Source organism: Amycolatopsis sp. NPDC005961 (assembly GCF_040629235.1).
Classification (GTDB): domain Bacteria; phylum Actinomycetota; class Actinomycetes; order Mycobacteriales; family Pseudonocardiaceae; genus Amycolatopsis; species Amycolatopsis camponoti.
The window spans coordinates 1-55763 of record NZ_JBEXVF010000043.1; the positions used below are offsets into that span (position 1 = coordinate 1).

Here is a 55763-nt window from a genome sequence, read left to right on the forward strand (position 1 = left end):
GGCGGCGGTGCGGGAGCTGATGGCGACCGTGCGGGCGGGCAGCGGGATCCGGAGCGCGACCACCGAGGCCGAAGGCGGCTTCGTCGTCGGAGCGAGCCGAAGCCCTGCGCGACCGTGTCGGACTGGACGTCACCGTCGTAGTTCTTGCACGCCCAGACGTAGCCGCCCTCCCACTTCATCGCCGCCGCGACCATGTCGTCGATCAGGCGGTGCTCGTAGGAGATGCCCTTGGCGTCGAACTCGGCCTTGAACTCGGCCTGGAAGATCTCCTCGAACACGTCCTTGAACTGGCCGTCGTAGGCCTTGAGGATGGTGTTCTTGGTGGAGAGGTAGACCGGCAGGCCGCGGTCGAGGCCGTACTGGAGCGAAGCGCGCGCGAAGTCCTCGATGGACTTCTTGAAGTTGTACATCCCCATGGCGACGCCGCCGCCCTCGGGGAACTTCGCGACCTCGAACTCCATCGGCTCGGAGCCGTCGTCCGGGGTGTAGCTGATGGTCAGCGTGCCCGGGCCGGGGACCTTGAAGTTGGTCGCCTTGTACTGGTCGCCGTGGGCGTGACGGCCGATGATGATCGGCTTCGTCCACGTCGGCACCAGCCGCGGGATGTTCTGGATGACGATCGGCTCGCGGAAGATCACGCCGCCGAGGATGTTGCGGATCGTCCCGTTCGGGGACAGCCACATCTTCTTGAGGCCGAACTCTTCGACGCGCGCCTCGTCCGGGGTGATCGTGGCGCACTTGACGCCGACGCCGTGCTTCTTGATCGCGTTCGCGGCGTCGATCGTGACCTGGTCGTCGGTGCGGTCCCGCTCCTCGATGCCCAGGTCGTAGTAGTCCAGGTTCACGTCCAGGTACGGGTGGATCAGCTTGTCCTTGATGAACTGCCAGATGATGCGGGTCATCTCATCGCCGTCGAGTTCGACGACGGTGCCCTGGACCTTGATCTTGGCCATGAGCAGCGGTGCTCCTTCCGCGGATCTTCGCGTTACTTCGATAAGTCTTCGCCGGTAGCGGTACAAGCGTACTGCTTGACCGTCCTGGATGGTTCCAGTAGTGGCCGGTATCAAGTCTCCCCCGCCTGTTTGTGGTGGTAGTCACCGGGCGGGTGCCGCCGTTCGCCCGATTCGACCGTTCGCCGAGCGATCGTCGCGTGGAGGGGTGAACCAAGGCACGATGCGATCCGTGAACTCATCATGCGGGAGGTGACGGCCATGTCGACCCATCGGTACGCCGAGTACGAAGACGAGTACGAGGACTACGAAGACCCCGAAAACACCGCTGACGTGCTCGACGAGCGGCCGCGCCGCGGCGTCGCCCACTTCGTCAGCGCGCTGGGCGGGCTCCTGCTCACGCCGGTCGCGCTGGGCCTGCTGAGCTGGGGCGGGCTGCGCCAGCAGCAGCTGATCCAGGCGACGCTGAGCACCAACCGCGACCCGCAGGGCATCGCGCTGCTGGCCGGCGGGGCGATCCTGCTGCTGGTCGTCGCGTCGCTCGGCGCGCTGTCGGCGGTCGGCCCGATCCTCGGCGGGCTGCTCTACGGCGTGCTGCCCGGCGTCGCGGCGATGGCCGTGCCCGACTGGGGCTTCCGGCTGGTGAACCTGATGCCGAAGAGCGACATCGCGTACGGCGTCATGGACTTCCTCTTCATCGGCGGCCTGCTCGGCGTGGGGTTCCTGCTCGTCGGCAGCGGGCTGGCCAACGCGCTGGTGCGGCGGCGCCGGGAGGCCTGAACCGCGCCGGTGGGATCATCGGCCGATGGGTTTGTTCACCGTCGCCGAAGCCTGCGACGAACTGGCGAAGCTGCGGCCGGTCCTCGACGAACTGGTGCGCGTGCGGGCCGACGCGGCCGAGCTCGCGGCGTCGCTGCGGCCCGGCGGGCGCGCCACCGAGCTGGGCGGGCTGCCCGAGTGGAAGGCCGCGCAGGCCCGGCTCGACGACCTCATGACGACGGTCCAGCGCACCGGCGCCGAGCTCAAGGGGTTCGCGCCGCTGCTGGTCGACTTCCCGGCCGAGCTCGACGGCGTCGACGTGCTGCTGTGCTGGCTCGAGGGTGATCGCGAGCTGGGCTGGTACCACCGCACCGACCTGGGCTTCGCCGGTCGCCGTCCGCTGAAAATCGCTGGTCCGCCGGACTAGGTTGGGTCCGTGGACCACGCATCGCGGGCAGCGCTGTTCGACGGCACGGCCGAGAACTACGACGAAGACACCTTCCACGCCCAGGTGGCGGACGCGCTGGTCGCGCCGCTGCCGGCCGGGCCGGGGCTCGTGCTGGACGTCGCCACCGGCACGGGGTTCGCGGCGTACGCGGCTTTGCGGCTGAAGCCTTCTCGCGTGCTGGCCGTCGATCTCTCGCCGGCGATGGTGGCTCAAGCCGCGGCGAAGGCCGCTTCGCTCGATCCTGCCGGGGTGATCACCTGGCAGGTCGGGCCGGCGGTGCCGATGCCCGCGGACGACGGTTCGGCCGACGTCGTGCTGTGCTCGTCCTCGCTGCACTTCCTGGGCGCGGTCGCGTTCGCCGACTGGCTGCGGGTGCTCCGGCCGGGCGGACGGCTGGCGTTTTCGGTGGTTTCGGGGGCGCGGTTCAAGCCTTCCGGCCCCTTCGCGGCGTTCGTGCCGGCGGACTTGTCGTTCCCGCTCGACGAAACCGGGGCCGCGGCCCTGGCCTCGTCGGCGGGGTTCCGGGACGTCTCGGCCCGGACGTTCACGGTCGACGGCGGCGACCGGGTGCGGAGCGTCTTCCTGGTGCACGCGACGGCCCCGTGAACCTGGAGCGCCCGGCGTGGTTTGGCGCATGCTGGGCAGTGACGCGGGCACGCCCGCCGATCCCGACGGCTGGTTTCTCCAGCGCCGGGACCGGCCCGCGGACTGGGTCACCGCGGACGGCGGCCGGGTTTCCCTGCGGCTGGAGGCCTACACGGAGTACCGGCGGCTGCCGGGCGAGGTTTCCGTGGTCGAGGTCTTCGAGCTGAGCGCCCGAGCCTTCCGCAAACGCTTGCACCTTCGAAATCGCCGAGGTATCGACGCTCGGCCCCGACGTGGTTTGGCGCATGCTGGGCAGTGACGCGGGCACGCCCACCGATCCCGACTGCTGGTTCCTCCAGCGCCGGGACCGGCCCGCCGACTGGGCCGCCTGGGTGACCGCCGGGACGCTGCCGCCCGTCGAGCGGCTCAGGCCGTGAAATGGACCTCGCCGCGGGTGGCCGGGCCGTCCGGGCTGCCGCAACGCTGGACGAACGTCAGGTCCACGCCGGTCGCGTCGAGGCGGTCGATCGTGAAGTCCGCGTAGTCGTCGCCGCAGCCGAAGCCGCCCGTGACCACTGAGATGCCCGGGGTCGTCGACGCCGGGTCGCTCGGGCTTCGGTAGCGCGCGCCCGTGTAGGTCCCCGGGTGCAGGGACTCGCCCGCCGGGGCGCTCAGCTCGATGCGCAGGTACTCGAATCCCGCGTCGACGTCGATCGTCAGCCTGCCGTCGTGGTTCCACGTCGCGATCTCGGCATCCGGTGCCGCGTAGTGGGCGCTGCCCTGCATCGGCCAAGCGCCATCGTCCGAGGTGTAGTCCACCGTCCGCACCGGGTCCGCCGACGCGATCGGCACGAGCGTCAAGCCCAGCCCGGACGCCGCCGCAAAGATCACGCAGGCACGACGAAACGAATTCACGGAACCTCCCCATCCCGAGGCCGCCTGGTGCGGCATCACGATCATGCTGGCAGCGCGACCGGGCCCGGGGATAGGTCTCAACGGTGCAATGAAGCGCCCTTGAGGATCTTGTCCACCGCGTTCTTCGGGCCGTGCACCGCGAGCCCGGCCAGCGCGAGCTTCTCCCCCGGCACCGCGCGGACCGCCGCCCGGTTGTCGACGTCATTGCCCGTGTGGAACAGCTCGTCGGTGAAGATCGAGAACCGCAGCCCGCGACCCAGCGCGCGGGTGTGCGCCGCGGTCAGGACGTCCGCGCTGCCCGAGAACACCATCACCGGCTGGCCGAACATCGGCAGGTACTCCGTGCCGTCGGCGTCCGCGTAGGGCTCGCCCATCAGCTCCGGCGTCACGTGGGCGATCCCACTCACCAGGAACGCGGTGACGTTCAGCCGCTGCCAGGACGCCAGGTCGTCGCGCAGCAGGACGGCGATCTTCGTGTCGAAGGAAGTCATGCACGAAGACTCGTCCGCCGGCCACGCCCGCGTCTTGTACGTTCTTGACATGGCCCACGTGGAAGCTTGGCGGCCGGCGGTCCCGGGGATCGCCGAGGTCTTCCACGCCCACTTCATCACGCACGCCTACCCGTTGCACACGCACGACACGTGGACGCTGCTGATCGTCGACGACGGCGTCATCCGCTACGACCTCGACCGCCACCACCACGGCGCGCTCGGGACGGCGGTGACGCTGCTGCCGCCGAACGTCGCGCACGACGGGCGCGCCGCGACCAGCCACGGCTTCCGCAAGCGCGTGCTCTACCTGGACACGTCGGTGCTGGGCGAGGACCTCGTCGGCGCGGCGGTCGACCAGCCGAGCGTCGCCGACGGCCTGCTGCGCACCCGGATCCACCAGCTGCACGCGTCGCTGGCCGAGCCGGGCGACGCACTCGAGGCGGAAAGCCGGCTCGCGCTCGTCGCCGAGCGGCTGCGCACCCACCTGGGCCGGACGGAGACGCACCCGCCGAAGCAGGGGCTCGCGGACGACCTGCGGGACCTCCTCGACGCTCGCCTGCCCGAAGCCGTGACGCTCGCCGAAGCGGGCGAGACGCTCGGCGCGCACCCGGCGCACCTCGTCCGCTGCTTCGGCGCGCGGTTCGGCCTGCCACCGCACCGCTACCTGACGGGCCGCCGCGTCGACCACGCGCGCCGGCTCCTGCTCGACGGCGCTCCCGCCGCGGAGGTCGCCGTGACGGCCGGGTTCACCGATCAGGCCCACCTGACCCGGCACTTCAAGCGGTACCTGGGCACGACGCCGTCGCGGTACTCGAAGGCTCGTTGACCCACCGGCCGGTTGTGTCAAGATGACCGCATGCTGCGCGAACTGCACCTGACCGGCGACCCGGCCGCCGACAAGCTGCTCAACGACGACCCGTTCGCCCTGCTCGTCGGCATGCTCCTCGACCAGCAGTTCCCGATGGAGCACGCGTTCGCCGGCCCGCGGAAGATCGCCGACCGGATGGACGGCTTCGCGCTGGCGAAGATCGCCGCGACCGACGTCGAGACGTTCGTCGAGATGTGTGTCGTGCCGCCGGCCATCCACCGCTACGGCGGTTCGATGGCCCGCCGCGTGCACGCGCTCGCGGAGCACATCATCGAGAACTACGACGGCCGGACCGAGGGGCTCTGGCTCGACGGCCGCCCGAAGCCCGACGGCCCCGAAGTCCTGAAGCGGCTGCGGGCGCTGCCGGGGTTCGGCGAGCAGAAGGCGAAGATCTTCCTGGCCCTGCTGGGCAAGCAGCGCGGCATCCAGCCGAAGGGCTGGCGCGAGGCAGCGGGCGCGTACGGCGACCGCGGCTCGCGCCGGTCGATCGCCGACGTCACGAGCGCCGAGACGCTCGCCCAGGTCCGGGCGTTCAAGAAGGCCGCCAAGGCCGCCGCCGCGTCGAGCTAGCGCACCCCGACGCGCAGCGGGCCCGGCGACCGCGGGCCGTACTGATTCGTCCACAGTGGACCCTCACAGCAGGCCGGCGAGTTTGTACAGGACCAGGCTTCCCGCGACGGCGACGTTGAGGCTCGCGCCGGTCCCCACCATCGGGATTTCGACGACGGTGTCCAGCAAATCGAGCGCCTCCGGCGGGATGCCGGTCTGCTCGTGGCCGAGCACGGCGATCGTGCGGCCGCGGGCGGCGGGAAGGTCGGCCAGGCGCACCGCTTCCTCCGCCAGCTCGACGCCGACCACGCGCGTGCCCGCGGCCCGTTCGCGGGCCAGCCAGCCCGGCGGGTCGTGCACCCAGTGCACGCATGCCGGGCGCCGCAACGTGTTGCCGCGGCGCAGCGCCTCCGGTACCCAGGGGAACCGCGGCACCGCGAGGCACGCGCCCACCGCGTCGCAGGTGCGCAGGAGCGTGCCGAGGTTCGCGCCGTGCAACGGCCAGAGCGGGGCGGCCACCAGGTGACCCCAACAGGAATGCGCCTTGCTCCGCCGGGACTTCCGCAGCTCGCGGGGCGTGCGGACCCGGACAGCGGGGCTCACCGGCGCCGAGGCGCGGCGCCTCCGATTTCGTTGGTCATGCCCGGAGTCTAACCCGTTCGCCGGGACCGTCGAACGAGTTGCGCTCCTACCCTGGACCCGGAGGTGAAGGCCATGCACGCCGGAATGGGAGACGAAATCCAGGTACACGGCCGTACCGTCGGGTCGGCCGAGCAGCGCGGCGAGATCCTCGAAGTCCGCGGGCCCGACGGCGCCCCGCCCTACCTGGTGCGGTTCGCCGACGGACACGAGGCGCTCGTCTTCCCCGGGCCGGACTGCGAAGTCCAGGCCCACGCCGACTAACCCACGGCGACCTCTTCACGACGTCCGCGGACCCGGCCCCACGCGGTGCCGACGAGCACCAGCGCCACCAGGGTCAGCGCCGCCGCGACCTCCGGGAGCAGCAGCGGCCCGGCGGAGTCGAGGACCGCTCCGCCGACCACGCCGGACAGCCCCACGCCGAGGTAGATCGCCGACGCGTTGAGCGACAGCACCAGACCCGCGTGGCCCGGGGCCAGCTCGATCAGGCGGTGCTGCACCGGCGGGCTGAACGACCACGTCGCCACGCCCCACACGAACAGCGCGACACCCGCCACGATCGGCGTCGTCGTCGCGATCGGCAGCAGCGCCAGCACGACGGTGATCGCGGCCGTCACGACCAGCAGCGGCGTGCGCGAACCCCAGCGGTCGGTCGCCCGGCCGGCGGCGAAGTTGCCGACCGCGCCGCCGACGCCGTAGCAGAAGAGCAGCACCGTGACCGCCGTGCCGTGGACGCCCGCGGTCGCGGCCAGCAGCGGTGACACGAACGTGTAGACCATGAACGCGGCGAGGCAGCCGAGCACCGTCACGGCCAGCATGACGAGCACGCGCGGGTCGCGGCCCGCGGCGAACCGCTCGGCCAGGCTCACCTTCGGCGGCGCGGCGACCGACGGCAGCGCCACCCGCACGGCCAGCGCGCTCGCCAGCGAGAACGCCGCGACCAGCGCGAACGCCGTCCGGTAGCCGAGGTGCTGCGAAATGAGGCTGCCCAGCGGGACGCCGAAGATGAGCGCGACGGTCAGGCCGCCGAACACCAGCGCGACCGCGCGGCCCCGGCGTTCCGGGCTGCTCAGCTCGGCCGCGACCGCACTCGCCGCCGGGGTGAACACCGCGGCGCCGACCGCGGTCACCACCCGGGCCAGCAGGAGCGTGCCGTAGCCGGGTGCGAGTGCCGCGAACAGGTTGCCGGCGGCGGTGACGACGAGCGCGGCGACCAGCAGCGCCCGGCGCTCCCAGGTGCCGGTGACGGCGGCGAAGATCGGCGAGCCGACCGCGTACGCGATGGCGAAAGCCGTGACGAGCTGCGCCGCGGCGGTGGCCGACACGTGCAGCTCGCCGGTCAGCGCCGGCAGCAGCCCGGCGACGATGTAGCCGCTGGTCCCGACGCCGAACGCGCCGAAGGCCAGCACCGAGATCCTCGAGGGCGAGGGTGCGGACATGGGTGGGTCCCCCAAGCGGGCGGGTGATTGGTTCGACGAACGTCGTAGTTCGACCATCACCGTACTACGCCGCTCCGACAATTTCGATCGGCGTCGTACAATGGGCTCATGGCCAAGACCGTCACGCTGCCGCCGATCGTCCACCCGACGACGGACGAGATCACCGTCGAAGGCGTGCTCCGCGCTCTCGCGGACCCGGTGCGCCTGGCGATCGTGCGCCAGCTCGCGGCCGCGGACCACGAGATCGCGTGCGGCGGGCTGACCGTGCCGGTGACCAAGTCCACACTCACCCACCACCTGAGCATCCTGCGCCAGGCCGGCGTCGTGGCCGGCCGCCAGGAGGGGACGACCCGGTTCAACGCGTTGCGCCGCAACGACCTCGACGCCCTGTTCCCGGGCCTGCTGACCGGCGTTCTGGCCGCTCCGCGCTGATCACGCCGTTACGGTGTGGATCGTCACGCGCTATCGGGATGACAACGACCCCCTCCGCTTGTTGGACTGTGCGTAGGACAGCCCACGGCGCTGGGGCCGCATGGCTGTCTTCTTTTTCGTCCACAAACTGAACCGATCCAGTACCTGTGACTGAGACGGCCAAGTAATCGATTTCTCATCTGGGAAGGAGTGCCGTGCCCGTCGCGCTGCTCGCGCTCGCCATCGGAGCCTTCGGCATCGGGACCACCGAGTTCGTCATGATGGGCGTGCTGCCCCAGGCGGCCGCCGAGTTCGGCGTCGACATCCCGACCGCCGGCTACCTCATCTCCGCCTACGCCCTCGGCGTCGTCGTCGGCGCCCCGCTGCTCACCGCGGTCGCCGTCCGGCTGCCGCGCAAGACCATGCTGCTGGCCATGATGGGCCTGTTCACCCTGGGCAACGCCCTCTTCGCGCTCTCCCCGAACCAGGAGTTCGGGGTCGCGTTCCGGTTCCTGGCCGGCCTGCCCCACGGCGCGTTCTTCGGTGCCGGCGCCGTCGTCGCCTCCAGCCTCGTCGGGCCGGGCCAGCGCGCCAAGGCCGTGTCGATGATGTTCCTGGGCCTGACCCTGGCCAACGTCATCGGCGTGCCGCTGGGCACGCTGCTGGGCCAGCGGGTCGGCTGGCGCGCCACGTTCGGCGTCGTCGCCGTGATCGGCCTGGTCGCCGCCGCGGCCATCGCGAAGCTGGTGCCCCACCAGGGCCGGCCCGCGGAGGCCTCGCTGCGCACCGAGCTCGGTGCGTTCAAGCGGCCGCAGGTGCACCTGGCGCTGGCGATCGTCACCTTCGGACTCGGCGGCGTGTTCGCTTGCCTGTCCTACATCACGCCGATGCTGACCGACGTCGCCGGCTACTCGCCGTCGAACGTCACCCTGCTGCTGTCGCTGGCCGGGGTCGGCATGACGATCGGCAACCTGCTCGGCGGCCGCCTGGCCGACCGCGCGCTGATGCCGGGCCTGTACGCCGCGCTGCTGGCGCTGGCGTGCGTGCTGGGCATCTTCACGATCACCGCGCAGGGCAAGGTCGGCGCGGCGATCACGATCTTCTTCGTCGGTGTCGCCGGGTTCATGATCGGCCCGATGATGCAGGCGCGGATCATGGAGAAGGCGGGCGGCACTCCGTCCCTGGTGTCGGCCGCCGTCCAGTCCGCGTTCAACATCGCGAACTCGATCGGGGCGTACCTCGGCGGGCTCGTGATCGCGGGCGGCCTCGGCCTGGTCGCCCCCAACTGGGTCGGCGCGCTCCTGGCCGTCTTCGGGCTGTCGCTGGCGATCGTCTCCGGCACCCTGGACCGCCGCGAAGCGCGCGCCGAACGTCACCGCGAACTCGCGATGGCGTCCTGACCGGCCTGAAAAGCGCCACTTTCCCCGGGAAGTGGCGCTTTTCGGCGTTCAGGAGGAGGCGAGCGGGCCGCCGATGATCGTCAGGGCCACGTAGAGCACGGCGGCCGCGAGCCCGACGTACGTCACGATGTCGACGACCTTGCCGCGGATCGCGAGCAGCCCGGCCCGCTCCGTCGGCAGCACCGCCCGCAGCACCCCGGCGAGCAGGAGCGCGGCGCCGATCAGCGCCGCGCCCTCGCGCCAGTGGTACTGGACGATCCGCAGCGCCGCGACGGCCGCCACCAGCAGCACCGCCGCGAACGGGAGCTGCGTGAACCTGGCCCGTCCGCCCCGGCGGTCGTGCACGTCCCGCCGGTCTTCGGTCATCGTCATCAGCCTTGGACCGAGCGCTCGGCCGCTTCGACCACGTTGCTGACGAGCATCGCCCGGGTCATCGGCCCGACCCCGCCCGGGTTCGGCGAGATCCAGCCGGCCACCTCGGCCACGTCCGGGTGAACATCGCCGGTGAGCTTGCCGTCCACGTGGGACACGCCGACATCGAGCACCGCGGCGCCCGGGGCGACCATGTCCGGCGTGATGATCCCGGGCACACCGGCCGCGGCGACCACGATGTCGGCCCGGCGGACCTCGGCGGCGAGGTCGCGGGTGCCGGTGTGGCAGAGGGTGACGGTGGCGTTCTCGCTGCGGCGGGTCAGCAGCAGGCCCAGCGTCCGGCCGACGGTGATCCCGCGGCCGACGACCGTGACGCGCGCGCCGTTCAGCTCGACGCCGTGGCGCTTGAGCAGCTCGATGATCCCGTACGGCGTGCACGGCAGCGCGCCCCGCTGGCCCAGCACCAGGCGGCCGAGGCTGACCGGCGCGAGGCCGTCGGCGTCCTTCTCCGGGTCGATGCGCTCGAGGACGCGGTTCGCGTCGAGGTGCTTCGGCAGCGGCAGCTGGACGAGGTAGCCGTGGCACGCCGGGTCGGCGTTCAGCTCGTCGATGACGGCTTCGAGCTTGTCCTGCGAGATGTCCGCGGGCAGGTCCCGGCGGATCGAGTTGATCCCGATCTTCGCGCTGTCGGCGTGCTTCATCCGCACGTAGGAATGCGACCCCGGGTCGTCGCCGACCAGGACGGTGCCCAGGCCCGGCGTCACCCCCTTCGTGGCCAGCGCCGCGACGCGCGGCTCGAGCTCCGCGAAAATGGCGTTCTTGGTGGCCTTGCCGTCGAGAATCTTCGCCGTCACGACGCCCATTCTGGCAAAGCGACCCCCGCGCGTCGCTTCCAGGCGCGCGTGGTCGCAGCCCGTAGAGTGATCGTCACCCCCGCACGGTCCACTCGCGACGCTGGCCGCGATCAAGCTGTGATCTACCGCACCTCGCATCACCCGAGGTCAGACCGTGTGCCACCGGGTCGCCGAGCGGCAAAACCCACATGCGGGGTGCACTCGCGCGCGCGAACAGTCAAAATGTCCCCGTGGCACAACCGACGACGCAGCTGAACGCGACCGAGCAGGACACCCTGGTCAAGCAGATCGGCCTTGCCCTGCTCCGTGCCGCCCCGCGCGACTGGCGCAAGGTCTCGGCGGAATACCGAGCCGTCGGGAGGTACCACGAGCTGACCGGCGAGATCGTCACCGAAGACGGCACGGTGCACGAGTGGCTCGCCACCCACGACATCGCGACCCTCTTCGGGCGGTTGCGCGGCGGCATGTACCGCGACGGCCGCGGCACGTGGTTCAACGCGCGCTACCAGCTCGACCACCCGTCCAGCTACAACCTCGAGTACAACCGCGACGAGCCGGTGTGGAACCTCGCGCCGCCGCCGCAGGCCTACTCGGACGAGCTGCGGATGTTCCCGCGCACCGAGGACAACGTGCCCGAGTGGCTGATCCGGCGGATGTCCGGGCTCGGCCCGGAGCAGCCGGGGCCGCACTTCCGGATCGCGCGGATCTTCGACACGATCGGCCCCGCCGGCCGCCCGGTGATCAACCGCCCCGACCTCGAGGTCGAGGAGCAGGACCGGCTGCTGGAGTACCTCGACCACGCGCCGCTGGTCGTCACCGAGCGCGGGTACGACATCGACCGCCTGGCCGCGACGCCCGAGGCCACCGTGCCGGTCGCCTTCCACAGCGACGGGCAGTGGATCTGGCCCGCCGCGGTCAACTTCTACCTGCGCAAGTACGGCGTTTCGCCCGAGTCGGACCTGGTCGAGCACGTGCGCGCGGTCGGCTTCTCGCTGCCGCCGGTCGACGAGCCGACGCTGCAGGCCGCCGGCGCGTACCTGACCCGCGGCAACCAGCCGCCCCCGCAGCAGCAGCGCCCGGGCGGCCCGCCGCCGCAGGGCCCGCCGCCCGGACCGCCGCCGCAGGGGCCGCCGCCCCAGCAGGCACCCGCGGGCCCGCCGCCGACCATGGTCGCGCCGGCGGTGCCGGTCCCGCCGGCCCCGCAGCACCAGGAGCCGCCCGCACCCGTGGAAGCGCCGCCGGCCGCGGCGCACGCCCCCGAGCCGGAGGCCCCGGCCGAGGAGCACGCGTACGCCGAAGACGCGGAGTTCGCCGAAGAGGGCTACGACGACCAGGAGTTCGACGACCGCTTCGCCGAGGAGGACTCCTACGGCGAGGACGAGTACGAGCACCCCGAGCACGCCGCCGGCGCGAACGGCACTTCGCCGGAGCCGGGCCGGGTGCCCGACCTCGAAGAGACCGCGGAGTACGTGCCCGACCAGCCGATCGGGCACGGGGAGGAGCCTCGCGACGGCGCCCACGCCCCGGGCCGGTTCGGCGACGAGCCGGAGCCGGAGCCCGCTTCCCACCACGAGGACGACGAGCACCCCGCGTTCGACGCCGGCACCCATCGCGACGACGAGCCGGCGCACGCCGCGTTCCAGCCGGACGAGGCCGAGTCCGCGGCCGACGCCTTGCCGGGCCGGGCCCGCCAGGACGAGGAGTCGTTCCAGCCGCCGGAGCAGCCCGCGTTCGACCCTGGTCCGCCGACCATGATCACGCAGTCGGAGGTGCCGGGCGTGCTGCCGGTGCCCGAGCCGACGATGCCGCCGCGGCCGGCCGTCCCCGCACCGGCTCCCGAGCAGCCCCGCTCGGGCCGCCGCGCGCTGCGCCGCGAGACCCCGGACCACCCCGTGCTCGCCGGCCTGCAGGCCAAGCTGGACGAGCTCGAGGTGCCCGAGAGCGGCTACAAGCTGGGCGAGCCCGCCGAGCACGGGTGGAGCGTCGAGCAGGTCGACGACGGCTGGCGCGTCGGCTGGTACGACGGCAAGCTCAGCAACCCCGCGGTCTTCGGTGACGCCGAGGACGCGGCCGCGTTCATGCTCGGCAAGCTGCTGCTCCACCCGGAGGGCCACGTGCCCGAGCCGGAACCGGAGCCCGAACCGGAGCCCGAGCCCGAGCCGGAACCGGCGCCTCAGCGGGTCGTCGCGACGCTGTCGCCGGAGGTCGCGACCGGGTCGTACCCGGTCCGCAAGCCGGAGCCGCCGGTGCCCGCCCAGGAGCAGACGGCGTTCACGAGCGCCGAGGAGCTGTTCGGCGACCTGGAGGACGACGAGCCCCCGGCCCCGCCGACGCCGCCGCGTCAGCCCGTGCCGGTCCCGGCCGGGCCGCCGCCGCTCGCCCAGCAGCAGGCCGGGCCGCCGCCCGCGGCCCCCGCGCCGCCCCGGCGCGAACCGCCGTCGACACCGACCGTCCTGGCGTCCCCGGTGCCGCCGGGTGCCCCGCCCGTCGGGGCTCCGCTCGGTGCGCCGCCCGCCCCGCCACGTCGTGAGGAGCCGGCCCGCCCGGCCGTCAACGGCGGTGGCGGCGGTGCTCAGCAGCAGTGGCCGATCGGGCCGATGGCCGGTGAGCCGCCGCTGACGCTGTTCCGCGGCAAGGAGCTGCGCGAGCTACCCGCGGGCAGTGAGCTGGACCGCTTCGGCGGCCCGACCGGCAACCTGACGTACGCCGCGGGCACGCCGTTCGCCGAGCGGTCCCTGGTGCCCGAGTGGGTGAACCGGCCGTACCACGTCTACCGCGTGCAACGGCCGCTCGAGGCGCTGGCCGGCGTCGCGATCCCGTGGTTCAACCAGCCGGGCGGTGGGTCGGCGTACCTGCTCCCGGCGTCGATCGAGGAGCTGGTCGCCGAGGGCGACCTGATCGAGCTCGACCCGGGCGAACCCCCGATCGACTGAGCTTCTTCGAAGGCCCCGGCGCTGCCGGGGCCTTCGTGGTTTCAGCGGATGACGAGCCCGTGGGCGGCGGCGAAGGCGATGGCCGTCTCGACGTCCACTTCGGCGCCCCGCAGGTTCGCCTGGACCAGGGCGTTCGCGTCGAGGCGCGCGCCGCGCAGGTCCGCGCCGTCGAGCTTCGCGGCCTGGAGGCGGGCGCCGGTCAGGTCGCTCCCGCGCAGGTCGGCGCCGGTGAGGTCGGCCTCGGTCAGGTTGGCTTCGCGCAGCCGCAGCCCGGACAGGCCCAGCTTGCGCAGCCGCGCTTTCGCGAGCGATGCCAGCGAGAGGTCGCACTCGGTGAGGGCGATGCCGCCGAACCCGCACTCGGCGAACGACGAGCCGAGCAGCGAGCACGACGTCCAGCGGCTTTCGACCAGCACCGAGCGGTCGAAGGTGCACGACCGGAACGCGGACGCGTCGTGCCGCGAGCGTGAGAGGTCGGCCCGGCCGAACACGCAGTCGTCGAAGGTGCAGCCACGCGTGCGCAGCCCGCTCAGGTCCGCCCCGGTGAAGTCGCACCCGGTGAACCGGCGCTTTTCCCACCACTGCCCGGACAACACCGCTTCGCGGTAGTCCTCCCCCGTCTCCAGCACGGCCCCAGGGTGCCACACCCGCGTCCGGCTAGAGCTTCGCACCCTGGACGTAGTTCATGGCCTCGACGTACTCGGGCAGCTGCGCGCGGCGCGCCATCTCGGCTTCGTCCAGGTCCTCCAGGCGGGTCTGGATCCACCACAGGTTTCCGAAGGGATCCCGCACGCGGCCGACGCGGTCGCCGAAGAACAACACCGTCTGGCGCGTCACTTCGGTCGCGCCCGCCGCGATCGCGCGCCGCTGGGTTTCTTCGCTGTCCGGCACGTAAAGCCGCAGGAAGGCCGGGGTGTCCGCCCAGTCGTCCGGCGAGTCGAACGCCATCACGACGGCATCGCCGATGCGGACCTCCGCGTGGCCGATCTTCCCGTCTTCGCCGGCGACGCGGCCGAGCTCCTCGGCGTCGAAGGCGCGCCTCAGGAATTCGAGCAGGCCGGCGGTGTCGTGGCCGATGATCCACGGGGTGACCGTCGTGTAGCCGGCGGGAACCATGTTTCCTCCTCGGTCGGTGTGGCCCCGACGATAAGGTCGAAATAGAACAGTTCCTGACCGCTGCATACTGGGCTCATGGGAGTTCCGCTGCGGCCGCTGGCGGCGCGGTCGGTGTACCGCGAAGTCGCGCCGCCCGCCGCTTTGGCCGGCGTCCTGGCTTGCGGCTGGCACGGGCAAACGGGCTGGGCGCGGCCGCTGCGCGTGCTCCCGGACGGCTGCGCGGACCTCGTCTGGGACGGCGACGCACTCACGGTGGTCGTCACCGTCGGCGCTCCCCTGCGGCTGTGGGTGCCCGCCGACGCGTCGCGAGTCGGCGTGCGGCTGCGGTGCGGGGCCGCGGCCGCCGTGCTCGGCACGTCGATGCCGGAGCTGCCCGCGGGCGCGACCCGGCTGAGCGACCTCTGGGGTGCCGACGCCCGTCGCGCCGAAGAAGCCCTCGCTGCCGCAGATTCCGAAGCCCAGCGCGGAATCCTCGAAACGCTCGTCGCTCGCCGGAGTGCGACGCCGGACCGGCGGGTGCTGGCCGCCGTCCGGGCGCTCGGCGCGGCCACGCGGACGTCCGACGTCGCCGTGGGGATCAGCGAACGCGCGTTGCGACGGCACCTCGTCCACGCCGTCGGCGCCGGACCCAAGCAGCTGCACCGCGTCCGGCGGTTCCAGCGGTTCCTGCGCCTCCTCGAGCCCCTGGTCGCCGGGCGGACGTCGCTGGCGCGCGCCGCCGCCGAACTCGGGTACGCCGACCAGTCGCACCTCGGCCGCGAATGCCGTCGCCTGTCCGGTTCCTCCCCGGCCGCGCTCGTGCGGGTGGCCGAAAAGTTCCAGACGCCCGCCCCGCCCGTGCGCCACGATCGCCGGCATGTTCCGAGTCACCATCGCGGTACGCGCTGACGACCTCGACGTCAACGGCCACGTCCGCGGCCCGGCCTACCTCGCCTACGCCGACCACGCGCGCTGGGTGTGCGTGCGGGCCGCCGGCATCGACCCCGCCGAGCTGACCGCGCGCCGGATCGGTCCGGTCAACCTGGAGACGACCGTGCGGTTCCACCGCGAGCTCGTCCCGGGCAGCGAGGTCTCCGTCAGCTGCGAATTCCGTTACGGCGAAGGCAAGACCTCGCGGGTCGAGCAGGAGTTCCACGCGCCGGACGGGACGCTCGTCGCCTCGGTGTCGTCGGTGTCGGGGCTGCTGGACCTCGACCGGCGGCGGCTGCTCCCGGACCCCGGCGCGTACTGGCGGGAGCTGGCCGCCCACCCGGAGCTGCTGGGCCTCGCGCCGAAAACCGGGTGATCTTCCCCGGCCCGCTCACTACGGTGGCGCCGTGCCCGACCACGACTACGTCGATCCCTACCTCGCCTCGCTCTACGACACGATGAACCCGCGCGAGAGCAGCGGCGACTTCGCGTTCTACCTGCCGATGATCATGGCCGCGGAGTCGGTGCTCGACGTCGGCTGCGGCACCGGTTCGCTGCTGCACTGGGCGCGCGAGTCCGGCCACGCGGGACGGCTCGTCGGCCTCGACCCCGCCGAGGGCATGCTCATCCAGGCCCGCCGCCGGGACGACGTCGAGTGGGTGCACGGCGATTTGTCGACCGCCACTTGGGAAAGCGAGTTCGATTTCGCGGTGATGACCGGGCACGCGTTCCAGGCGCTCCTGACCGACGACGAACTCCGCACGGCGTTCTCGGCGATCCACCGCGCGCTGAAGCCGGGTGGCCGGTTCGGGTTCGACACGCGCAATCCCGCCGCCCGCGGCTGGGAACGCTGGACGCCCGCGCACGTCTGGGAGGCCGGTGAGGTGCGGTCGTGGAACGACGCCGGGCCCTTCGAGAACGGCTACGTCAGCTTCACGACGACGTACGAAAGCCCTCAGTGGGACGCGCCGCAGTACAGCGAAAGCACGTTGCGCTTCCTCGACATCCCCTCCCTGGCCGGCTTCATCGAGGACGCCGGGCTGGTCGTCGACGAGCAGTACGGCTACTGGGACCGCACCCCCGTGACCGGCGACAGCCCGGAGATCGTCACGATCGTCCGGCGCCCGCTCACCGGAAGTCCCGCGACTTCGCCTTGATCCGCATCGGCAGTGCCTCGACGCGGTCGGCGAGCACGCTGACCACGCCGTCGGCCTTCTCCACCACCCCGCGGATCAGCAGCGCCGGGCTCGCGCGCGCGACGCGGTGGTAGCGCTGCCACAGGCCGAGCGTGCAGATCACGTTGACCATCCCCGTCTCGTCCTCGATGTTGAGGAAGGTGACGCCGCCCGCGGTCGCCGGGCGCTGCCGGTGCGTGACGGCGCCGCCGACCAGCACGCGCACGCCGTCGTCGAGGTCGGCGAGGCCGTTCGCCGGGACGACGCCGAGCGCGTCGAGGCGGTCGCGGATGAACTGGGTCGGGTAGCTGTCCGGCGATACCCCGGTGGCCCAGACGTCCGCCGCCGCGAGGTCGATGCCGTCCATCCCGGGCAGCGTCGGCGCCGACCCGCCGACCAGGCCCGGCAGCTTCTCCGGGCGTTCCCCGGCGACGGCACCCGCGGTCCACAGCGCCTGACGGCGGTCGCCGCCGAACCCGGCGAACGCGCCGGCCGTGGCGAGCGCCTCGATCTGCGGGGTCTTCAGCCGGACGCGGCGGGCGACGTCGGCCATGTCGGTGAAGTCGCCGTTCGCCTGTCGTTCGGTGACGATCCGCTTCGCGACGTCCTCGCCGATCATCCGGACGGTGCTCAGCCCGGTGCGGACGTCGTGGTACTTGCCGCCGCCCGGCTCCAGCGTCGCGTGCGGCAGGCTGCGGTTGATGTCCGGGCCGTGCACGGTGACGCCGTGCCGCCGGGCGTCCGCGACCAGCGACTGCGGTGAGTAGAACCCCATCGGCTGAGCGCGCAGCAGGCCCGCCAGGAACGCGTCCGGGTGGTAGAACTTGAAGTAGGCACTGGAAAACACCAGGTGCGCGAAGCTCAGCGCGTGGCTCTCCGGGAAGCCGAAGTTCGCGAAAGCCTTGAGCTTCAAGAAGATCTTCTGCGCCAGCTCGTCTTCGACACCGTTCGCGGCGGCGCCTTCGAGGAACCGCTGACGCAACCGGTCCATCTTCCGGTCCGAGCGCTTCGAGCCCATCGCGTGCCGCAGTTGGTCGGCCTCCGCCGCCGTGAAGTCGGCGACGTCCAAGGCGATCTGCATCATCTGCTCCTGGAACAGCGGCACGCCGAGGGTCTTCTCCAGGGCCGTCGCCAGCAGCGGGTGGTCGTAGTCCCACTCCTCGATGCCCTGCTTGCGGCGGATGTACGGGTGCACCGAACCGCCCTGGATCGGGCCGGGCCGGATCAGCGCGACCTCGACGGCGAGGTCGTAGAACTTGTCGGGCTTGAGGCGCGGCAAGGTGGCCAGCTGCGCGCGGCTTTCGACCTGGAACACGCCGATCGCGTCGGCGCGGCAGAGCATGCCGTAGATGTTCTGGTCCGTGAGGTCCAGCTCGGCGAGGTCGATCTTCTCGCCCTTGTGCTCCTCGACGAGGTCGAGCATGTAGTGCAGGGCCGAGAGCATGCCGAGGCCGAGCAGGTCGAACTTGACGAGCCCGGCGGCGGCGCAGTCCTCCTTCTCCCACTGGATGACGCTGCGGTTCTCCATCCGCGCCCACTCGACCGGCACGACCTGGCTCACCGGTTCGTGGCACATGACCATCCCGCCGGAGTGGATGCCCAGGTGCCGAGGGAAGTCCTCGAGCGCGAACGCGAGCTGCACGACCTCGTCCGGGATGTCGTGGTCGTGGTCCTTTTCGGTGCTGCGCAACGATCCCCAGCGGTCGATCTGCTTGCTCCAGGCGTCCTGCTGCCCCGGCGAGTAGCCCAGTGCTCGCGCGGCGTCGCGGACGGCGGACCGGGCGCGGTAGGTGATCACGTTCGCGACCTGGGCGGTCCGCAGACGCCCGTGCTTCTCGAAGACGTACTGGATGGCCTCCTCGCGGCGGTCGGACTCGATGTCGAGGTCGATGTCCGGGTAGCCGTCGCGGTCCGGGGCGAGGAAGCGCTCGAAGAGCAGCTTGTTGGCCACCGAGTCGACCTTCGTGATGCCGAGCGCGTAGCAGACGGCCGAATTCGCGGCCGAACCCCGGCCCTGGCAGAGGATGTTGTGGTCGTTGCAGAACTTGACGATGTCCCAGACGATCAGGAAGTACCCGGGGAAGCCGAGCTGCTCGATGATTTCCAGCTCGTGCTGGATCTGCTCGTTGGCCTTTTCTTCGTGTTCCTTGCCGCCGAAACGCTCCTCTGCGCCCTTTTTCGTCAGCTCGCGCAGGTAGGTCGCTTCGGTGTGGCCGTCGGGGACGTCGAAGGGCGGCAGCTTCGGGGCGATCAGCTTGAGCGGGAAGGCGCATTCCATGCCCAGCAACGCACTGCGGCGGACGGCGCCGGGGTAGCGCCGGAACAGGACGTCCATTTCGGCGCCGCTGCGGAGGAACGCCGTCCCGGCGGCGGGCAGCCAGCCTTCCAGCTCGTCGATCCCGCGACGGGCGCGGATGGCGGCGAGCGCGTCGGCGAGCGGGGCACGTTCCGGACGGGCGTAGTGCGCGGCGGTGGTGGCCACGGTCGGGAGGCCCAGTTCGCCGGCGAGCTTCGTCAGGACGTCGTTGTGGGTGCTGTCGAGCGGCTGGCGGTGGTCGGTGAGCTCGACGTAGACGTTGTCCTGGCCGAACCGGTCTCTCAGTTCCTTCAGTTTCTCCGCGGCGGCCGCCGGGCCGTGCGTGACGAGTGCGGAGCGCACCGCGCCTTTGCGGCAGCCCGTCAGCACCACGCACTGCCCGGCGACCTCCTCGGCGACCGCACCGAGGTCGTAGCTGGGCTTGCCCTTCTCGGCGCTCTCGTGGATCTGGCCGGCGGTGATGGCGCGGCAGAGAGCCCGGTAGCCCTGGTCGCCGCGGGCGAGCAGCAGGAGGTGCTCGCCTTCGGGGTCGGCGACGCCGTTCTGCGGGCCCTGGAGGCCGAAGCTCAGTTCGGTGCCGAAGACGGTGTTGACGCCCAGTTCCCGCGCGGCCTCGGCGAAGCGGACGACGCCGTACATGCCGTCGTGGTCGGTGAGCGCGATGGCGTCGAGCTGCAGGCGTGCGGCTTCTTCGACGAGCTCTTCGGGATGGCTGGCGCCGTCGAGGAAGCTGAAGTTGGAGTGGCAGTGCAGCTCCGCGTAGGGGACGCGGACGGTTTCGCCGCCGTCGTCGTTGCGCCGGGTGGGGAGGTTCTGTGGCCGCTGGTAGGCCTCGCGCTTGCGGCCCCAGGCGGGGCTGTCACCGTGGTCGCCGGGAGGCACCCCGCCGGCGAGGGTGCGGGCGAGGTCCTTCCAGCGGACGGGCGGGTTGTTCCAGCCCATTCAGCGGCTCCCGGGCTCTTCGGTTCCCTGCGCCTCCCGGCGGCGACGGTGCCAGTTGCTGGGGTGGTTCCAGCGGCTCCGAGCCTCGGCTTCACTCATGGGGCGCGGCTCCGCCGCCGGGGTGGCCGGATGATCCGCCGCATCGGTGCGTCGTCGCCGGTCGGCGGGACCGCTCAGGCGGCAGCCGTTCTCCTTCGACGAGCGTGGAACCGGCAGCATGATCACCGGGCACACCCACTCTTCCTCGGTATCGGGCAGCTGTCCGCGCACCGACCAGCTTTCGCTCGCCGCGTCACCCACCTCCGCGTGGTGGTCGCCGGTTGCCGGGGCCGGTACCTCTCGCAGCCATTCGCGCTCCTCTTCGGCTCGGCGGGGCGTTGCTCCCGGTTCGGCTCGCAGCCAGGCTCGGAGCTTTCGTGCGTAGTCCTCGTCCATGCTCAGTCGTACACTCCCTCGACCGTCCACAGTGGATTTTCCGTGCCCGCGCAGTGCACCAGCACCGCGTCGGGCGGGTCGTCCGGCTCACCCGCGATCAGCAGCTGCAGCCGCGCGCGCCGGGGGCCCGGTCTTCGGCGGTCACCCGCCACCGGCCACGGCCCCGCCCACCCCACGACCTCGCGTGGCGGGCCGCCGGTGATGCTCAGCCCGCGCGGGACCGCCGTCAGCTGCTCGCGCGCCGTGATGCCCACCGGCCTGCCCTCGCCGTCGAAGACCTGGGCCGGCACCGGGCGGTCGAGGACCGTCGCGGGCGAAGGAGCCGGCAGCCGTCCGGGCCAGGTCGCGTCCGCGGGCGCCGACTGCTCGCGCGGGTCACCCCACGGCACCAGCCGGACGCGGCCCGCCGGGTCGCGGCCGCCGTCGAGCAACGGCGTCACCACTCCCCCCGGCCCGAGCAGTCCCTGGACCCGCACGAACGCCCGCGCCGCGCGTTCGTCGTCCTCGTCGGAACGGCCGTTCCGCCACAGGTCGAGCTGCAGAGATCGCCCTTCGACGACCTCCTCGGGCTCCAGTCGCAGCCGCACCACACCCGAAGTCGGACGCCGGCCCGGCGCCGCGCGCAGCCAGCCTTCGAACTGCCAGCGCACGCGGTCGGCGACCCCGGCGGGCGTCAGCGGTTCCGCGCATCGCCACGCGCGGCCGAGGTGTTCGCCCTCCTCGGTGACCGCGTAGACACCGAGCCGCGTGCAGGCCAGACCGTGCCCGGCGAGCCCGGCGCAGAACCGCGTCGCGAGGCCCTTGGCGAGGAAGGCCGCGACGTCCACCCGCTCGACGACCGGGGCGAACTCCTCGGTGAGCGTCAGTTCGGGCGGCGGCCGGCGCCGCAGCGGCGGACGTTCGGACCGGCCCCGCGCCAGCCGGTGCGCGAGCACGCCGTCGGCACCGAAGCGGTTGACGACGTCCCGCTCGGGGAGTTCCGCGAACGCGCCGAGCGTCCGCAGTCCGAGCCGGCGCAACAGGTCGACGAGCTCCGCGCGCTCGGCGCCGGGCTGGTCGAGCTCGGTGACGGGCAGCGGCGCGAGGAACTCGGCGACGCGCCCGGGTTCGACGAACTCCCCGCACCGAGCGGCGAGCGTCGCGGCGAAGAGCCCTTCGGCGACGCCGACCTGGCACTCCACGCCCGCCGCGGCGGACACTTCGTCGACGAGCCGTTCGACGAGGGCGTGCTCCCCGCCGAAGTACCCGGCGGCACCGTCGACAGGGACGGCGACGAGCCCCGGCCGCACGACCTCGACCCCGACGACGAGCGCCTCGACCGCCCTCGCGACGGCTTCGAAGAGCCGCGCGTCCCGGCCGTCGTCGGCGGCGAAGACGGCCAGGTCCGGACAGTTCGACTGCGCCTCCCGCCGCCGCATCCCCCGCCGGACGCCGTTCCGCCGGGCCCCGGCATTGCTCGCGACAACCCGGTTCGCACTGAAAACAGCGGCGGGCACGGTGACGGCAACGCCCTCAACGGCCGCAGCGGCGACCACGGGCCAGTCCGGGCACCAGAGGACGAGCATCCGGGTGGGGAGGTCGACGGAACGCCGCTGCGCGGGGACGGTCATGCGGCCTCCCCGCGTGAGAGACGCAGGCCAGCCAGGCGGCTCGCGTGCCCAGAGGGTCGACTTGCGTGCCCAGAGGGTCGGCTTGCGTACCTGGAGGGTCGGCTTAGGTGATTGGCGAGCCGACACGAGGACTTGGGGACATGGCGCTTCGGGCGGTGGGGACAGTCCGGCGAGGGAGTCTGATGGGGATGCCGAGTCATGCCGTGGCCTCCTCGTGGACGGAGCCGCGAGGTTCGGCCGGCGACGGAGCACCGGCGGAGCCGGGGAGCGCGAGCGAAGCCGAGAGCGGGCGGGCCGCCGCGCCGCGGCCGTGGACCCGTACCGAAGCCTTTCGCTCGCGCAGGTGGCCGTAGCCGTCCGACAGGCCGGACCACGCCGAAAACCGGCACGACAGCTCGACGTCCGCTGCCGGCCACGCGCCCGACGCCAGCAGCACCGCCCCGCGGTGCCGGGCCCGGGCCGACAGCCGCCGCGCCACGGCCGGCTGCACCCTCTCCGCGTTGACCACCACCAGGTCGACGCCGTCGAGCAGCGCCGCCACCACCGCCGGGAGCTCCACGCCCGGGTGCGGGACCAGCGCCACCCGGGCGAGGTCCACGCCGTACTCGGACGCCGCCGCCAGACCCAGCGACGGGAGGCCGGCCACGGCCGCCCACGACCCGGCGCTGGTGGCCTCGGCCAGCAGCGCGAACACCAGCGATGTGCCCCCGTGGACCGCCACCGTGCTCCCGCGCCGGAGCCCGCCCGCGGGCAGCAGCCCGGCGAGCGCCGGGACGACCGGGAGCACCTTCCCCGTCGCCCGGGCCCGCTCGGCCTGGGCCGCGACCCGGCTCGCCGTGCTGACCCCGGGCAGGGCCGCCAGCCGGGCCACCGGCGGCTCCACCACAGCGGTCACCGCACGCACCTCCCCACCACGGACTAGGCCGGCGGTCGGGCCTCTCCCAAAACGCGACCGACGGCACTGGTTCGCCGCGGGGAAGGCGGCGGTTTCACATCGAACACGTGTTCGATGTGCTCAAGTCAACCGCGAACCGCCCGACCTGTCAAGTCACCCACCAGTGGGTCAAGAAACCGGGCTGCGGACGACAGAAACCGCAGGCCACGGGCAGAATCGCCACCGAAGCAGCACCCCCGCCCCGGCAATGCGGTTGCCCCCGCCGAGCCCCGGTCGCTAAACAGTCCCCTGTGGAGCTCACCGAAGTCCGGCCCGAAGACTGCCCGGAACTGCTCGTCCTGCAACGCTGCTGCTGGGTCCAAGAGGCCGTCCTCAACGACACCCTCGACATCCCCGCCCTGCACGAAACCCTCGAGGACGTCCGCGACTGGGCCAAGACCTGGTCGGTCTGGGTCCTGCGGCAGGACCACCGGCTGGTCGGCGCGGTGCGGGCCCGGCTCGAAGGCGACCGCTGGGAGCTCGGCAGGCTGATGGTCGCGCCCGATCTCGCCGGTCGCGGGCTCGGCCGCCGGCTGCTCGAGCACGCCGAGGCGCACGCACCCGCCGAAGCACGCCGGTTCGCCCTGTTCACCGGCGCCCGCAGCACCCGCAACATCACGCTCTACCAGCGGGCCGGCTACCGGCTCACCGACGCGCCCGCGGCCGGCGGCCACATCAGCGGCGCCGTTTACCTGGAGAAGGAAGTCACACAGCGCTACTGAGCCATTCGTCGCCGAGCCGGCCGCAGTCACGGCCGAATGGTTTCGTGGCAACGGTTCCTTGCCTCGGGGCGGGCGGCCTGCTTCCGGCCGGATCGGCGAAAACCCGGTCCGCCCGCCTGACGCTGCGGCGTCGGCTAGATTGCCCGGTGGACTTCTGGGGGTGCGCGATGACCAAACGGCCGGTTCTGTGGATCGCCGGAGCACTGGTCGCGGCGGGTGCGGTGCTGACCGTCGTGCTCACCGCCGGCGGTGGGGTGCCCGGCGCCAAGGCCGCGGCCCCGGGGCCGACGACGATGGGCGCCGAGTGGCGCTCCTTCCGCGCCGACGTCACCGGGATCCGCCCGGGGCCGGAGCCGACCAGCCTGTTCGTGCAGGTCGCCCTGCCCGGCAAGGACCCCGGCTGCGTCCGGGAACCGCGCATCGAGCAGATCGTGGAGACCAAGACCGACGTCCGCGCCGACGTCGTCTACTCGACCCGGCCCGCCTCGGGCGGCTGCCAGGACAAGGTGCCCGCCGAGCTGCTGCTGGCCACGGCCACGCCGGTCGCCGACCGCACCGTGATCCTCAACGGCGACAACGGCAACGCCTGGCACAAGCTCGGCGCCGGCTGGGGGCACTGCGCGCCCCAGGGCACCTGCGCCCCGCCCGCCGACCACTGCGACCCGGCCTGGATCGGCGCCGCCGTGACTGCGACGGGCGCCCAGAGCACGGGCACGACCCGCGTCTGCGACCCGAACTGGCTGGTCCTGGACCTGCCGGTGCGGCAGACCGAACCGCCGGCCCGTTCGGTCTTCCGCTGGGCCGACACCGGCTGGACGTCGTTCGCGCAGGTCAAGTCAGCCGGCTGCCCCGAGATCCGGGCAGCCGAGCCGAAGTTCCCCGTCGCGCTCTGCAAGACGCTGCCCGCGCCGGCGTGACCGACGTCGCGCTGCGGCCCTTCCACGAGGACGACCTGCCGGTCCTGGACCGGTTCGCGACCGACCCGGCGGTGCTGGGTGTCCACCAGTGGACCGGGTTCACGGACCCACGGGTGCGCCGTCGCCGCTGGGCCGAAGACGGTTACCTCGGCCCGGACGACACGGCGCTGGCCGTGACCGCGGACGACGTCGTCGCCGGCATGGCGAGCTGGGAAGCCGCCGACCGCGGCGGTCCCGCGGGCGGCTGCTTCGAGATCGGCCTGACGCTGCTGCCGGAACACCGCGGCCGGGGCCTCGGCCTGACCGCGCACCGGCTGCTCGTCGCCCACCTCTTCTCGGTCACGCGCGCCCACCGGCTCGAGGCGTTCACCGACGGCGGCAACGCTGCCGAGCAGAAGACGCTGGAACGGGCCGGGTTCCACCGCGAAGGCGTAATGCGCGAAGTCACCTGGCGCGACGGCGGCTGGCGCGACGAGGTCGCCTACGCACTGTTCCGCCCTAGCGGAGCTTCTTGACGATCTCGGTGCCGACCGCCTTCACGGCGTCGTCGGTCTCCTGCTGCGGCATCGGCGAGTTCGAGAAGAAGCCCTTGTCCCAGCCGGACACCTCGACGATGACGACCGTGGTGCCCTTCAGGACGTGCAGCTCCGAACCGCTGAAGGCGCTCTTCGTGACCAGCCGGACCAGCACCGCCTTGTCGCCGACGCCCTTGACGTCGGTCGGCGGCACCTCCGGGCCGACCGGCGCGAACAGCTGGTTCGCCTGGGCCCGCGCGTTTTCCCCGGAGTACCCGGTGATCCGGACGCTCAGGGTGGCGTCCCGGACGTTCTCGTCGGAGCCGGGCTTCCAGCTGCAGTTGACCTGCTTCAGGCCGGGCACGTTCGCGGTGCCCGGGCCGCCCAGCGCGAAGCTCGGGAAGCCCGCTTTCTCCAGCACCGCCGCCGGGACCTGGCACTCGGCGGGCACCGGCGACGACGACGGTGCCGCGCCGGTGCTCGCGAAGTAGTCGCTCGCGAAGATCCCGAGCGGGATGCCCGCGCCGAGCAGCACCACCACCGCGCCGGCGATCCCGAGGATCAGCCCGGTCCGCTTCTTCTTCGGCGGCGGCACGGGCCCGCCGTAACCGGGATATCCCTGCTGCGGGTAGCCGGGTGGCGGGTAGCCGGGCTGCTGGGGATACCCCGGCGGCCCCTGCTGCCCGTAGCCCGGCTGACCCGGTCCGTACGGCGGTGGTGGTTGCTGCATCGAGCCCTCCCTCTCGAAGCGAAGCCGGGGTCAGTGCGCGAAGTGGCGCGTCCCCGTCAGGTACATCGTGACGCCGGCCTTCTCCGCGGCCGCGATCACCTCGGCGTCGCGGACCGAGCCACCGGGCTGCACGATCGCCCGCACGCCCGCCTCGACCAGCACCTCCAGGCCGTCCGGGAACGGGAAGAACGCGTCGGACGCGCCCACCGAGCCCTTCGCCCGGTCACCCGCCCGCGAGACCGCCAGCCGCGACGAGTCGACGCGGTTGACCTGGCCCATGCCGACGCCGACGGTCGCGCCGTCCGCGGCGAGCAGGATCGCGTTCGACTTGACCGCGCGCAGCGAACGCCACGCGAACTCGAGGTCGCGCAGGGTCTGCTCGTCGGCCGGGGTGCCGGTCGCCAGCGTCCACGAAGCCGGGTCGTCGCCCGGCGCGTTGATCGCGTCGACGGTCTGCACGAGCACGCCGCCGGAGATCTGGCGGAACTCGATCGGGGACGGCGGGACCTCGGGGAGCTTCAGCAGCCGGATGTTCTTCTTGCGCTGCAGGATCTCCAGCGCCTCGGCGTCGAAGTCCGGCGCCAGCACGACCTCGGTGAACACCTCGGCGATCTGCTCGGCGGCCTCGCGGCTGACCGGCCGGTTCGTCGCGATGACGCCGCCGTAGGCCGAAACCGGGTCGCACGCGTGCGCCTTGCGGTGCGCCTCCGCGATGTCGGTACCGACCGCGATGCCGCACGGGTTGGCGTGCTTGATGATCGCGACGGCCGGCTCGGCGAAGTCGTACGCGGCCCGGCGGGCGGCGTCGGTGTCGACGTAGTTGTTGTAGGACATGGCCTTGCCGTGCAGCTGCTCGGCGTGGGCCAGGCCGGCCCGGTGTCCCTTGTACAGCGCGGCCTTCTGGTGCGGGTTCTCGCCGTAGCGCAGCACCTCGCCGCGTTCCCAGCTGATGCCGGAGAAGTCCGGGAAGCCGGAGTCGACAGCGTCCTCATCGGGGGCGTAGACGTTGGAGAACCAGGACGCGACGGCGATGTCGTAGGACGCCGTGTGCGCGTACGCCTGCGCGGCGAGGCGCTTGCGGTCGGCGAGGTCGAAGCCGCCGTCGGCGACGCGCTCCAGGACCCAGCCGTAGCGGGCCGGGTCGACGACGACCGCGACGCTGCCGTGGTTCTTCGCGGCGCCGCGGACCATGGCCGGGCCGCCGATGTCGATGTTCTCGACGCAGTCCTCGGGGCTCGCGCCGGACGCGACGGTCTGTGTGAACGGGTACAGGTTCACGACGAGCAGGTCGAACGCCGCGATGTCCAGCTTGCGCAGCTGCTCGACGTGGTCGGGGTTGCCCTGGTCGGCGAGCAGCCCGGCGTGCACGTTCGGGTGCAGCGTCTTGACCCGGCCGTCCAGCGACTCGGGGAAGCCGGTGACGTCTTCGACCGGCGTGACCGGGACACCCGCGTCGGCGATGGCCTTCGCCGTGCCGCCCGTGGAGACGATCTCGACGCCGGCCGCGTGCAGGCCGGTCGCGAGGTCCAGCAGGCCCGCCTTGTCCGAGACGCCGATCAGCGCCCGGCGGACCGGGCGCCGTCCCAGGTCAGTGCTCACGAAATGTCACCTTTCGTCCGTCCACGGTGCAGCCACCGCGGCCGAGTCGCTCGATCGTTTCCACCAGCAGCCTGCGTTCGACGGCCTTGATCCGTTCGTGCAGGACGTCTTCGGTGTCGTCGTGCTCCACGACGACCGCCTCCTGGGCGATGATCGGCCCGGTGTCGACCCCGGCGTCCGCGAAGTGCACGGTCGAGCCGGTGACCTTGACGCCGGCTTCGAGTGCGTCGCGCACCGCGTGCATCCCGGGGAACGACGGGAGCAGCGCCGGGTGCGTGTTGACCACCGTGAACCGGCCGAGGAACTGTTCGCCGAGGATCTTCATGAACCCGGCGGAGACGACCAGGTCGGGCTGGTAGGCGCCGACGGCCTCGGTCAGCGCCTTGTCCCAGGCCGCGCGGTCGGGGTGGTCGGCGACGCGGACCGTGAACGACGGAATGCTCACGCGCTCGGCGCGGGTCAGCGCTTCGATGCCGGTGCGGTCGGCGCCGACGGCGATGACCTTGGCCGGGAAGCCGGACCGCCCGGTGGCGTCCAGCACCGCCTGCAGGAGGGTGCCGGAGCCCGACGCGAGTACGACGAGCTTCACCGGAGTGGGCAGGTCCAACCGTTGAGACAGAGCGGGCTCCTTGCCGCGGGCGGTGCGCAGCCGGGCGCACGGCGCTTCACCAGGTCACGTCAACCCTAACGGTCGGTCTCGGCCGCCTCGACGTCGCCGCAGGTCTCGGTGCCTCCGGTCACAACCTCGCCGGCTTCGGGGACGTCCTCGGCCGGGTCTTCGAGGCCCAGTTCGGCGTCGGCTTCGGCGTCGAACTCCGTGTCCTCGCCGGGTTCTTCGCCAGCTTCTGCTTCGGGCTCTTCGGTTTCTTCGTCCTCTTCGGACGCTTCCAGTTCCTCGACGGCTTCGGCGGCTTCGTCGACGTCGACCTCTTCGGCGTCTTCGAAGGCCTCGTTGTCCTCGAGCGCTTCGGGCGGCGAGGGCGGCTCGTGCTCGCCCGTGAAGAACGCGACGAACGAACCCGGGATGAAGATCCAGCAGAACGCGACGATCGACGCGACCCCGACCGGGACGCTGACCGGGTCGAACGGGCCGTCGCCGAGCCGCCCGCCGGACAGCGAGCCCAGCAGGACGCAGCCGAGCGCGACCACCGCGCCGGCCACCGCGACCGCGCGGATGCGCTGCGCCGGGTCCGCGTCGACCTTGCGCAGCGACCAGCCGACGAGCGCGCCGGTGGCCGCGGGCAGCACCAGCAGCGCCGGCCACCACGCCGCGTGGTGTTCCGGCAGGCCGCCCAGCAGCGGGACGCCGGGGACGGCACCGCCGCGGTAGCCGAACATCCCGACGTTCAGGTCGCCGATCGAGAAGCCGGGCCCGGTGACGAACGACAGCGTGGCCGTCACGGCGTTCGGCAGGTACAGCACGGAGAGCAGGAACATCCCGAAGCTGCTGCCGAGCGCGGGCTCGTACATGTCGGCCACCGTCCGCCAGGACAGCGCGGTCGCGACGGTGAACACGACGGCACCGCAGGCCACCAGCACCGCGAGGCCCAGCGCACCGGCCCGGACCCCGCGCAGCGCGAGGGGGTCGAGGCGCTCGGCGACGACGTCCGGCAGTCCGCAGCACCGGGCGATGCCCACCGCCGAGGCCGCCGCGGCGAGCAGCCCGGGCACGGCGAAGGCGACCATCGGGTTCGCCGTCACCGGCGAGCCCTGCGCGCAGAGCGCGATGACGAGCCCGAACAGCGCGTGCGCGCCGGTGATCGTCACGAACACCGGCAGCGCCCCGCGCGGTGTCCGGCAGCCGAGGCGCACGGTGGCGCCGGACGCCGTCCGCGCGGCCAGCACGAGCGCGCCCAGGGTCGGGAGCAGCGGCAGCACGCCGAGCGGGTGGACGCCGAGGCCGAGGCGCACCTGGTGCGCGGCGAGCCAGCCGGGCCCGGCGGCCAGCAGCACGCCGGTGCCGGAGAAGACGGTGCGGGGGGCGGTGAGCGCCACCAGCGTCAGCACGGTCGCGACGACGGCGTAGCCGGTGACCAGCGGGCCGAGGGCGGCGGCGAGCAACACCCGCACCCGCGCCGCCCGGGAGAGTTCGACGTCGGGTTCGAGGTCGCCCACCGGCTCCTCGCGGGAGTCGGTGAGCAGGTCCATGATCCGCACCCTGACATCCGGGCTGGTCCGTCCGGGTGAGCCACGCCGCCGTCGGCCGGGGTGGGGAAGCTAACCCACCCGGTCGAGTAACCCCTCGAGTGCAAAACACCCGCTGTGACACAGAGCGTCACAGCGGGTGTTTCGAGGGACTTGCGTCAGCTCGACTTGCCGAAGCCACCGGGCGGCGTGCCCGGGTTGTCCGGCGGCGGCTGCTGGAAGAACGAGCCCTGCTGCGGGGCGTACGTCGTGGCCTGCTGCCCCGGCGGCGGCGTGGTCGACGGCGGGTTCGGCGAACCGTACTGGCCCTGCGAGAACGGCTCCCCGGCCTGGCCGGCCGGACCCGGTCCGTGGCCCGGCTGCTGCTGGCCGTACTGCTGCTGCCCGGGCTGGCCGTACTGCTGCTGGCCCGGCTGGCCCGGCTGGCCCGCCTGGCCGTACTGGCCGCCGTAGGACGGCGCGGCCGGCTTCGGCGTCGGCGGCTTGACGATGTCCTGCTCGATGAGCAGCGCGCCGACGGCCGCGGCCATCTGCAGGATGCCCAGGATCAGCACGATGACGAAGATGCCGGGCGTCGTCTGCAGCGCGATGAGCGAGTCGAGGACCTCGAGCGCGCCGAGGACGCTGAGCAGCGCCGCGAACGGCAGCGTCTTCGGTCCCCTCGGCAGCGCGTACATCCCGGCGAGCAGGCCACCGGCGAGCAGGAGCACCGTGCCGAGACCGGTGTCGGCCTTGTCGGAGAACCCGAGGAAGTACTGGACGATGCCGAACACCGCGACGCCCAGGGAGAGCAGCAGCGGCAGGTTCTGCGTCAGGCCCGCGGCGCCCGAGGGCGCCTGGTGCGAGTGCGGCGGCTGCTGCGCCGGGAAGCCACTGGACGGCGGTCCGGGGGGCTGCTGGCCGCCACCCTGCTGGGGGTAGCCGGGCCCACCGCTGGGGAAGGTCATCGGGAAGCACTCCTGTCGGTTCGACCGGCACTCCGGGGCACGCGGGCACCCGGGGGAAGACGAGGCGGCTTGCGTGCGCAGAACGCTAGCGCACTCGCAGGCCACCAGCCCATCAGACGCGTGAATACCTCGGGAGGTTTCGTCCTGAAACCAGGAAAGGCCGGGCACCCTGCGGATGCCCGGCCTCACCAGGAGTTACGCCTCGAACTCAGCCGAGGTTGTTGTACAGCTCACGCGCCAGAACGGCGGTCTCGCTCGGGGTCTTGCCGACCTTGACGCCGGCGGCCTCGAGGGCCTCCTTCTTCGCGGCCGCCGTGCCGGAGGAGCCCGACACGATGGCGCCCGCGTGGCCCATGGTCTTGCCCTCGGGCGCGGTGAAGCCCGCGACGTAACCGACGACCGGCTTCGTCACGTTGTCCTTGATGTAGGCCGCGGCGCGCTCTTCGGCGTCGCCACCGATCTCGCCGATCATCACGATGACCTTGGTCTCGGGGTCCGCCTCGAACGCCTCGAGGGCGTCGATGTGCGTGGTGCCGATGATCGGGTCACCGCCGATGCCGACCGCGGTGGAGAAGCCGATGTCCCGCAGCTCGTACATCATCTGGTAGGTCAGCGTGCCGGACTTCGACACGAGGCCGATCTGGCCCGGGCCGGAGATGTCGGCCGGGATGATGCCGGCGTTCGACTTGCCCGGGCTGATCACGCCGGGGCAGTTCGGCCCGATGATCCGGGTCGTGTTGCCCTTGGCGACGGCGTGGGCCCAGAAGTAGGCCGAGTCGTGCACCGGGATGCCCTCGGTGATGACGACGGCCAGCGGGATCTCGGCGTCGATCGCCTCGACGACCGCGTCCTTCGCGAACTTCGGCGGCACGAAGATGACCGACACGTCGGCGCCGGTCTCCTTGATCGCCTCTTCGACGGTGCCGAAGACCTTGAGGTCCTTGCCCTCGATGGTGACGGTCTGGCCGGCCTTGCGGGCGTTGACGCCACCCACGATGTTCGTGCCGGACTTCAGCATCTTGGTCGCGTGCTTCATGCCCTCGGAGCCGGTGAGCCCCTGCACGATGACCTTGCTGTTCTCGTTCAGGAAGATCGACATCTTCACGCACCTGCCGCGGCGAGCTCGGCAGCCTTGTCGGCCGCGTTGTCCATTGTGTCCACCACGGTGACCAGCGGGTGGTTCGCGTCGGCCAGGATCTGGCGACCCTCGACGACGTTGTTGCCGTCCAGGCGGACGACCAGCGGCTTGGCGGCCTCGTCGCCCAGGATCTTCAGGGCCTCGACGATGCCGTTCGCCACCGCGTCGCAGGCGGTGATGCCGCCGAAGACGTTGACGAAGACGCTCTTGACGTCGGTGTCGTTGAGGATGACGTCCAGCCCGGCCGCCATGACCTCGGCCGACGCGCCGCCGCCGATGTCGAGGAAGTTCGCCGGCTTCACGCCGCCGTGCTTCTCGCCCGCGTACGCCACGACGTCCAAAGTGGACATGACGAGGCCCGCGCCGTTGCCGATGATGCCGACCTGGCCGTCGAGCTTGACGTAGTTGAGGTTCTTGGCCTTGGCCTTCGCCTCGAGCGGGTTCTCCGCGTCCTTGTCCACCAGGGCCTCGTGGCCCGGCTGGCGGAAGTCCGCGTTCTCGTCGAGGGTGACCTTGCCGTCGAGGGCGATGATCTTGTCCTGCGGGTCACGGACCAGCGGGTTGACCTCGACCAGGGTGGCGTCCTCGGAGACGAAGGTCTCCCAGAGCTTCACGACGACGTCGGCGGCCTCGTCGATGATGTCGGCCGGGAAGTTGCCGGCCTTCAGGATCTCGAGCGCCTTCGCCTTGTCGACGCCGGTGATCGAGTCGACCGGGATCTTGGCGAGCGCCTCCGGGCGCTCGACGGCGAGCTGCTCGATCTCCATGCCGCCCTCGGAGGACGCCATCGCCAGGAAGGTCCGGTTGGACCGGTCCAGCAGGAAGGAGAAGTAGTACTCGGACGCGATGTCCGAGGCTTCGGCCACCAGCACGCGACGCGTGATGTGGCCCTTGATGTCGAGGCCGAGGATGGCTTCCGCCTTCTCCTTCGCCTCGTCGGGCGTCTGGGCCAGCTTGACGCCGCCCGCCTTACCGCGGCCGCCGACCTTCACCTGCGCCTTGACGACGACCTGGTTACCGATCTGCTCCGCGGCGGCCTTGGCTTCTTCGGGGGTGCTAGCCACCGAGCCCGGCAGAACCGGTACTCCGTGGGCGGCGAAGAGATCCCTCGCCTGGTACTCGTAGAGGTCCACTACTCCAGTCTCCTGACGACACGCCACTGCAGGTGGTCCGCGACCGGACCGCGCTGTCGGACCAGTCGAGGTTAGCGACCTGCGCAGACGCAGGGGACTCCGCACCTGGTGAAGTCGGTCACCGTACGCGGTCAGACGGTGCTCCCGCGGTGTGAGACCGCCCACCGCGCAACCGTTCCGCCGCTTTTTCCGGGGTCGTCCCGGCGTCGACCGGAACCACGCGGACGGGGTCGAGCGCCTGTTCGAGGTCCGGCGGCGGCCGCTCGCCGAGCACGGCGACGGCGTCCGGGTCCTCCTGCTCGGCGGTCCGGAGGATCTGCTCGACGGTGTCCAGCGGCCCGGCGTGAACGACCTCCATGCCGTCGTCGCGCAGCGCGCGGCCGAGCGCGACGGCGGCCGGATCGGGCTTCCCGAGCTCGACGACGAGCACCCGGAGTCGCTCACGGTTCACGACGGCTCATGCCGGCTGCCGGCGACCGACATGCCCGCCGCGACGAGCAGCGCGGCCACGGCGGCGAGGGCGAGCCAGAAGCCGGTCGACGGGCTCGCGTCGCCGAGGGAACCGCCGACGAGCGGCAGTTCCGCGGCGTGCAACGCGGCGAGCAGCGCGGCCCCGGCGAGCAGGGTCGCGGCGGGCTTGGGCCGCGACCGCAGGGCGAGCGCGGCCGCGCCGACGACGACCACGACGGCGGTCAGCAGCCCCCACGAAGGGGTGTCGAAGTTCGACCAGAGCCCGGGCGCGACGTAGCCGGGCACGCTGAAGACGGGCAGCCCGAACGCGGCGACGGCCAGCACCCCGCCGGCCACGACGGGCGTGAGCACGTTCTTTCCCGGCTCGGTGGCGGTTTCGGCGTCCTCGCGTTCGACGACCCCGGTCCCGGCGGCGGCGAGCGCGACCAGGACGGCGAGCACGAGCGCGGCGAACGTCCAGGCCGCACCGGCGCCGAGGTCGTAGGTGAAGACGGGGGCGGCGCCGGACGTGCCGCCGAGGTCCGCGCCCCCGAAGCCGGCGAGGTTGCCGGCCTGGGTGGCGGTCAGCGCGGTGTTCAGGACGGCGGTGCCGGCCAGGACGATCCCCGCCCAGGCGACCCCGAGCACGGACCGCGCGCCGGCCGCCGTCTTGCGGATCAGGGTGCCGAGCGCGAGGACCCCGACGACGAGCGCGGCGGCGAGCAGGAACCACCGGGCGGGGCTCTCCGCGGCGGCGCTGGTGGGCGCGCCGGCCCCGGGGTTGACCGCGGTGACGGCGACCTGCGGCGCGAAGGTCCCGATCAGGGCGGCGACGGCGGTGGCGAGGCCGAGCACGCCGGTCGTCAGCCGCCACCAGAAGATGCCGGGGACCTTGACGTCGCTCTCGGTGTCTTTCGGCGTTTCGCTGAGCCGGGTGAAGGCGAGGCCGGCGGTGATGGCGGTCGCGGCGAGCACGACGACCGGGCCCCAGGTGACGTGGAGGTCGTCGCGCAGGAGTCCGGCGAGAACGGGCGGCACGGCCACCCCGAAGGCGCCGGCGGTGAGGCCGAGCAGGGTGCCTCTCGCGGTGCTTTCGGACGGAGAGGCGAGCGCGAGCACGGCGGCCAGCGGCAGCGCGGCGGCGAGCAGCAGATAGCCGCCGAGGGCGGGCCAGGGCCCTTCGAAGGCGGCGCGGGCGAGGAGGAAGCCGTTGTCCGAGCCGACGGGGGCAGTGAGCAGTCCGACGGAGGCGGCGACGGCGAGCAGCGGGACGAGCAGGCGCCAGCGTCGCCGTTCGGGTTCGTCGTCTTGCCGGTTCGCCTGCCAGGCGGCCACACCGGCGCCGACGGTGAGCAGGTCACCGGCCAAGAGCAACCAGAACCCGGCGCCGACGGCCGAGCCGCCGACGAAGCGGTCGGGGAGGTAGAGCTCGGGGCGGATGGTGAGGGGCCCGTTGACGGCGAACTCGAGGTCGAGCACCAGCCGCCCCGGCGCGAGGGCGGCGAGGCCCAGGAGGAGGCCTTTGGCGAGGGCGGGTTTCCCGGCGACGGCGGTCCAGATGGCGGCGAGGACCGGGGCGAGGGCGAGGAGGGCCAGCCAGGGCCAGCTGCCGAACCCGGGGCCCGCGGCCGGGGAGACGGTGACGACGGCTGCGGCGGTGAGGGCGATGGCGCCGAGGGTGGCGATGGCCAGGGCGATGATCAGTGGGCGGGAGGGGGTGGTGTCTTCGGCCCAGGTGGTGGGGTCGGTTGTCGCCGCTGTGGGGGGCTTGGGGCGGGTGGCTGTGGTGCGGGTGCTCGCCGGTCCGGCCTTGGCTGTGCGGGTGCTCGCGGGTCCGGCCGTGGCTTTCGCGCTGCCGGTGGTCCCGGCTTTCGCGGCGCCGGCAGGCCCGGCTTTCGCGCTGCCGGTGGGCCCGGCCTTCGCGGCGCCGGTGGCCCCGGCTCTCGCGGCGCCGGTGGGCCCGGCATTCGCGGTGCTCGCGGGTTCGGGGCGGGCGGTTGCCGCGGAGGTGCTGGCGCCCGCGGCTGCGGCGGGCTTGGCCTTCGCCGCGCCGGTGGGCCGTGCTTTTGCTGCACCGGCGGCACCGGTCTTGGCCGCATCGACGGGTTCGGCCCGAGGAGGAGCTGCGTCGGCGGGGGCTTGGCCGGGGGCAGCTTCCACCGATTCGGTGGTTTCCGCAGGCGCCTGCCGGGAAGTCTGTGCGCGAGGAGGCTTCCGCTTGCCGGTGGGATCGGTGGTCGCGGGGTCCTGCGGGGAGGCCGGGGAGCCGGGGGTGCTCCCGGTCGGGGGCTCTGAGCGTGGGGGCATCGCCCGCGACGCTAGCAAGGTCGGCCGGACCGGGAGGTCCCAGCGGGCCGCGAGTCGGCGAGCGGCGCAGGTTGGCTGGCGGTGGAAGCCGGGCGGGGCCTGGGCCGGCTGCCGCTGGGCAGTGCCGGTCGACGGACGGCGCGAAGTGCGAAAGCGCGGGTGGGCGGGCTGGCTACCCCTGGGCGGTGCCGGTCGGCGGGCGGCGCGAGGTCCAGAACGGCGCGGGCCTAGCGGCCGGAGCAGGTGCGGGAGCGGGCCAGCCCGGCGGATGGCGTCGGGTGCAGAACGGCCCGGTTGGCGGGCATGCACCGCAGAGCCGCCCGAGCGTCACCGGAGTTGAGGTCAGGCTCCCGGGCGTTACCCCATCAGACAGTGGCCGAACGCGGGACTCGGTCACGAGAACCCAGCGAATCCTCGAGCGCAAGCCCGAGAAGTCGGACAAAACCGACACCGACGAGACGAATCTAAACACGAGTCGGTGAGCGGTTCGCGGGCGTCGATGAACGGTCGCCTCGGCCGGCTCCGAGAGCCTTCGGCGCACGCCGCCATCCGCGCCCAAAGCGCGCCTCAGGATGCGCTCGGGCGTCGAGAGTGCTTGAACATCCCCTGGCTGACCCTTATTCCGGCCCCCTGGGCCGCAAACCTCGTCGGACGGTCCATAACCGCCCGCAAGGTCTGTAAGGCAAGTCACAACCAATGTAGTAAACCCCGTCTAACTTTGAGTAATCCCCACAGGTGGACGCAAGATCCGCGCCACCCGATCGGCCGCCCGACGGGGCAGATCTTGCTTACGGCGGTGCCCGTTCGTTACTGTCCCCCGGTCCCCATTACAGTCAGGTCACGAAGTAGGACAACGAGCGAACCACCCCCGAGGTTGGCTCACCGGGTTCCCCCGCCCGCAGTCCTCGACCCGGCTCCCCGACGATGGAAGGCTCTGTCTTGGCTTCACACCGCTCCCCCGGCGGCCAAGCTCCTTCCCCGGCACTGAAGGACGCACTCGAAGGTGCAGTCGTTCGTGTCCGGGGTGCGCACCGCATCGCCCCGCCCTCCTCGGCCCTCCGTGGACGTGTTGTGGTCGCCGCTGTCGCGGCCGGTGCGTTCGCTGCCGCTGCTGCGGGCTCGACGCTCAAGACGGTCACCGATTCCGACCAGGCTGTGACGCCCTTGGCCAACAGCCAGGACGCCAGCGCCTCGTTCACCTCGGGAGGTGCGGGCACCGGGGGCGCCCCCGAGCTCCTGCCGGCCGGGCACGCCATCGACGCCTCCGCCGAAGCCGCGAAGCTTTCCGACAGTGCTTCGATCACGCAGGCCCGTGAGCAGCGTGAAGCCGACGCCGCCAAGAAGGCCGCCGAAGAAGCCGCTCGTCCCAAGACCTGCCTGCCGGCCCACGGCACCTTCACCTCGGGCTTCGGTGCCCGGTGGGGCACGAGCCACCTCGGCATCGACATCGCCAACGCGATCGGCACCCCGATCTACGCCGCCTCCGACGGCACCGTGATCGAGGCCGGCCCCGCCAGCGGCTTCGGCCTCTGGGTCCGGGTACAGCTCGACGACGGCACCATCCAGGTCTACGGCCACATGAACAGCTTCTCCGTCAAGGAGGGCCAGAAGGTCAAGTGCGGCCAGCAGATCGCCGAGATCGGCAACCGCGGCCAGAGCACCGGCCCGCACCTGCACTTCGAGGTGTGGCAGAACGGCACCAAGAAGATCGACCCCCGGCCCTGGCTGGCCGCGCGCGGCATCGTCATCTGATCCGTTCGCTCCACACCGGTGGCCCACCGAACCGGGCCATCGCACCGGGAAACCCGGCTGTAGAGCCATGATCCGCCACCGAGGGCCGACGACGCCCCTCGTTCGAGTGCGAACGGTCATCCGCTCCAGCCGGGACACCACGGCCGTCCGAGACGCGTGAACACCCGCGCCGGACGGCACCCGGCTCCGATACACGGCGCACGCACGACGGATTCCCGTCCGAGAGCGGCGACCCGACAGCGGACGCACCCGAGCCAGCGCGGCCGGAAGCCCGCCAGCTCGCTCCACACCGCTCGGCTCGCCCGAGATCACCCTCAGCCGCAAAAGACGCGTCAAACGACGGCTCAGCGCCCGGAAACGGCTAACGATGCCCGCCCGGCAACCGGCGGATGAAGTAGGCCACCGCGACCTGCCACACCGTGCACAGCTCCGCGGACCTCCGGACCGGCACCGGCACCCAGCCCCAGGGCAGAATTCCCCCTGCGCCCCCCGCGGAGCGGACACGCGCGGCCCGACGTGTCGTCCAGCGGCGTCCCCGGCCGCAGGTGACACATCGCCCGTCCGCTCCGAGCTCGTGCTGCCTGAGCAGCGCTCGCCAGGCGGCGGCCAGCCGGCACGCCTCCGCTCCCGCACGCGAAGACATTCCTGAAGCCCCCGAAGGGCCCGGACCCCGATCCGGAACCGCCGACCCCAGGACTCCTCGCAGGTGTTTTTGTACCCCTTCGGCCAACAGGTGAAACAGCACCGCGTCCACACCACACTACCCCCTTCGTCGAACTTGTGTTCGATCGTGGGGTCAGTTCTACCGGTGGGGTACGACGATTCCGGCGGCGATCGCCGGGATCGCCGCCGGGTTCACTCGGACGGGTGTTAGAGCTTCACCATCGGCACGCTGCCGATCAGCATCAGGCGGACCTTGCCGGCCGCACCGAAGTCGATGGTCGCCGTGGCGCGCGGGCCGACGCCGTCGCACGAGATCACCGTGCCCAGGCCGTACTTGTCGTGGCTGACCCGGTCGCCGACGTCCAGCTTCAGCGCCACCGTGTCCTTCCAGCCCTTGCCGAACGACGGCGTGCCCGAAGAAGACGGTGAAGACGTCCGGCGGCCGCCCCAGGTGGTCGCCGCGCGCGGCGTGCCGCCACCCCGCGAACCCGACCCGAACCCGAACCCGCCGCTCGACGGCTCCAGCCGCCGCCAGTCGACGAGGTCGCCCGGCAGCTCGTCGAGGAACCGCGAAGCCGGGTTCATCGACGGCTGCCCCCAAGCCGACCGCGTGATCGCGCGCGAGACGTACAACCGCTTGCGCGCCCGCGTGATCGCGACGTACGCCAGCCGCCGTTCCTCGGCCAGCTCGGTCGGGTCGCCCAGCGCGCGCATGTGCGGGAAGACGCCGTCCTCCCAGCCGGTGCAGAACACCACCGGGTACTCCAGGCCCTTCGCGGTGTGCACGGTCATCAGCGTGACGACGCCCGCGCCGCCGTCGCCTTCTTCGCCGCCGTCGGGCGAAGGCACCGAATCGGCGTCCGCCACCAGCGACACGCGTTCGAGGAACGCGGGCAGCGAGCCCGGCGCCGGCACCCCGGGCTCCACGACCAGCTCGGCGTTCTCGTCCGCGACGACCTCGGCGGTGATCTCGGTGAACTCCCGGGCGACGGTGATGAGCTCGTCCAGGTTCTCCACGCGCGTGTGGTCCTGCGGGTCGTCCGACTCCTCGAGCTCGACGCGGTAGCCGGTCTTCTCCAGCACCGCTTCGAGGACGTCGTGGACCTCCGCGCCGGAAGTGATCAGGTCGCCCAGCTCGTCGAGCATCCCCACGAACCCGCTGATCGCCTTGACCGAGCGCGGGTTCAGCAGCGCCACCTTGCCCTCGGCGGCGTCTCGCAGCGCCGCCGCGAACGACACCCGCTCGCGCTCGGCGTGCGTCGCCACCACGGCTTCCGCGCGGTCGCCGATGCCGCGCTTGGGCACGTTCAGCACGCGCCGCAGGCTGACCGTGTCGTCCGGGTTCGCCAGCACGCGCAGGTACGCGATCATGTCGCGGACTTCGCGCCGCTCGTAGAACCGCACGCCGCCGACGACCTTGTACGGCAGGCCGAGCCGGATGAAGATCTCTTCGAAGACGCGGGACTGGTTGTTGGTGCGGTAGAAGACGGCGACGTCGGAGTAGTCGGCTTCGCCCTTCTCCGCCAGCGCGTCGATCTCGTTCGCGACGAACGCGGCCTCGTCGTGGTCGTTGTCCGCGACGTAGCCGACGATCTTCTCGCCCTCGCCCGAATCCGTCCACAGCCGCTTCGCGCGCCGGTTCGGGTTCCGCTCGATGACGGCGTTGGCCGCGGACAGGATCGTCTGCGTGGAGCGGTAGTTCTGCTCCAGCAGGATGGTGTGCGCGTTCGGGAAGTCCCGTTCGAACTCTTCGATGTTGCGGATCGTCGCGCCGCGGAAGGCGTAGATCGACTGGTCCGCGTCACCGACGACGACCAGCTCGGCCGGGTCGACGCCCGATTCGTTCGGCGTGGTCCCGGCCAGCTCGCGGACCAGCGTGTACTGCGCGTGGTTCGTGTCCTGGTACTCGTCGACCAGCACGTGGCGGAAGCGCCGCCGGTAGTACTCGGCGACGGCCGGGAACGCCTGCAGCAGCGAGACCGTGCGCATGATGAGGTCGTCGAAGTCGAAGGCGTTGGCCTGGTTCAGCCGCCGCTGGTACTCGACGTAGACCTCGGCGACGCGCCGCTCGAGGTCGTTGGCCGCGTTGGCCGACGCCTCTTCGGGGTCGACGAGCTCGTTCTTCAGGTTCGAGATGTGGATGGCCAGAGTGCGGGCGGCGTAACGCTTCGGGTCGATGTCGAGGTCCCGCGCCACGAGCGTGATGAGCCGCTTCGTGTCGTCCGAGTCGTAGATCGAGAAGCTCGACGACATGTCCAGCGTCTTGGCTTCCCGGCGCAGGATCCGCACGCACATCGAGTGGAACGTCGACACCCACATCGCGTTCGCGCGGCGCCCGACGAGCGCGGCGACGCGCTCGCGCATCTCGGCGGCGGCCTTGTTGGTGAACGTGATCGCCATGATCTCGCCCGGGTGCACGCGGCGTTGCCCGAGCAGGTAGGCGATCCGGCGGGTCAGCACCCGGGTCTTGCCCGATCCCGCACCCGCGACCACCAGCAGCGGGCCACCGGCGTGGGTGACGGCTTCGCGCTGGGACGGGTTCAGGTCCTCGAGCAGATCGGCCTGCCCGCCGGAAGCGGGCTTGCGCGCGGGGGTCTCGGCGGGGAGATCGAAGAGGGTGTCCATCGTCTGTCCACGCTACCCCGGGCGGGTGGGCTACCGCGTCAGGCGTAGGGCGAGATGTCGCCTGGCGTCCGACGCGCGGCGGGCCCGCCGCGCGGAGCATCGGCGGACATGGAAGACAAGCGCACCGCCCGCATCCGGGCCGCCGACGCCGATCGCGAACGCGTCGCCACCACCGTCCAGACCGCCGGCTCCGAAGGCCGGCTCACCCTCGAAGAGGTCGAAGAGCGCCTCGCCCACGTCTATTCCGCCCGGTTCACCGACGAGCTGACCGAGCTCACCGCCGACCTGCCGCGGCCCGTGCCGGCCCGGCCGGGCTTCCCGCTGACCCGGGCCGCGCTGCGGCGGTACCCGGCGCTGCGCCTGCACCTCGCCGTCGTGGTCGCGATCGCCGTGGTCGCGATCGTCCGGTGGGCGGTGCTGGGCGCCGGGTTCTTCTGGCCCGCCTTCCCGATGTTCTGGCTCGCGGTGAGCCTCTTCGTTCATGCCGGGGTGCGTTCGGTCCGGGAACGAGCCGGTGCGGCTGTGCCATACTGATAACCGTGCGGCACCACGCAGAGCGATTTTTTTACGGGACCCGGACTCCGGCTCCCGTGATCGCGTAGTGCCCGAACCGCCATCACGCCAGCCCCGGAGTCCACGGACCCGGGGCTGTCGCCGTCCCAGGGGCCGGATCCGGGCACCGAGGGAGAGGTCCCGATGAACGCACAAGCGACGAACGCCGACGGCCAGCCCGCCGAGGACACCCCGGCCGGGGACGACATCGCGTCGCTCCGGCAGGAGATCGACTGGCTGGACAAGGAGATCCTGCGGCTGGTGAAGCGCCGGGTCGAGGTGTCCAAGGAGATCGGGGCCGCGCGGATGGCCGCCGGTGGCACGCGGATCGTCTACAACCGCGAGATGGACGTGCTCGAGCGCTACCGCGAACTCGGCCCGGATGGCCGTCAGCTGGCGATGGCGCTGCTGAACCTCGGCCGCGGCAGGCTCGGCCGGTAACGGTTGTCCGAATTCCGGGTCTTCCCTGAGGCACCGGTGACCCGGCTGCGGGCAGACTGTGGTCATGGACTGGCTCGTGAACCTCATCGCCGTCATCGTCGCGCTCGCGAGCGTGCTGGCCGCGCTGGGCCATGTGGGGTATCTGGCGATGCTGAACAACGCGGCGGGTAAGCGGGCCGGCGGTGCGCCGGTCGCGCAGTACGTCCGCGGTCGCTGGGCCGTTGCGGGCGGTACCACCGCGGCGTCGCTGTTCGCCTGGTTGCTCACGGCCGGGGGGCCGACGCTCGACATCGTGGCGATCCTGCTCGCGGCGGGTAGCGGCGTGGTGGCGACCAAGGCCCTGCAGTCGACGCGTGACCGTTACCGCACCGGCGGCTGAAAACCGCTGAACTGGGCCGATGGCGCTGCGTGAGACTGCGCAGCGTCACTTTCCCCCGTTCGGTCGCGCCCGACCGAGTGAAACCTCTGCAACTTGCAGGTTTGGGGGCGACTTTCTACGCCGGATGCTCCTAGGGTTGACGCCGTGAGGACCCTTGCGTTCGGGTCGGGCGGAGCCCGCAGGACGCGCGGGGGCACCGGCCCCGCGCGCCCAGTCTCGCATGCGCGTGCATCTGCGCAGGATTCGGAACGCGAAGCCGCTCGTGAGGATGGTGCTCCGATCGGGTTCTCCTGCCACCGGACGGCGTCACGGCCGGACCGCCGGGTGGTCGAGTCGGCATGACCCAAGGCACGGAGTTCCACGGACGCGGCGGCGCGCCCGCGCATCCCGGGCGGCACCGGCTCGGCGGCACGGACGGCTGGACGCCCCCGCTCCCCCAGAACCGCGCCGGCCGGCGGCACGCGGCCGGCCCGGCGCCGGTCGACCCGCCCGTGTCCGGGTCCCTTCCGCTCGCGCAGCCGATGTCCGGCGGGCTCCCCCTGCCCCAGCCGACGTCCGGCGCGCTCCCCCAGCCGTCCCTGCCCCAGCCCCGCGATCGGCGCCCCGCGCCCCCGCTGTTCCCCGCCTCGCACGGCAGCCTGCCCCTGGACGACGTCGAGCCCGAGGCGCCGTCGCGCCCCGAGACCCGCGCCGACCAGGCCGCGCGCCGCACCCGCGTCTCGCTGGCCACCCCGCAGCCGCGCGGCGTGGACCAGGTGGACCAGGAGGACGACGACGTCCGCGTCTACGCGGCACCCCCGATCGACGGGCTCGGCGTCGGCGGCTTCACCATCGGGTCGGTGCCCGCCTCCGTGACCCCGCCCAAGACGTGGCGGAAGGCCGCCTGGTTCGCCACCGGCGCGTCCGGCGCCGTGGTCGTCGGGCTGCTCTTCGCCGGGTCCTACCTGGTCGGGAAACCGCCGGTGGACCAGGCCGTGCAGGGCGCGTGGCCCGGCTACCAGGGCGCGCCGACCGTCATCGACCCCACGGGCGAGACCGAGCCGCCGTCCCGGCCGGGCGGTTCCACGCCGGCGCCGGACGACAGCACGCCGACGCCGGACAAGCCGGCCGGGCGGACCAGCGGCGGTGGCGCGGGCCCCGTCGACGGCGTCCCCTCGCCGCCGATCACCGACAGCGGCGCCGGTTCGCAGACGTCCGGCACCACCACGCCGAACGGACGGCCGCAGAAGCCCGCGGTCACGCCCGCCCAGCGCGAGACCCCGGTCAAGCCGCCCTGGTGGTACTCCTTCCCGCCGGACGCCCAGACCATGGGCGACAACTCGGAGAAGTTCTTCAACACCGTCACCACCGACCCCGCCGCGGCGTCGGCGGTGACCACCGGAGAGCTCCACGACCAGGGCCCGCAGGCCCTCGCGGAGCGGTACGCCGGCGTCGCCTACTTCGAGGTCCGGAAGATCAGCATCGACCAGCAGCGCGGCGTCACGGTGAACACCGTCGAGATCACCCACACCGACGGGTCCAAGACGATCGAAGAGCGCACGCTGACGTTCGGGGACGGCGACAAGATCGCGGCTGACGGCCAGTAACCGACCCTGCACGTGCGGTTCGCCCGTTCCGATGCACGTGCGGTGCGCCGAGCGGTTACCCCTGGTCCGGGTGGGTGACATAAGCTGCCGCTCGTCGTATCGCGATGGCATTCCGGCGACAGAGCCTGGTGATGCCCGTCCGCACAGGGTTACCTGACGACAGCGGATCCGGAACCGGCCACGAGTCGGCCATCCGGACCAACGGAAGCCCGGCCGAACGGCCGAGTGACCGCCCCGGAACCCCAGAGCGAGGACATTCGTGCTTGATCGGCAGCGCACACGGCGTGAGGTACCCAACGCCGTCCGCGTCGAGGACGTGATCCCGGCCGAGATTCTCGACGGCGTCGGCGACGCCGACCGCGACTATCTCGAGCAGGTCTTCCGTGACCCGCAGCGGTTCCTGCCGCCGCGGCCGGAACCCGTGCGCGAGCCGGCGCAGGCCGAGGACGCCGACGAGCCGGAGAGCCGGTTCGTCCGCCGCGCCAAGCTGGCCGGGCTCGTCGCCGCCGGGGCGCTCGTCGCCGGCGCGGTGGTCGCCGCGCCGATGCTGACCAGCGCGCACCGCGCCGTGTCCGAAGGCGCCCAGTCCACGCCCGCCGGGTTCACCGGCGCCGCGGAGCTCGGCGGCCTCGCCGTCCCGCAGCACCAAGCCGGCGGCGGCGCGCCCGAGCAGCCCAGCGCCCCGACCGCGGGCACGCACTCCGGAGGCGGCCCGTCGGCCGACGAGTCGACCGGCAGCGGTCCGCGGACCCAGGCCGCGCCGGCCACCACGAACGAGGTGCCGGACAAGGCCGCCGACGCGCGCAGCGCGAGCCGGAAGATCCAGGCCGTCAAGGACTTCTACGCCGCCATCGCGCGGGATTCGGCGGGCGCGCTCGCGCTGCTGAGCCCGTCGCTGGCCGACGGCGCGGCCGGTGAGCTGGTCCGCACGTGGAGCTCGATGGACGCCATCGACGTCCAGGAGGCCGACACGCAGATCAACCCGGACGGCTCGATCCTCGCGGTCGCGACGCTCCACCGGCCGGACGGCGCCCTGGTGCGCGTGACCCAGCTGTTCCGGGTCGCCGACACGGGCGGTTTGATCACCGAAGCCGAGCTCGTCTCGGCCCAATACATGTAGCCCTGGGCGATCACGCCTTCACCCGTGGTTCAAGTGCCTGTACCGGATTCGTGTGCGCAGAGTGAGCGCCTAGCCTTGTCACGGGCCGATCTCGGGAGAGGCGGCCCACAGCCCACGACATGTGCATACGCTCCAGCGAAGCGGCGTGCGCGTGGCCGCGTCACCAGGCACCGATCCTCACGCCCTGGTGAAGTCGGAGCCCAAAGGGAGGTCGCGTGAGCGACGAGGGTCGCCTGGTCGCCGGTCGGTACCGCATCGCCGGCCGGATCGGCACGGGCGCGATGGGGGCCGTCTGGCAGGCGCATGACGAAGTCCTGGGCCGCACCGTGGCCATCAAGCAGCTTCTGCTCCAGCCGCACCTGGACGAGCACGACGCCGAGGACGCCCGGCAGCGGACGATGCGCGAGGGCCGGATCGCCGCCCGCCTGCACCACCCGAACGCGATCTCCGTCTTCGACGTCGTCACGGACGACAACGGGCAGCCGTGCCTGATCATGGAGTACCTCAACTCCACCAGCCTGGCCGCCGTGCTGCAGGAACGCCGCACGCTGCCGCCGACCGAGGTGGCGCGCATCGGCGCCCAGGTCGCCGCGGCGCTGCGCGAGGCGCACGCGGTCGGCATCGTCCACCGCGACATCAAGCCGGGCAACATCCTGCTCGGCGCCAACGGCGTCGTGAAGATCACCGACTTCGGCATCTCCCGCGCCAAGGACGACGTCACGGTCACCAAGACCGGGATGATCGCCGGCACCCCGGCGTACCTGGCCCCCGAGGTCGCGATCGGCGGCGACCCCGGCCCGGAGTCCGACGTCTTCTCCCTCGGGTCCACGCTCTACGCCGCCTGCGAGGGCCAGCCGCCGTTCGGCCTGTCCGAGAACACGCTGAGCCTGCTGCACGCGGTCGCGGCCGGGCAGATCAACCCGCCGCGCCAGTCCGGCCCGCTGGCCAGCGTCCTGGCCGTGCTATTGCACCCGGACATCCAGCACCGGCCGACCGCAGAAGAGTGCGAAGAGCTGCTCGCGGCCGTCGCGCGCGGTGAGCTTCCGCTCGGCGGGCCGTCGGACGAGACCATGATGGCGCCGTCGGCGGGTGTCCTGGGAGCGGGCGCACTGGGCGCGGCCGCCGCCGCGGACCCGAACGCGACCCAGATGTTCGACGAGATCCCCGCGGGCCACTCGGGCAGCCTGCTCGACAACCAGGCCCCGACGCAGGCCGTGCCGTACTACGACGAGGACGACTACCCGGAGGGCACCGGCTACCCGGAGGACGACTACGACGGGTACGGCCGCTACCGCGACGACGAGCAGCAGTACGCGGCCGGAGGCGTGCCTCCCGGCCTCGCCGCGACCCGCGCGGTGCCGGTGCCCCCGCACGACCAGGGCCCGTACGCCGACGATTACGACGACTACGACGACGAGCCCGCCCCGCCGCCCCCGCCGCGGCGCGCGCAGACCAGCCCGGCCGACGATGACGACGAGAAGCCCGGTGCCTGGAAGCGCCCGGCGATCATCGGCGGCATCGTGGTCGTGGGCCTGGTCGCCATGGCCGTCTGGCTGCTGAGCCCGAACAACCCGGAAACGCCTGCCTCGCCGATTTCGAGCAACAAGCCGACCCCGGTCGCGACGTCGTCGTCGCAGGTTTCGACGACGGAGGAGCCGACCGAGACGGCCGACGTTCCGCCGCCCGTGTCGGAGACGACCTCGTCGAAGCGCACGACCTCTCGGCAGACTGAGCCGGAGAAGACGACGACTCCGAAGACGACTTCGGCGAAGCCGACGACTTCGGAGGCTCCGCCGACCTCCGACACCCCCACGACCACGCCTTCCCCGTCCACCACGCCGTAAACCGAGGTTTGTGTTGAGCTCTGAAGGCACCATCGTCGGCGGCCGGTTCCGGCTGGACCAGCCGATCGGCCGCGGCCGCGCGGGCATCGTGTGGCTGGCGTTCGACACGCGGCTCTTCCGCACCGTCGCGATGAAGCGGATGTACCTGCCGGTCGGCGCGGGCGAGCGCGCCGAGCAGGCGCGCGCGGGTGCCATGCAGGAGGGCAAGGACGCGGCCCGGATCGAGCACCCCAGCGCGATCAAGGTGTTCGACGTGCTGCCCGACGGCCAGGACGTCTGGCTGGTGATGGAGTACATCCCGTCGCGCAGCATGGCGACGTTCCTCGCCGAGCACGGCCGCCTCACCCCCGACCAGGCGGCGCAGCTGGGGATCCAGCTCGGCAACGCGCTCTCCGCGATCCACACGGCCGGGTTCGTGCACCGCACGCTCGAGCCGGGCACGGTGCTGCTGGCCGACGACGGCGGCGTGAAGCTCACCGACATCGGCATCAGCGGCGGCGGGCCCCACGCGGCCTACGTGGCGCCTGAGGTCGCGCGGGGGCTGCCCCCGACGCCGGCCGCGGACGTCTTCTCCCTCGGCGCGACGCTGTACACGTCCGTCGAGGGCGTGCCGCCGTTCGGGGAGGACGGGCAGTCGTCCGAGCGGCCGGCGCAGAACGCGGGCGTGCTGACCGCGGCGCTGCGCAAGATGCTGCGCCCGGACCCGACGACCCGGCCGACGATGGCCGACACGGTCCGTTCGCTGAGCGCGATCACCGAAGGCCGCGAGACGGCGTTCATCCCGCCGACCAACCCCGGGATCCCGCCGCCTCCGCCCCCGCCGTTCAACCCGGGGCTGGCGGCCGCGGCACCGCCGATGCCGTCGTCGGGACCCCAGTTCCAGCAGCAGGTCCCGGTCGCCGCGCCCGGCTACTCCTCGGCCGAGGAGACACAGCGGATGCAGCCGGTACCGCCGCCGACGCAGTACGCGCCGTCGCCCGCGCCCGGACCCCAACCGCAGGCCGGGGCGTGGACCCTGCCGGTGTCGAAGAAGACGCTGATCACCATCGCCGCGATCCTCGCGGCCGTGCTGGTCGGGATCCTCGTCTCGGAGCTGTTCTTCGTCTAAGCCACCTTGGCGGTCGCCGCGCGCATGGCTTCGAGCAGCGTGCGGACGGCCGGGTGGCCCCAGGCCCGTGACGCGACCGCGGCGTGGATCGCGCGGACCGGCTCCGGGTTGCGGATCTTGCGGACGACGACGCCGGGGTGCAGCGCGCCGAGCCCCAGCTCCGGGATCAGGCCGACGCCGATGCCGGCGGCCACGAACCCCTGCGCCGTCTGGTAGTCCTCGGACTCGACCACGACGTTCGGCGCGAACCCGGCGGACGCGCAGGCGCTGTCCAGGATGTCGCGGCAGACGCCCGGCAGGCCGTCGACGCCGACCCACGGCTCCTCGGCGAACTCCGTCAGGTCGAGCACGCGCTTGCGGGCCAGCGGGTGCGTCTTCGGCAGCACGGCGCGGTACGGGTCGTCGAGCAGGTGGACGAGCTCGACGCCCTTGCCGGGCTGCCTCTTGCGCGGGAAGACGGTGATCGCGACGTCGGCGTCACCGGCTTCGACCTCCGTCATCGGGTCGTCGGGCTCGACCAGCTTGAGGTCCAGGCGGACGCCGGGGTGCTCGCGGCGGACCGCGGCCGTGGCGGGCGCGACCAGGGACGCGCCGGCCGTCGAGAAGTAGCGGATGGCGACGCGGCCGATGCGGCCTTCCTTCAGCTCGGTCAGCGCCGCTTCGGCCTTCGCGAGCTCGGAGCTCAGCGTCTCGGCGTGCTCGGACAGCAGCGCGCCCGCCGGTGTCGGCCGCACGCCGCGGCCGACGCGTTCGAGCAGTTCGGTGCCGGCTTCGCGTTCCAGCGCCGAGAGCTGCTGGCTGATCGCGGACGGCGTGTAGCCGAGGTTGCGGGCCGCGGCGGTGATCGACCCACTGGTGATAACGGCGCGGAGGACCTGCATGCGGCGGACGTCGAGCATGCCTCTGATCGTACAGCTGAGCTTAACGGTTCATGCAGTTATTTTCGCTTGTCCTTATGTCTTTCCCGGACGAAGCTGGCGCTTGATCGGAGAAGGAGGAACTGGGGTGGGCGAGTCGAAGACCCTGCTGAGGATCGCCGCGCTGGCGTTGATGTGGGGCTCGAGCTTCTTCTGGATCAAGCTGGGGCTGGGCATGTTCTCGCCGGTGCAGCTGGTGCTGGCGCGGCTCGTGCTCGGCGCGGCGATGCTGCTGGTGCTGTGCCGGCTGCAGCGGGCCCGCCTGCCGCGCGACCGGCGGATGTGGGGTCACCTGGCCGTGGCGGCGTTCTTCCACAACGCGCTGCCGTTCCTGCTGTTCGCGATCGGCGAGACGACCGTCGACTCGGGGATCACCGGGGTGCTGAACTCGACGACGCCGCTGTGGGTGCTGCTGGCGGCGCCGATGATGGGGACGTCGTCGCGGATGACCGGGACGCGGCTGGCCGGACTGCTGGTCGGCCTCGGCGGGATCCTGCTGATCTTCGCGCCGTGGCAGGCGTCGGGGCTGCTGAGCTGGGGCGCGCTGGCGTGCCTCGCGGCGGCGGCGAGCTACGGCTTCGCGTTCGTCTACGAGGGCAAGTACCTGTCCTCTTCGACGTCCTCGCCGTACGCGATCTCGGCCGGTCAGATGCTGCTGGCCAGCGGGATGCTGGTGCTGGTGCTGCCGGCGGGCGGGTTCACGCCGGTGCACGTGTCCACCGGGCCGCTGCTCGCCGTCCTGGTGCTGGGCATCGGGTCGACGGGCATCGCGTTCGCGCTCAACTACCAGCTCCTGGCGAGCGAGGGCGCGGTGGCGGCGTCGGTGGTCGGCTACCTGCTGCCGGTGGTCTCGGTGCTGCTGGGCGCGGTGTTCCTGGGCGAACAGCTGAACCTGCGGGTGATCGCGGGCATGGTGGTCGTCCTCGGCGGGGTCGCGCTGACCCGCCTCCAGAAGCCGGAGCGAGTGGCCGCGGAACTGCCCCGTGACCAAGCGGATGGGCTTGGTGACGACACCACCGGGCACGCGCCGCGGCCGCTCGCTCCTCTGGCGGACTGAGGGTCTTCGCGCGCGGGTGACCGGTAGTCCTCTTTGCTTCGGGCGCGAATGACCGTTCGCGACTGAACGAACCCGCTCGCCCCTCTGGCAGGCTGAAGTACGGTCCCGCCGCCGTAACGGCACAGTCAACAGATCCGACATTCCGCCCGACCAAACGAGCACGGAATCGCGGAGGATCCCGTTTCGCTTGTCTTCCGCATCAAAGTGGTGAACCTGAGCCGTCGCGCCGCGGTCGACCTCCGCGTCGAGGCACACCTCGTCACCCCTATGGGCGCCAGAGGCGGAACCGTCAACCGGCGGACGACTCTCAAGTGCGGCAACCCCCCGCTCGTGCTGCCTCGCCGCGACAGATCAAGCAAGGAGCATGACAACGCCTATCGTCTGCGCATCAACTCGAACATCCGCGAGTTGCTGTCCACCCATCCCAGTTCCTTCGTCAGGCTGCAGATCTTCGCCCGTCATGAAGTGAGCGGCATGGGTAAGATGTTCGAGCGGCGCTATCACCACCCGAGCTCCGAAATGGTCGTCGGCAGCTTCGTGCACGGTCAAGACATGACGCTGGTTCCCGAGGAACCTCAGACGAGGCGGCGGTCGGAGGCCCAGCGGGAGAGCTCGTAGCGGTTCGAGAGCTGGGTCTTCCGCAGGACGCTCGACACGTGCGTCTCGACGGTCTTGACCGAGATGAACAGCTCAGACGCGATTTCCTTGTACGCGTACCCGCGGGCCAGCAGCCTCAGGACGTCGCGCTCGCGGGGGGTCAGCAGGTCCAGCTCGGGGTCGTTGATCGGGGCGGAGCCCGGGCGGTCGGCGAACGCGTCCAGCACGAACCCCGCCAGCCGCGGGGAGAACACCGCGTCACCGTCCGAGACGCGGACCACCGCGCGGACCAGCTCCTTCGACGAGATCGTCTTCGTCACGTACCCGCGCGCACCCGCGCGGATGACCGCGATGACGTCCTCGGCCGCGTCGGAGACCGACAGCGCCAGGAACACCACGTCCGGCAGCTCCGGGCGGACGCGGCGCAGCACTTCGGCGCCGCCGCCGTCGGGCATGTGGACGTCGAGGAGGACCACCTGGGGCTTCGTCCGGGCGATGCCGGCGACCGCCTCGGCCACCGAGCCGGCCTCGCCGACCACCCGGACCTCGTCGGTGATCGAGTCGAGCTCGGTGCGGACACCCGCGCGGAACAGCGCGTGGTCGTCGACGAGGAACACCTTCACCGGTTCGCGCTGGGTGTCAGTCACGAGTTCGAGCATAGCCGCCTCACGCTGCTCCCTTACCCGCTTTCACCGGCATGGCGAGCTGCACTTCGGTGCCCTCCCCCGGCGCGGTGCGCACCTTGCACGTGCCGCCGTGGCGGGTCATCCGGCCGCGGATCGAGTCGGCGAGGCCGTGGCGGTCGTCCGGGACGAGGTCGGGGTCGAAGCCCTTGCCACGGTCGCGGACGAACACGGTCACCGACGTCGGCTCGACCTCGGCGAAGACGCTGACCTCCTCGACGCCGGCGTGCTTCGCGGCGTTGACGATCGCTTCGCGCGCGGCCTGGACCAGCGCCACCAGCGAGTCGTCCAGCTCGGCGTCGCCGACGACGACCTGGCCGACGGAGATCGCGAACGTGTCCTCGACCTCGCCGCACGCCGTCGCGAGGGCTTCGGACAGCTGGCCGCTCGCCTCTTCGGCGGTCTCGACGGGCTTGCCGTAGCCGTTCGGGCCGTAGAGCCAGCCGCGCAGCTCGCGTTCCTGGCTGCGGGCCAGGCGGGCGACCTCGCGCGGCTGCTCGCTCTGCTTCTGGATCAGCGCGAGCGTCTGCAGGACGGAGTCGTGCAGGTGCGCGGCGATCTCGGCGCGTTCGTCGGTGCGGATGCGGGCCTTGCGCTCGTCGGAAAGGTCGCGGACCAGCCGCAGCCAGAACGGGATGGTCAGGACGGCGACGCCGATGAGCGTCGCGACGACGGCGATCAGGGCGAACTGGACCTGGTCGAACGTGCCGCTGCGCAGCACGACGACGGTGATGCCGGTGATGACCAGCGCGACGCCGGCGACGATCCGGATCGCGGCCGACCAGCCGCCCCCGCCGAGGAAGGCGCCCGCGAAGCCGTCCTTCGCGCCGACCCGCCAGCGGCGGCGCTGCGACTCGTCGGCCTCGCGCCAGACGACGGCGAGACCGATCATGGCGACGGCGAGCGGCACGGCGACCCAGCCGCTGATGAACCCGGTGAGCGTCCCGCTGGCGACGGCGAGACCGACCCCGAGCGCGATCAGGCCGAACGCCTGCTGCCGCTCCTTCGAGGTGGGCGCCTTCGCGGTTTCTTCGGTCTGCTGCTGGACGAAGACCCACAGGAGCCCGTAGGCGAGCAGGCCCGCGCCGTTCAGGGCGGCGAGCAGCGCGAAAGCCGTCCGCACCCACAGGACGGGCACCCCGAGGTGATCGGCGAGCCCCCCGGCGACACCGGCGATGGCCCGGCCGGACCGGCGCCGGAACATCTTGGGCTTGTCCGGGACGGCCACCTGGTCGGGGGCTACGTGGTCGAGGGCTTCCTGCACGTGGTCCATGGTCACACGGAGCCGTGCGGGGGTGCATCGGGGAAAATCCCCGAACGCCCGATCAGTGCCAGGGTGCCGGACCGGTCCGGCTCGCCCAGGCCGCGAGACCGTGCAGGTCGACCAGGCGGATCCCGTGGTGGGCGGCGTACTGCTGGGCTTGTTTCGTGAACGTCGAGGTGGTGACCACCGCTGCGACGCGGGCGCCGTGCACGGTGTAGCAAGTACCGCCGAACCGCTGCAGGTCCGGCCCGGTGACCTTATTGGTCCCGCTGAAGCGCTTCGCCTGGAGCACGATCTTGCGCCCGTCGGGTGCGTAGGCGACCACGTCCGCGCCCAGGTCACCGGCGCGGCCCGTGACCTGGGCGTGCGAGCAGCCGTCACGGGCGCACAGGAACGCGAGGGCGTGTTCGAACTCGTGCGGTCCCATCGCGTGGTAGCGCGCGATCTCCTGTGAGCGGGCGACGCCGAGCTGCCACGCTTCCCGGGTTTCCCGCGCCCGCCGCTGCTGCCACAGCACAAGCAGGTAGATCGTCACGCCGAGCACGGCGGCGCCGCCGACGAGCGAGGTGACCGGGTGTGCGGCGACGAAGCCCAGGACCGAGATCAGCACGAAGCCGACCGCGGCGATCCCCAGCGCGGGGAGGACGCACCCTTCCGCACCCGCCGTCCTCTTCCCTCGCGCCACCGCACGCTCCTTCGCCACGTCACGCTCGGAACCAAGGTCGTGGCCGGAAGTCGCTTGTTACACCCGCCCCCGGGACCCCCTCCGGGAAACCTCAGGGACCATCCCGGATGTCCGCCGACCACGGATCGCGCATGCTCTTCGGTATGAGTGGTGCGAGTGAGACACGGGCACCGAAGCCGAGTCCGTTGAACGGCTTCGAGGAGACCGTGAAGGACTTCTGGGTGAGCCGGCCGAGGCGGCCGCACGTGGGGCGGAAGGTGGCCGGCGTCGCCGCCGCCATCGGGTACCGGTACGGGATCGATCCCGTCGTCGTGCGGATCGCGCTCGTGGTCGCGACGATCTTCGGTGGCTTCGGCGTCCCCTTCTACCTGCTGGGGTGGCTGTTCCTGCCGGGCGAGAGCGACGAGGTCTCCGGCTTCGAAAGCCTGATCGGCCGCGGCCGGTCGTCGGTTTCGCCGGCCTTCGCCGTCGTGCTCAGCGTGCTGACCGTCGTCAGCGTCGGGGGCAGCTTCAGCGGCTCCTGGTTCGACGGCGGCGCCCTCATCAGCTTCGCCCTCATCTCCATCGCGCTCTACCTGCTGCACCGCAACCGCGGCCAGGAGAACCGGCCCGCGCCGGTCGTTTCGCGGACACAGGCCTTCACCGGGAACGGAGCCTTCACCATGACCGACACCGCGACCGCGCCCGCGGAGGCGAAGCCGGGGTGGGACCCGCTCGCCGCCGACCCGGCCGGCTGGGACCTGCCTGACCCGCCGTCGACGCAGCCGCCGCCCGCGCCGCCGATGCACCACCGCGACCGCCGGCCCGAACGGCGCCGCAACTCCAAGGTGGGCTCGGCCACGTTCGCGCTCGCCGTGCTGACCGCCGGCGGTGGCGTGCTCGCCAACCTCAACGGTGCCACGTGGTTCTCCGCGCAGCACATCGTCGGCCTCGTGCTCGGCGTGGTCGGGATCGGACTGGTCACCGGCGCGTTCGCCCGCGGCGGGCGGGGCCTGATCGGGCTCGCCGTGCCGCTCGCGATCGCCGGGATGGTCCTGACGACCGTGCCGTTCGAGAACTTCGACTTCCGCGGCGGTGCGGGCGACCTGCACGAGACTCCGCACTCGGTGACCGACCTGAAGCCGCTCTACCAGCACGCCGCGGGCGACATCGACCTCGACCTGACCGCGTTGCCGGCCGGCTCGCCGATCACCACCAACGTGATCAACGGCGCGGGCGACACGACGGTCACCGTGCCGGACACCGCGGACGTCACCTACGACTGCCACACCGGCGCCGGCAACACGCAGTGCTTCGGCCACGAGGCCGACGGCATCAGCCAGGACGCGCTGACCGGCGTCGACTACGGCACGGACGGCCCCGGCGGCCAGCAGATCACCCTGCACGTCAAGAACAGCGTGGGCAACGTGGAGGTGCGCCGTGGCTGACCAGAACCCCTACGCCTACGACAACCCGCAAGAGGCCCCGCCCGCGAAACGCGGTGGCGTGGACGTCTTCACCCTGATCGTCGGGGTCGCGACGCTGCTGATCTCCGCCTACGTCCTCTCGGACGGCGCGAGCTGGCTGCCGCAGTTCGACTTCCGCTGGGTGATCGCCGGCGGCGCGGTGTTCGTGGGGCTCATGCTCCTCGGCGCGTCGTTCGGCAGCAAGCGCCGCCGATGACCGAAGACACTCGAGGCCCTGGATCCCACGCCGGGGCCTCGAGTCCTGTCCGGCCCCTTACTCCCACTCGATGGTGCCCGGCGGCTTGGACGTCACGTCCAGCACCACCCGGTTGACCTCCGCCACCTCGTTGGTGATGCGCGTGGAGATCCGCTCGAGGACGTCGTAGGGCAGGCGCGTCCAGTCCGCGGTCATGGCGTCTTCGGACGACACCGGCCGCAGCACCACCGGGTGGCCGTAGGTCCGGCCGTCGCCCTGGACGCCGACGCTGCGGACGTCGGCGAGCAGCACCACCGGGCACTGCCAGATGCTGCGGTCCAGCCCGGCCGCCGTCAGCTCCTCGCGCGCGATCAGGTCGGCCGCACGCAGGGTTTCCAGGCGCTCGGCGTCGACCGCGCCGATGATGCGGATGCCCAGGCCGGGGCCGGGGAACGGCTGGCGCTGGACGATCGTCTCGGGCAGGCCCAGCTCCAGGCCGACGCGGCGGACCTCGTCCTTGAACAGCAGCCGCAGCGGCTCGACGAGCTCGAACTCCAGGTCGTCCGGCAGGCCGCCGACGTTGTGGTGGCTCTTGATGTTGGCCGTGCCCTCGCCACCGCCCGACTCGACGACGTCCGGGTACAACGTGCCCTGGACCAGGAACTTGTAGTCGCCCACGGCCTTGAGGTCGCGCTCGGCCTGCTCGAAGACACGGATGAACTCACGCCCGATGATCTTGCGCTTCTGCTCCGGGTCGGTGACGCCGGCGAGCGCGTCGAGGAAGCGTTCCCGTGCGTCGATCGTGACGAGATTGACCCCGGTGGCGGAGACGAAGTCCTGCTCGACCTGGGTGCGCTCGCCCGCCCGCAGCAGGCCGTGGTCGACGAACACGCAGGTCAGCCGGTCGCCGATGGCGCGCTGCACCAAAGCGGCGGCCACCGCGGAGTCGACCCCGCCGGAGAGTCCGCAGATCGCGCGGCCGTCGCCGATCTGCTCGCTGATCCGCTGGACCTGCTCTTCGACGATCGACGACGTCGTCCACTGCGGCTCGATCCCGGCGATGTCGCGCAGGAACCGGCGCAGCACCTCCTGGCCGTGCGGCGAGTGCGCGACCTCCGGGTGGTACTGGACGCCGGCGAAGCGGCGCTCGACGTCTTCGAAGCCGGCGACCTCGGCGCCGTCGGAGGAGGCCGTG

57 protein-coding genes (1 of these 57 running past the window's edge) are annotated in these 55763 nt (G+C 72.1%); 29 read left to right on the top strand and 28 right to left on the bottom strand.

Going from position 1 to position 55763, the window contains the following annotated elements:
• A partial coding sequence (locus tag ABZ342_RS31225) for an NADP-dependent isocitrate dehydrogenase (protein ID WP_360480495.1) occupies positions 1 to 953 on the bottom strand: 953 nt, incomplete at its 3' end.
• Between the two features lie 258 nt (positions 954 to 1211).
• Between ABZ342_RS31225 and ABZ342_RS31230 the strand changes: the two genes are divergently transcribed.
• Genes ABZ342_RS31230 through ABZ342_RS31250 form a run of 5 tightly spaced genes read left to right on the top strand, consistent with a single transcriptional unit; the run spans position 1212 to position 3179 of the window.
• Positions 1212 to 1730 (top strand): hypothetical protein, encoded by a 519-nt coding sequence (locus ABZ342_RS31230; RefSeq protein ID WP_360480498.1) that lies wholly within the window; start codon positions 1212 to 1214, stop codon positions 1728 to 1730.
• A 25-nt stretch (positions 1731 to 1755) separates the two neighbouring features.
• On the top strand, positions 1756 to 2136 hold the full coding sequence (locus ABZ342_RS31235; RefSeq protein WP_155548984.1) for a DUF2203 domain-containing protein: 381 nt from the start codon (positions 1756 to 1758) through the stop codon (positions 2134 to 2136).
• A 9-nt stretch (positions 2137 to 2145) separates the two neighbouring features.
• Positions 2146 to 2763: a class I SAM-dependent methyltransferase gene (locus tag ABZ342_RS31240; protein ID WP_360480501.1), complete on the top strand. Its 618-nt coding sequence runs from the start codon at positions 2146 to 2148 to the stop codon at positions 2761 to 2763.
• 28 nt (positions 2764 to 2791) lie between these two features.
• Positions 2792 to 3061, top strand: coding sequence for a hypothetical protein (locus ABZ342_RS31245; RefSeq protein WP_360480504.1), 270 nt, complete (start codon positions 2792 to 2794; stop codon positions 3059 to 3061).
• A complete protein-coding gene (locus tag ABZ342_RS31250; RefSeq protein WP_360480507.1) occupies positions 3048 to 3179 on the top strand; it encodes a hypothetical protein in 132 nt (43 codons plus the stop codon). The genes ABZ342_RS31245 and ABZ342_RS31250 overlap by 14 nt, the downstream gene beginning before the upstream one ends.
• Here ABZ342_RS31250 and ABZ342_RS31255 read toward each other — a convergent pair.
• Positions 3169 to 3633 (bottom strand): hypothetical protein, encoded by a 465-nt coding sequence (locus ABZ342_RS31255; protein WP_360480509.1) that lies wholly within the window; start codon positions 3631 to 3633, stop codon positions 3169 to 3171. The two genes, ABZ342_RS31250 and ABZ342_RS31255, sit on opposite strands and share 11 nt — an antisense overlap.
• 101 nt (positions 3634 to 3734) lie before the next feature.
• Entirely contained in the window at positions 3735 to 4148 is a 414-nt protein-coding gene (locus tag ABZ342_RS31260) for a DUF2000 domain-containing protein (protein ID WP_360480511.1), read from the bottom strand.
• Between the two features lie 49 nt (positions 4149 to 4197).
• Between ABZ342_RS31260 and ABZ342_RS31265 the strand changes: the two genes are divergently transcribed.
• Positions 4198 to 4974 carry an AraC family transcriptional regulator gene (locus tag ABZ342_RS31265; RefSeq protein WP_360480513.1) on the top strand — a complete coding sequence of 259 codons (777 nt, stop codon included), beginning with the start codon at positions 4198 to 4200 and terminating at the stop codon, positions 4972 to 4974.
• Between the two features lie 30 nt (positions 4975 to 5004).
• Positions 5005 to 5586: an HhH-GPD-type base excision DNA repair protein gene (locus tag ABZ342_RS31270; protein WP_360480516.1), complete on the top strand. Its 582-nt coding sequence runs from the start codon at positions 5005 to 5007 to the stop codon at positions 5584 to 5586.
• Positions 5587 to 5649: 63 nt separating this feature from the next.
• Here ABZ342_RS31270 and ABZ342_RS31275 read toward each other — a convergent pair whose 3' ends face one another.
• Positions 5650 to 6084, bottom strand: a complete 435-nt coding sequence (locus ABZ342_RS31275; RefSeq protein ID WP_284745510.1) for a TrmH family RNA methyltransferase — start codon at positions 6082 to 6084, stop codon at positions 5650 to 5652.
• Between the two features lie 195 nt (positions 6085 to 6279).
• Between ABZ342_RS31275 and ABZ342_RS31280 the strand changes: the two genes are divergently transcribed.
• The gene (locus ABZ342_RS31280) at positions 6280 to 6468 is read left to right on the top strand and encodes a DUF1918 domain-containing protein (RefSeq protein ID WP_360480520.1); all 189 of its coding nucleotides are present in this window, start codon (positions 6280 to 6282) and stop codon (positions 6466 to 6468) included.
• Here ABZ342_RS31280 and ABZ342_RS31285 read toward each other — a convergent pair.
• Entirely contained in the window at positions 6465 to 7643 is a 1179-nt protein-coding gene (locus ABZ342_RS31285) for an MFS transporter (protein WP_360480523.1), read from the bottom strand. The genes ABZ342_RS31280 and ABZ342_RS31285 overlap by 4 nt on opposite strands.
• Positions 7644 to 7751: 108 nt before the next feature.
• Between ABZ342_RS31285 and ABZ342_RS31290 the strand changes: the two genes are divergently transcribed.
• Positions 7752 to 8075, top strand: coding sequence for a metalloregulator ArsR/SmtB family transcription factor (locus ABZ342_RS31290; protein WP_155548976.1), 324 nt, complete (start codon positions 7752 to 7754; stop codon positions 8073 to 8075).
• Between the two features lie 194 nt (positions 8076 to 8269).
• A complete protein-coding gene (locus ABZ342_RS31295) occupies positions 8270 to 9454 on the top strand; it encodes an MFS transporter (protein WP_155548975.1) in 1185 nt (394 codons plus the stop codon).
• A gap of 48 nt (positions 9455 to 9502) precedes the next feature.
• Here the strand turns inward: ABZ342_RS31295 and ABZ342_RS31300 are convergent, their stop codons facing one another.
• Positions 9503 to 9826: a DUF3017 domain-containing protein gene (locus tag ABZ342_RS31300; RefSeq protein WP_155548974.1), complete on the bottom strand. Its 324-nt coding sequence runs from the start codon at positions 9824 to 9826 to the stop codon at positions 9503 to 9505.
• Positions 9826 to 10680, bottom strand: coding sequence for a bifunctional methylenetetrahydrofolate dehydrogenase/methenyltetrahydrofolate cyclohydrolase (locus ABZ342_RS31305; protein ID WP_360480528.1), 855 nt, complete (start codon positions 10678 to 10680; stop codon positions 9826 to 9828). Before ABZ342_RS31305 ends, ABZ342_RS31300 begins: the two co-directional genes overlap by 1 nt.
• 188 nt (positions 10681 to 10868) lie before the next feature.
• Between ABZ342_RS31305 and ABZ342_RS31310 the strand changes: the two genes are divergently transcribed.
• The gene (locus ABZ342_RS31310; protein WP_360480531.1) at positions 10869 to 13613 is read left to right on the top strand and encodes a glycohydrolase toxin TNT-related protein; all 2745 of its coding nucleotides are present in this window, start codon (positions 10869 to 10871) and stop codon (positions 13611 to 13613) included.
• 41 nt (positions 13614 to 13654) lie between these two features.
• On the opposite strand, the gene ABZ342_RS31315 is transcribed toward ABZ342_RS31310, so the two are convergent.
• The gene (locus tag ABZ342_RS31315; protein WP_155548971.1) at positions 13655 to 14242 is read right to left on the bottom strand and encodes a pentapeptide repeat-containing protein; all 588 of its coding nucleotides are present in this window, start codon (positions 14240 to 14242) and stop codon (positions 13655 to 13657) included.
• 28 nt (positions 14243 to 14270) lie between these two features.
• Positions 14271 to 14729, bottom strand: a complete 459-nt coding sequence (locus tag ABZ342_RS31320) for a VOC family protein (protein WP_360480535.1) — start codon at positions 14727 to 14729, stop codon at positions 14271 to 14273.
• A 75-nt stretch (positions 14730 to 14804) separates the two neighbouring features.
• On the opposite strand from ABZ342_RS31320, the gene ABZ342_RS31325 reads away from it, so the two are divergent.
• From ABZ342_RS31325 to ABZ342_RS31335, 3 genes are read left to right on the top strand one after another with little or no spacing between them, the layout of a single operon-like run.
• On the top strand, positions 14805 to 15617 hold the full coding sequence (locus ABZ342_RS31325) for a helix-turn-helix domain-containing protein (RefSeq protein WP_360480538.1): 813 nt from the start codon (positions 14805 to 14807) through the stop codon (positions 15615 to 15617).
• Positions 15586 to 16014 carry an acyl-CoA thioesterase gene (locus ABZ342_RS31330; protein ID WP_360480541.1) on the top strand — a complete coding sequence of 143 codons (429 nt, stop codon included), beginning with the start codon at positions 15586 to 15588 and terminating at the stop codon, positions 16012 to 16014. The genes ABZ342_RS31325 and ABZ342_RS31330 overlap by 32 nt, the downstream gene beginning before the upstream one ends.
• A 31-nt stretch (positions 16015 to 16045) precedes the next feature.
• Positions 16046 to 16795: a methyltransferase domain-containing protein gene (locus ABZ342_RS31335; RefSeq protein WP_360480544.1), complete on the top strand. Its 750-nt coding sequence runs from the start codon at positions 16046 to 16048 to the stop codon at positions 16793 to 16795.
• Here ABZ342_RS31335 and ABZ342_RS31340 read toward each other — a convergent pair.
• The 4 genes from ABZ342_RS31340 to ABZ342_RS31355 all read right to left on the bottom strand — a co-directional run bounded on the left by ABZ342_RS31340 (position 16767) and on the right by ABZ342_RS31355 (position 23012).
• Complete coding sequence (locus ABZ342_RS31340; RefSeq protein WP_360480547.1) at positions 16767 to 20072, bottom strand: error-prone DNA polymerase; 3306 nt, start codon at positions 20070 to 20072, stop codon at positions 16767 to 16769. The genes ABZ342_RS31335 and ABZ342_RS31340 overlap by 29 nt on opposite strands.
• Entirely contained in the window at positions 20073 to 20507 is a 435-nt protein-coding gene (locus ABZ342_RS31345) for a hypothetical protein (RefSeq protein WP_360480550.1), read from the bottom strand.
• A 2-nt stretch (positions 20508 to 20509) separates the two neighbouring features.
• Complete coding sequence (locus ABZ342_RS31350; RefSeq protein WP_360480665.1) at positions 20510 to 22072, bottom strand: DNA polymerase Y family protein; 1563 nt, start codon at positions 22070 to 22072, stop codon at positions 20510 to 20512.
• Between the two features lie 241 nt (positions 22073 to 22313).
• On the bottom strand, positions 22314 to 23012 hold the full coding sequence (locus tag ABZ342_RS31355) for a hypothetical protein (protein ID WP_360480553.1): 699 nt from the start codon (positions 23010 to 23012) through the stop codon (positions 22314 to 22316).
• 290 nt (positions 23013 to 23302) lie between these two features.
• On the opposite strand from ABZ342_RS31355, the gene ABZ342_RS31360 reads away from it, so the two are divergent.
• The 3 genes from ABZ342_RS31360 to ABZ342_RS31370 all read left to right on the top strand — a co-directional run bounded on the left by ABZ342_RS31360 (position 23303) and on the right by ABZ342_RS31370 (position 25205).
• A complete protein-coding gene (locus ABZ342_RS31360) occupies positions 23303 to 23773 on the top strand; it encodes a GNAT family N-acetyltransferase (protein ID WP_155548964.1) in 471 nt (156 codons plus the stop codon).
• 167 nt (positions 23774 to 23940) lie between these two features.
• On the top strand, positions 23941 to 24690 hold the full coding sequence (locus ABZ342_RS31365) for a hypothetical protein (RefSeq protein ID WP_360480556.1): 750 nt from the start codon (positions 23941 to 23943) through the stop codon (positions 24688 to 24690).
• On the top strand, positions 24687 to 25205 hold the full coding sequence (locus tag ABZ342_RS31370) for a GNAT family protein (protein WP_360480559.1): 519 nt from the start codon (positions 24687 to 24689) through the stop codon (positions 25203 to 25205). Before ABZ342_RS31365 ends, ABZ342_RS31370 begins: the two co-directional genes overlap by 4 nt.
• Here the strand turns inward: ABZ342_RS31370 and ABZ342_RS31375 are convergent.
• The 9 genes from ABZ342_RS31375 to ABZ342_RS31415 all read right to left on the bottom strand — a co-directional run bounded on the left by ABZ342_RS31375 (position 25189) and on the right by ABZ342_RS31415 (position 35507).
• Positions 25189 to 25935, bottom strand: coding sequence for a hypothetical protein (locus ABZ342_RS31375; protein ID WP_360480562.1), 747 nt, complete (start codon positions 25933 to 25935; stop codon positions 25189 to 25191). The two genes, ABZ342_RS31370 and ABZ342_RS31375, sit on opposite strands and share 17 nt — an antisense overlap.
• A 30-nt stretch (positions 25936 to 25965) precedes the next feature.
• Positions 25966 to 27534, bottom strand: a complete 1569-nt coding sequence (gene purH / locus ABZ342_RS31380; protein ID WP_360480565.1) for a bifunctional phosphoribosylaminoimidazolecarboxamide formyltransferase/IMP cyclohydrolase — start codon at positions 27532 to 27534, stop codon at positions 25966 to 25968.
• Positions 27524 to 28141, bottom strand: coding sequence for a phosphoribosylglycinamide formyltransferase (purN, locus tag ABZ342_RS31385; protein ID WP_155548960.1), 618 nt, complete (start codon positions 28139 to 28141; stop codon positions 27524 to 27526). Before purN ends, purH begins: the two co-directional genes overlap by 11 nt.
• A 77-nt stretch (positions 28142 to 28218) precedes the next feature.
• Complete coding sequence (locus tag ABZ342_RS31390) at positions 28219 to 29691, bottom strand: DUF6350 family protein (RefSeq protein WP_360480568.1); 1473 nt, start codon at positions 29689 to 29691, stop codon at positions 28219 to 28221.
• Between the two features lie 146 nt (positions 29692 to 29837).
• On the bottom strand, positions 29838 to 30626 hold the full coding sequence (locus ABZ342_RS31395; RefSeq protein ID WP_360480571.1) for a DUF5336 domain-containing protein: 789 nt from the start codon (positions 30624 to 30626) through the stop codon (positions 29838 to 29840).
• Between the two features lie 208 nt (positions 30627 to 30834).
• Positions 30835 to 31725 carry a succinate--CoA ligase subunit alpha gene (gene sucD, locus ABZ342_RS31400; RefSeq protein ID WP_360480574.1) on the bottom strand — a complete coding sequence of 297 codons (891 nt, stop codon included), beginning with the start codon at positions 31723 to 31725 and terminating at the stop codon, positions 30835 to 30837.
• Positions 31726 to 31727: 2 nt separating this feature from the next.
• Positions 31728 to 32897, bottom strand: coding sequence for an ADP-forming succinate--CoA ligase subunit beta (sucC, locus tag ABZ342_RS31405; protein WP_155548956.1), 1170 nt, complete (start codon positions 32895 to 32897; stop codon positions 31728 to 31730).
• Positions 32898 to 33015: 118 nt separating this feature from the next.
• A complete protein-coding gene (locus ABZ342_RS31410) occupies positions 33016 to 33348 on the bottom strand; it encodes a hypothetical protein (RefSeq protein ID WP_360480577.1) in 333 nt (110 codons plus the stop codon).
• A complete protein-coding gene (locus ABZ342_RS31415) occupies positions 33345 to 35507 on the bottom strand; it encodes a hypothetical protein (RefSeq protein WP_360480580.1) in 2163 nt (720 codons plus the stop codon). Before ABZ342_RS31415 ends, ABZ342_RS31410 begins: the two co-directional genes overlap by 4 nt.
• Positions 35508 to 36725: 1218 nt before the next feature.
• Between ABZ342_RS31415 and ABZ342_RS31420 the strand changes: the two genes are divergently transcribed.
• Positions 36726 to 37406, top strand: coding sequence for a M23 family metallopeptidase (locus tag ABZ342_RS31420; RefSeq protein ID WP_155548952.1), 681 nt, complete (start codon positions 36726 to 36728; stop codon positions 37404 to 37406).
• A gap of 870 nt (positions 37407 to 38276) precedes the next feature.
• On the opposite strand, the gene pcrA is transcribed toward ABZ342_RS31420, so the two are convergent.
• Entirely contained in the window at positions 38277 to 40694 is a 2418-nt protein-coding gene (gene pcrA / locus ABZ342_RS31425; protein WP_155548951.1) for a DNA helicase PcrA, read from the bottom strand.
• Positions 40695 to 40802: 108 nt separating this feature from the next.
• Here pcrA and ABZ342_RS31430 point away from each other — a divergent pair, with 108 nt between their 5' ends.
• From ABZ342_RS31430 to ABZ342_RS31460, 7 genes are all read left to right on the top strand, one after another.
• Positions 40803 to 41228 (top strand): DUF1707 domain-containing protein, encoded by a 426-nt coding sequence (locus ABZ342_RS31430; protein WP_360480584.1) that lies wholly within the window; start codon positions 40803 to 40805, stop codon positions 41226 to 41228.
• A 162-nt stretch (positions 41229 to 41390) separates the two neighbouring features.
• Entirely contained in the window at positions 41391 to 41687 is a 297-nt protein-coding gene (locus ABZ342_RS31435; protein ID WP_360480587.1) for a chorismate mutase, read from the top strand.
• 64 nt (positions 41688 to 41751) lie between these two features.
• Positions 41752 to 42066 carry a hypothetical protein gene (locus ABZ342_RS31440; protein WP_155548948.1) on the top strand — a complete coding sequence of 105 codons (315 nt, stop codon included), beginning with the start codon at positions 41752 to 41754 and terminating at the stop codon, positions 42064 to 42066.
• 338 nt (positions 42067 to 42404) lie between these two features.
• Positions 42405 to 43652 (top strand): hypothetical protein, encoded by a 1248-nt coding sequence (locus ABZ342_RS31445; RefSeq protein ID WP_360480590.1) that lies wholly within the window; start codon positions 42405 to 42407, stop codon positions 43650 to 43652.
• A gap of 259 nt (positions 43653 to 43911) precedes the next feature.
• A complete protein-coding gene (locus tag ABZ342_RS31450; protein WP_360480593.1) occupies positions 43912 to 44772 on the top strand; it encodes a hypothetical protein in 861 nt (286 codons plus the stop codon).
• Positions 44773 to 44987: 215 nt separating this feature from the next.
• Entirely contained in the window at positions 44988 to 46616 is a 1629-nt protein-coding gene (locus tag ABZ342_RS31455) for a serine/threonine-protein kinase (RefSeq protein ID WP_360480596.1), read from the top strand.
• Between the two features lie 13 nt (positions 46617 to 46629).
• Positions 46630 to 47724, top strand: coding sequence for a serine/threonine-protein kinase (locus tag ABZ342_RS31460; protein ID WP_360480599.1), 1095 nt, complete (start codon positions 46630 to 46632; stop codon positions 47722 to 47724).
• Here the strand turns inward: ABZ342_RS31460 and ABZ342_RS31465 are convergent.
• Positions 47721 to 48623 carry a LysR family transcriptional regulator gene (locus ABZ342_RS31465; protein ID WP_155548944.1) on the bottom strand — a complete coding sequence of 301 codons (903 nt, stop codon included), beginning with the start codon at positions 48621 to 48623 and terminating at the stop codon, positions 47721 to 47723. The genes ABZ342_RS31460 and ABZ342_RS31465 overlap by 4 nt on opposite strands.
• 106 nt (positions 48624 to 48729) lie before the next feature.
• Here ABZ342_RS31465 and ABZ342_RS31470 point away from each other — a divergent pair, with 106 nt between their 5' ends.
• Complete coding sequence (locus tag ABZ342_RS31470; RefSeq protein WP_360480603.1) at positions 48730 to 49698, top strand: DMT family transporter; 969 nt, start codon at positions 48730 to 48732, stop codon at positions 49696 to 49698.
• Positions 49699 to 49905: 207 nt separating this feature from the next.
• On the top strand, positions 49906 to 50316 hold the full coding sequence (locus ABZ342_RS31475; RefSeq protein WP_360480606.1) for a hypothetical protein: 411 nt from the start codon (positions 49906 to 49908) through the stop codon (positions 50314 to 50316).
• Here the strand turns inward: ABZ342_RS31475 and ABZ342_RS31480 are convergent.
• From ABZ342_RS31480 to ABZ342_RS31490, 3 genes are read right to left on the bottom strand one after another with little or no spacing between them, the layout of a single operon-like run.
• Positions 50274 to 50954, bottom strand: a complete 681-nt coding sequence (locus ABZ342_RS31480; RefSeq protein WP_155548943.1) for a response regulator transcription factor — start codon at positions 50952 to 50954, stop codon at positions 50274 to 50276. The two genes, ABZ342_RS31475 and ABZ342_RS31480, sit on opposite strands and share 43 nt — an antisense overlap.
• 7 nt (positions 50955 to 50961) lie before the next feature.
• Positions 50962 to 52251: an ATP-binding protein gene (locus ABZ342_RS31485; protein WP_230863085.1), complete on the bottom strand. Its 1290-nt coding sequence runs from the start codon at positions 52249 to 52251 to the stop codon at positions 50962 to 50964.
• Positions 52252 to 52303: 52 nt separating this feature from the next.
• Positions 52304 to 52927, bottom strand: coding sequence for a restriction endonuclease (locus ABZ342_RS31490; protein ID WP_360480610.1), 624 nt, complete (start codon positions 52925 to 52927; stop codon positions 52304 to 52306).
• Between the two features lie 143 nt (positions 52928 to 53070).
• Between ABZ342_RS31490 and ABZ342_RS31495 the strand changes: the two genes are divergently transcribed.
• Both ABZ342_RS31495 and ABZ342_RS31500 read left to right on the top strand, forming a co-directional pair.
• A complete protein-coding gene (locus ABZ342_RS31495; RefSeq protein ID WP_360480613.1) occupies positions 53071 to 54354 on the top strand; it encodes a PspC domain-containing protein in 1284 nt (427 codons plus the stop codon).
• Positions 54347 to 54589 carry a hypothetical protein gene (locus tag ABZ342_RS31500; protein WP_155548940.1) on the top strand — a complete coding sequence of 81 codons (243 nt, stop codon included), beginning with the start codon at positions 54347 to 54349 and terminating at the stop codon, positions 54587 to 54589. The genes ABZ342_RS31495 and ABZ342_RS31500 overlap by 8 nt, the downstream gene beginning before the upstream one ends.
• Before the next feature lie 57 nt (positions 54590 to 54646).
• Here the strand turns inward: ABZ342_RS31500 and guaA are convergent, their stop codons facing one another.
• Positions 54647 to 55763: the 3' portion of a glutamine-hydrolyzing GMP synthase gene (guaA, locus tag ABZ342_RS31505; RefSeq protein WP_155548939.1), read on the bottom strand. The gene runs 440 nt beyond the window's last position; only the last 1117 of its 1557 coding nucleotides appear in the window; its start codon lies off the right edge, out of view; its stop codon occupies positions 54647 to 54649.

Bases quoted from the DNA above. Each gene is read 5' to 3' on its own strand.
- ABZ342_RS31230 (WP_360480498.1), top strand. From the start codon at position 1,212: ATGTCGACCCATCGGTACGCCGAGTACGAAGACGAGTACGAGGACTAC.
- ABZ342_RS31235 (WP_155548984.1), top strand. From the start codon at position 1,756: ATGGGTTTGTTCACCGTCGCCGAAGCCTGCGACGAACTGGCGAAGCTG.
- ABZ342_RS31245 (WP_360480504.1), top strand. From the start codon at position 2,792: ATGCTGGGCAGTGACGCGGGCACGCCCGCCGATCCCGACGGCTGGTTT.
- ABZ342_RS31250 (WP_360480507.1), top strand. From the start codon at position 3,048: ATGCTGGGCAGTGACGCGGGCACGCCCACCGATCCCGACTGCTGGTTC.
- ABZ342_RS31260 (WP_360480511.1), bottom strand. From the start codon at position 4,148: ATGACTTCCTTCGACACGAAGATCGCCGTCCTGCTGCGCGACGACCTG.
- ABZ342_RS31265 (WP_360480513.1), top strand. From the start codon at position 4,198: ATGGCCCACGTGGAAGCTTGGCGGCCGGCGGTCCCGGGGATCGCCGAG.
- ABZ342_RS31270 (WP_360480516.1), top strand. From the start codon at position 5,005: ATGCTGCGCGAACTGCACCTGACCGGCGACCCGGCCGCCGACAAGCTG.
- ABZ342_RS31280 (WP_360480520.1), top strand. From the start codon at position 6,280: ATGCACGCCGGAATGGGAGACGAAATCCAGGTACACGGCCGTACCGTC.
- ABZ342_RS31285 (WP_360480523.1), bottom strand. From the start codon at position 7,643: ATGTCCGCACCCTCGCCCTCGAGGATCTCGGTGCTGGCCTTCGGCGCG.
- ABZ342_RS31290 (WP_155548976.1), top strand. From the start codon at position 7,752: ATGGCCAAGACCGTCACGCTGCCGCCGATCGTCCACCCGACGACGGAC.
- ABZ342_RS31300 (WP_155548974.1), bottom strand. From the start codon at position 9,826: ATGACGATGACCGAAGACCGGCGGGACGTGCACGACCGCCGGGGCGGA.
- ABZ342_RS31310 (WP_360480531.1), top strand. From the start codon at position 10,869: ATGCGGGGTGCACTCGCGCGCGCGAACAGTCAAAATGTCCCCGTGGCA.
- ABZ342_RS31320 (WP_360480535.1), bottom strand. From the start codon at position 14,729: ATGGTTCCCGCCGGCTACACGACGGTCACCCCGTGGATCATCGGCCAC.
- ABZ342_RS31325 (WP_360480538.1), top strand. From the start codon at position 14,805: ATGGGAGTTCCGCTGCGGCCGCTGGCGGCGCGGTCGGTGTACCGCGAA.
- ABZ342_RS31330 (WP_360480541.1), top strand. From the start codon at position 15,586: ATGTTCCGAGTCACCATCGCGGTACGCGCTGACGACCTCGACGTCAAC.
- ABZ342_RS31340 (WP_360480547.1), bottom strand. From the start codon at position 20,072: ATGGGCTGGAACAACCCGCCCGTCCGCTGGAAGGACCTCGCCCGCACC.
- ABZ342_RS31345 (WP_360480550.1), bottom strand. From the start codon at position 20,507: ATGGACGAGGACTACGCACGAAAGCTCCGAGCCTGGCTGCGAGCCGAA.
- ABZ342_RS31350 (WP_360480665.1), bottom strand. From the start codon at position 22,072: ATGCTCGTCCTCTGGTGCCCGGACTGGCCCGTGGTCGCCGCTGCGGCC.
- ABZ342_RS31365 (WP_360480556.1), top strand. From the start codon at position 23,941: ATGACCAAACGGCCGGTTCTGTGGATCGCCGGAGCACTGGTCGCGGCG.
- ABZ342_RS31375 (WP_360480562.1), bottom strand. From the start codon at position 25,935: ATGCAGCAACCACCACCGCCGTACGGACCGGGTCAGCCGGGCTACGGG.
- ABZ342_RS31395 (WP_360480571.1), bottom strand. From the start codon at position 30,626: ATGACCTTCCCCAGCGGTGGGCCCGGCTACCCCCAGCAGGGTGGCGGC.
- sucD (WP_360480574.1), bottom strand. From the start codon at position 31,725: ATGTCGATCTTCCTGAACGAGAACAGCAAGGTCATCGTGCAGGGGCTC.
- pcrA (WP_155548951.1), bottom strand. From the start codon at position 40,694: ATGGACACCCTCTTCGATCTCCCCGCCGAGACCCCCGCGCGCAAGCCC.
- ABZ342_RS31430 (WP_360480584.1), top strand. From the start codon at position 40,803: ATGGAAGACAAGCGCACCGCCCGCATCCGGGCCGCCGACGCCGATCGC.
- ABZ342_RS31435 (WP_360480587.1), top strand. From the start codon at position 41,391: ATGAACGCACAAGCGACGAACGCCGACGGCCAGCCCGCCGAGGACACC.
- ABZ342_RS31440 (WP_155548948.1), top strand. From the start codon at position 41,752: ATGGACTGGCTCGTGAACCTCATCGCCGTCATCGTCGCGCTCGCGAGC.
- ABZ342_RS31445 (WP_360480590.1), top strand. From the start codon at position 42,405: ATGACCCAAGGCACGGAGTTCCACGGACGCGGCGGCGCGCCCGCGCAT.
- ABZ342_RS31465 (WP_155548944.1), bottom strand. From the start codon at position 48,623: ATGCTCGACGTCCGCCGCATGCAGGTCCTCCGCGCCGTTATCACCAGT.
- ABZ342_RS31480 (WP_155548943.1), bottom strand. From the start codon at position 50,954: ATGCTCGAACTCGTGACTGACACCCAGCGCGAACCGGTGAAGGTGTTC.
- ABZ342_RS31485 (WP_230863085.1), bottom strand. From the start codon at position 52,251: ATGGACCACGTGCAGGAAGCCCTCGACCACGTAGCCCCCGACCAGGTG.
- ABZ342_RS31495 (WP_360480613.1), top strand. From the start codon at position 53,071: ATGAGTGGTGCGAGTGAGACACGGGCACCGAAGCCGAGTCCGTTGAAC.